This window comes from Luteibacter sp. P4_E6 (genome assembly GCF_056401535.1).
On record NZ_JBFUJE010000001.1, the window covers coordinates 1 to 57,671 of the forward strand.

A 57,671-nucleotide genomic window follows, 5' to 3' on the forward strand; every position below is an offset into this window, starting at 1 on the left:
GTCGGCATCAGCGCACGCACCGGATCAGTGTCAGAATTCGTCGTGATCCGCTGGCACGAGCGGCCCCTCCATGGGCGTGGGTTCGGTCGCAGTCTGGGATGGCCCGCCCGGCATGGCATCGACGGGATTATCGAACACCTCGTTGCACGCGAACGCGCGCGATCGTGTGGCCGGCAGCTCACCGGTGAGCAGGTAGCGTGACGCCGTTCGCTCGATGCATGGGGACGTCGTGAAGTTGAACACGCCGTGCAGGCTCGAGTTACGCACGAGTAGCATCCGGGCATTGGCGAAGGCGTGGAGCACGTGACTGGCGCCTGCCAGCGGCGTGGACGTGTCTTTCTCGGACTGGATCAGAAGGAATGGCGATGCGCTTCCCAGTACGGTGAGATTTGGCTGGCGAGCACCAGGGCCGCCCCAGCGCGAGCATGTGAGCTCCTCCATCGTGGCGTCACCCGTGAAGTTGAAATACCGCGCGGCATAACGCCGCGCGGATTCGCGTATCTCGGCTTCACTCCGCGGCCACGAAACGTCGTTGCAGCCCATGAGGATGCGCACGACGCCGCCGTCCGGTTCCGTGTCCGTCGAGGGATCCGTGGCAGACGCGGAATACAGCGTGCGAGCCAGCTGGCCGGCTTCCCAGCGCAGGCGTCTGTCCAGCGCCTGGTCGTTGCTGAAGATGGTGCGGCCAATGAAGCGCGTCATGGCCTCCAGGGTCGGCGGATCGCCGCTGGCCATCCACTCCACCAGCTTCAGGGCGGCAGCGAGGCGTACCGGCGTATCGAGGCGTCCCGCCCAGGCCTCACGGGCACGCGCTGGAAAGTCGTCGATGGCTGAGGCGACCGTGTCGCGGCTTGTGCCCAGTCCGAAACGGGTGGGGTCACGCAGCACCGGCGCGACGACGTCCTCGCTGAAGGCGCGCTGCTGCGCCGCCAGGGCCATAAGCGCCGCGGCGCGGTACCCGTGCATGAGATCCATGGTCGAATCCAGGAGCAAGCGGCCGGTGTGCGTCGGATACATGGATGCATACCAGGCACCCACCATGCCGCCGTAGGAAATGCCATAGAAATGGAGACGTTCGTCGCCAAGGACGCGGCGAACCATGTCCATGTCGTGCGCGTGCTGTTCGGTGTTGATGTGGCGGGCGCCCGCTGGTGTCGAGCACGCGTCCACCGTCGCCTGGGCGCTCTCGACCACGAGTCGCCAGTTGGCATCGCCCAGATGGGTCGGCAGGAACGCATACGCCGGCGGGGCCGGCGCGTCCACGGCGCAACGGAAGCTGCCACTTCCGACGAGGCCGCGCGGAATGACGGCGATGAGATCGTAGCGGTCCGCGAGCCGCCGCTTGTCGCCTTCGTCCGGGTCGTCGGTACGCATACTCGACCAGCCTTCGCCTATCGATCGGAGCAACTTCCCCGGATGAATGCCCGGACCACCCGGATTGAAGAAAATGGCGCCTTCTCGTCCTGCCGGATCGCCCGCGCGTACCCGGATGACACCGACATCGATCTGTCGTCCGTCGGGGGTGACATGGTCAAGTGGCGCCTTCAGGTTGCCGCACTGCAGACGCGTGCCAAGTACGACGGATGTCCTGCCCACCCAGCTGTCCGGGCAAGCGCCCCACGCTATGTGCGGGGTCGGGATCGAGGTGGCGCCGCAAACGGCGGGCAGGCTGGCTAGCACGACCGCCGCGACAACGGGACGATGAGGAGAATGCATGCTTGGTGGTTCTCTCGTATCGAGGGGACCACGAAGCTACGCGCGGGGGAGCGCTGCCCGTATCGGTCATCGGCGCGGTGATTTGCACCATTCGCCGAGGCGCACGTAGGGTTGTCCCGGCTCGCTGGCCGCGACCGATCGTTACTGGATGTGCCAGCCGTGCGTCACGACAAGCGACTGGCCTGTGAGCGCATTCGATTCGAAGCCCGCGAGGAAAAGTGCGGTGTCGGCGATGTCCGTGAGCGTGGTGAACTCGCCGTCCACCGTGTCACGCAGCATGACGTTACGCACGACGTCGTCTTCGCTGATGCCAAGCTCGCGCGCCTGCTCGGGAATCTGCTTCTCGACCAACGGCGTGCGCACGAAACCCGGGCAGATCACGTTGGAGCGGATGTTGTCCTTTGCGCCTTCCTTTGCGATCACCCGCGCAAGACCCAGCAGTCCATGTTTCGCCGCCACGTAAGGCGCCTTGAACTTCGACGCCACATGCGAATGCGCCGAGCCCATCAGGATGATCGAGCCACCGCGCCCGGACGCGATCATCTGACGCATGGCGGCGCGGGACGTGAGGAAGGCGCCATCCATGTGGATGGCGAGCATGCGCTTCCAGTCCGCGAACGGAAAATCCACCAGCGGCGAGATGATCTGCACACCGGCGTTGCTGACCAGAATGTCGACGGGGCCCAGTTCGCGCCCGATGCGCGCGAAGCCTTCGTCCACCTGCGTCTCGTCCGTCACATCCATGGCAAGTGTGACGGCACCGTGCCCCATCGCCGCGGCGGCTTCGCTCGCCCTGTCGACCGCGATATCGGCGACGACCACCCGCGCGCCGGCGCGCGCATAGGCTTCGGCAATCGCGCGGCCAATGCCGCTCGCCGCGCCGGTGACGAGAGCGACTTTGCCCGTCAGGTCGTGCATGTTTCAGGGCCTCCCAAGGACGAAGGTCGCTGCGTCACCCTGCGCGGACGATCCGGCGATCCACACCTGGAAGTCGCCCGGTTCGGCTTCGAACGTCTTGCCGTCACGGTGCGTGAATGCGAGATCCTCGCGGGTCAGTTCGAACGACACTTCCTCGGAAGTGCCCGGTGCGAGGAGGATCTTGCGAAACGCCTTCAGTTCGCGAACCGGCCGCACACGACTTGCGACGCGGTCGTGAATGTACAACTGCACGACTTCCTCGCCCGTGATGTCCCCGGTGTTGGTTACCGTCGCGCTTACCACGATGGCGTCGTTCCAGCCGACCTGTGCCTTCACTTCGGGCGCCGTGTAGGCGAACGTGGTGTAGCTGAGGCCATGGCCAAAGGGATACAACGCGTCGAAGGGTATCTCGCGATAGCGCGATTTGAACGCGGGCGGCTGCTCGGCGAGTTCCGGGCGGCCGGTGCGCAGATGGTTGTAGTAATAGGGCTGCTGGCCAGCGTCCTGCGGGAAACTGACCGGCAAGCGTCCGGCCGGGTTGTAGTCGCCGAAGACGACGTCGGCAATGGCGGGGCCGGTCTGGCTGCCGAGGAACCAGGTGACGAGGATGGCGTTGGCGTCGCGCACCGCCCCGGTGAGAGCGAGCGCACGTCCGTTCTTCAAGAGCACCACGACCGGCGTACCTGTGGCGGCGACCGCTTCGGCCAGGGCCTGCTGGGCTGGCGGTACGATGATCTGCGTGCGCGACTGGGCCTCTCCGGAATAAACCTGGGGCTCACCGATGGCGAGCAGCACGACGTCGGCTCGCTGGGCAGCCGCCACGGCGGCCTCGATACCACCCGCGATCGCGTCCTCGATGCCGCTGCCGGCGATGACCTCGAGCTCGGTGTTCATGTCCAGCGCATCGCGCAGACCAGCCTCGATGTTCACGTGACGCGTCTTGTCGCCGAAAAGGGTCCAGCAACCTTCGAGATTGTCGACGTCCGCGCCAAACGGCCCGATCAAGGCAATCTTCTGGCCGCGCTTGCGCAGCGGCAGGACGCCGTCGTTCTTCAGCATGACGATGGAACGCCGCGAGCCGTCGCGTGCCAGCGCCGCGTGCTCTGCATTCTTCGAGGTGTCGGCTTCCACGGCGGGGTCGAGGGAGCGGTAGGGATTGTCCAGCAGGCCAATCGCGTTCTTTACGCGGAGGACGCGGCGCACGCCTTCGTCCAGCACGTCCATGGGTACGTCGCCCTTCGCGACGAGGTCGGGCAGGTGAGCGGCGTAGAAACCGCTCTGCATACTCATGTCCACGCCGGCGAGGAAGGCAAGGCGCGAGGCATCTCGTTCGTCTTCCGCGAAGCCGTGGGCGATGAGTTCCATGTCGGCGGTGTAATCAGAGACGACGAAACCCTCGAAGCCCCATTCGCCGCGCAGGATATCGGTCATCAGTTCGCGATTGGCGGAGGCTGGCACGCCGTTGATATCGTTGAACGCGCTCATGAACGTCAGCGCGCCAGCTTCGAGAGCCGCCTTGAAGGGTGGGAGGTGAACGTCACGCAGCGTCTGCGGCGCGATCTCCACCGAGTTGTATTCCATGCCGCCGGCCACGGCGCCATAGGCGGCGAAGTGCTTCGGGGTGGCGAGCAGCGAGTCGTCGGCCGTGAGGTCGGTGCCCTGGAAGCCGCGCACGCGCGCCGCGGCGAACGCCGAACCCAACACTACGTCTTCACCGGCGCCCTCGGCCACGCGCCCCCAACGCTGGTCGCGCGCGATGTCGACTGCCGGCGCGTAGGTCCAGTGAATGCCTGCGGCGGTGGCTTCGACCGCTGTCGCGCGTGCGGTGCGCTCGGCGAGGTCCGGCTCGAAAGTGGACGCTTCGCCCAGCGGGATAGGGAAAACGGTGCGCATGCCGTGGATCACGTCGGCGCCGAGCAACAAGGGAATGCCCAGCCGGCTCTCTTCCACGGCTACTCGCTGCGCTTCGCGACCCTCCGTCGCGCCGACGCCGTTGAACAACGCGCCCACGCGCCCGGCGCGCACCTGCTCGAGTACCTCGGCGGCACCACGGGCGTTGGCCTCGGGATTGATATCGGGTGCGAACGGGCGCACGGCATCGGCAAACACGCCCAACTGGCCGACCTTCTCTTCGACGGTCATGCGGGCGATCAGGTCTTCGATGCGGGGGTCACGGATCATGGTGGTCTTGCCCTGGGAACGGTCGGCGCGCGTTCCGGCGCCGTAAGCGGGCAAGGATACCGGCATCGGCACCCCGAGTGGGCACGTAAATAGCGTTACATGTAAACGATTACATCGTTGGGGCACAAAGCATTCGTCGTGGCCGAATTGACCGTCTTCGGCCGCCTCGCGTTTCGGCGAATCCCTTGGGTCGCCTCACGGCAGCGGCTGCCCGGCAGACCGGCATCGTCTAGTTAACGTAAGTCGTCGTAGATGCGGAAAACGATTGAGTGGAAAGCGCTGATCACAAAGCATTTCCGGCAAAAGATAACGACGCGATCCACGAACGCTTTATTGGCGGGTCACAATCGATCGACGGGGGTCAATGGGGCGAGGTGGCTACGGTGCAATCGGCTCGCGCTCCCGCGGTGATCGAGATGCGAGGCATCGGCAAGGTCTTCGACATCGGCGCGATGGAAGTCCACGTCCTCAGCGACATCCATCTCGATATTCGTCGGGGAGAGTTCGTCTCGATCGCGGGGCCTTCCGGTTGCGGGAAAACCACGCTGCTATCCCTGATGGGTGTCCTCGACATACCCACCTACGGGACATTTCGCTTTCTGGGACAGTCGATGTCCGGTCTGGGCAGGCGTGCCCGGGCGCGCCTGCGGAACCAGCACATCGGCTTCGTTTTTCAGGCTTTCAACCTGATCGGCGACATGACGGTCGCCGAGAACGTCGAATTGCCGCTGTCGTTTCGCGATGGCATGAGTCGCCGCGAGCGCGCGGATCGCGCAGCCAGCGCGTTGGCCGATGTCGGCATGGCGCACCGCATGCGCCACTATCCCGACCAGCTTTCCGGGGGACAGCAGCAGCGCGTGGCCGTGGCCCGGGCGCTCGCTGGCGAGCCGTCCATCCTCCTTGCCGACGAGCCAACGGGCAATCTCGACCTGCGCAATGGTGAGACTGTGATGGCACTTCTCAGCCGTCTGCACGCGTCGGGTCGGACCATCTGCATGGTCACGCACGACGAGCGGTTCAGAGGGGTGGCGGACCGCACGATACGGTTGCTGGACGGCTGTGTCATCGATGAGACGACGTTTCGTCAGCGACAGCGTGAGGCCGAAGCGGGTCTGGACGAGCGCCGCAGCACGGAGTCGTTTCCATGAACGTGCCACTGAATGCCCTGGATCGCACCTGGCGGGCACTCTGGCGCCCGCGCGGGTTCCTGCCGCTAGCGGCGTTGACCCTGGGGATCGGCCTGGCTGCCTTCACCAGTGCCCTGACCATGGTCGAATCTCTTCTGACCTCGCCGCCATTCCCCTACCACGACCGCGTCGTCATCTACGGCGAGGCAGGACGCGACCCCGTTGGCCTTGCGGCTTCGCCGAAGGCATACGACGTCATTGGCCGGCCCCCGGGCGTACTTTCGACCGGCGCCGCACATATGGCTGAATCGGTGAATGTTCGTGTGGGTATCCGGCAGGCTCTTGCGCGTGCTCAGCGCGTCGATGCCGGATTCCTACCCACCCTGGGTGTCAGGTCGGTACTGCCGGATGATTCGTCGATCACCGCCGAAAGCGGCGTCATGCTTTCGCACGCGTTCTGGTTGAGCTGGCTCGCCGGCGATACGGATGTGGTGGGGCGCGGCATCGCGGTAAACGGAGCGGTAATGACGGTTCGCGGTGTACTTCCGCCGGAGTACCGCCTGTTCGCCGACATGGACCTGCTCCTTCCGCTTCCGTCGATGCACCTGTCCGGCGACCGTGCGGCGAACCTCGTCGCCATCGCACGGCTTGCTCCCGGCGTAACCGGCGACAGCGTTGCACGATGGCTGCAGGCGCAGACACCGACCCTCCCGTATGGAACGATGCCGCTCGATACCGTCCTGACCAGCAAGGCCAGGCCGGCTGTGCTCACCTTCTTCATGTGTTCATTGTTGGTCCTTGCCATTGCCGGGGTGAATCTTTCCAACCTCCTCTTGTCGCGCGCACTGCGGCGTACGCATGAGACCTGCCTTGCGATAGCCTTCGGTGGACTGGGGTGGCGGCCCAGGCTTCCACTGATCGCGGATGTCGCCGCCATCAGTGTGGGTGGACTGGTCGTGGGACTGCCGCTCGCACATGCCATCGTGACGGCGGTGCGTTCTTTTGTTCCTCCGTCCTGGCTCCTCTCGTCGCTGCCGATCGATCTGGACTTGCCGGTTTGCCTTGCGACGGTAGTCGCGGCTATCTCCTCGACGATCGCCGCAGCGATACCCGCCGCCATGCACGCCAGTCCGGAACGGGTCTTGCGTGCGCAGTTCACCCTGGGAGGGACATCGCCGGGTCCGGCCCGGCGTGCCCGGCACCTGATCGTGCTGATCCAGACGGCACTCGCGACGATGCTGCTGGTCCTGGGCGTGGCGACCGTGACCCGGATGTGGCGCGTGATACAGATACCCCTCGGCTTTCAGGCGGAAGGGGCGAGCTTCGTCGAAATCAGCCCGGACAGCCTGCAGTTCCCTACGCTTGCCAGCGTGGTCCGTGCCAGCGAAGCGCTGCGAATCGGCGCCCTGCGACTGCCAGGCGTCGACGCGGTGGGGTTGACCACCCTGCTTCCGGTGGGCACCGGATTTTTCAGACCGTTTCGGTCGCCGGATGGAGAAATCTCTTACCTTCGGTACGTCATGGTTTCCCCCGGCGCGATGGACTCGATGGGAATCGACCGGACAGCAGGCCGGGACATCGACGCGGACGACCGGGCCACAGCCCCGCCCGTGGCCATGGTCAACCAGGCGTATATCGACCAGATCGATCGACGCGGCATTGGCGCCTCGGTGATGCCCGCTTCGCAACTCGTTACAAACCGGGCACTTCGCATCGTGGGAGTCGTGGCGGATACGCGAGCTGCCGGCGCGGAGCGATCAACGGAGCCCACGGTCTACGTGCCGTTTGCCCAGGTCGACCCGGGTACCTATGCCTTCATCAGACGCTTCGTATCGACATTCGTCGTCGTTCGCGGTCCGGGTAGCAAGCCCGTGGACGCTCAGGTCTTGCAGACGATGGTCGAACGAGCCGCACCGGGTCTGGTAGCGGGGCCGCTGCAACCCCTTCAACGACTCGTTCGCGACGCGACCGCGGAGACGCGACGTAACGCCGCCCTGGCTGCAGCCTTCTCTGGCATGGCGCTGTCCCTCGCCTGCATCGGTCTCTATGCGGTGCAAACGCTGGACGTGATCAGCCGCCGACGTGACATCGCCCTTCGCGACGCACTGGGGGCGACGCCTCTGGACCTGTTTGGCCATGCCGTTTCACGCGGCATGGCCATGGCCATGCCCGGTGTCGCGCTAGGTTTGGTCGCTTCCGTCGTCATGGGGCAGGCGTTTCGGCATTCGGCGCTCGAGACCGGCGGGATCGACGCCAGCGTGGCTGCCGCCGTCGCCCTGATGATGATTTTCGCGGCGCTTTGCGCCGTGGCTTTGCCGTCGCTACGCGCCTGCACCGTTCGATCCGTCACCATACTTCGCGGCGAGCTGACGATATCGCCTCGGGGGTCCCGCCGAGACAGGAGCTTCCGGTCATGACCATGCTCTGCGCGCCCCCACTCCCCGTGCTTATCGTCGACGACCAGGCCGACGTACTGGTTTCACTAAGCCTGCTTTTCCGCTCCGCGGACATTCCGTCTGTGGAAGTCAATTCACCTGCGGCGGCCCTTGACGCGGTATCGCGCGTCGAATTCTCCTGTGCCGTCCTGGACCTCAACTACGCCGCCGACACAACGTCCGGTCGGGAAGGCATGGAACTGATCGCCCGCCTCCGCGAAGAAGTACCCGATCTCCCGCTCGTGGCGATGACCGCCTGGGGCAGCGTCGATCTTGCCGTCCATGCCATGCGGCTTGGCGCCGCAGACTTCATCGAGAAGCCCTGGATCAACGAACGAGTCGTCCATACCGTGCGCAGCCAGATCGCGTTGCGCACGATTCGCGAGGAGAACCGACGCCTTCGTGCCGAGAACGCGCTGGGCAGGGAGATGACCGACGTGTGGCGGGCATGGGAATCGACGGCGATGCGCGAGGTGATGAAGCTGGCATCCCGTGTCGCTCCGGGCGACTCGAATGTCCTTGTCCTCGGCGAGAACGGGACGGGGAAATCCCTATTGGCCCGCGAGATTCACACCATGTCGTCGCGCGCGGAAGGACCCGTGATCCGCGTCGATATGGGTAGCCTCCCCGAATCCCGCTTCGTCGACGAAATGTTCGGCGACGATGATCCGAGGCCGCGGCCCGGGCGCTTCGAGTTGGCCTGTGGGGGCAGCCTGATCATGGAGGAGATCGGCAATATACCGATGAGCCAGCAGGTGAAGCTGCTGCGGGTGCTCGAAGAAGGTGAACTGGAGCATTCCGGGTCGGCTCGCACGCACCGGGTGAATGTGCGGGTGATCTCTGTCACCAACGCCGACCTGGGCGAGGCGGTTCGTGCCGATCGATTCCGACGCGATCTCCTCTATCGTCTCAACGCGATGCAGATACGTCTGCCTCCCTTGCGCGAACGATTTGAGGACATTGTTCCGTTGGCCCGACACTTCCTCCTGCGCGAATGTCGCCGTCGCCAGCGGGACTGCATGTTCATGGCGCCGTCGGCTGAACGTCTCTTGCGCACCTACGACTGGCCGGGAAATGTCCGCGAGTTGGAGCATGCCGTGGAACGGGCAGTCTTACTGGCCGATCGCGATGAGATCGATGTGGAGGGATTGAATCTGAGTAAGCAGACGGGATCGCCCCTGTTGCTGGACCGACTCACGCTTCCCGAAGCCGAAGATGCGCTCATACGGCAGGCTATGGATCGCAACGATCACAACCTTCAGCGTGCCGCCGATGCGCTGGGCATTTCACGACAGTCGTTGTATCGCCGCCTCGACAAGCGCCGTCTCCGAAGCAGCTTCGAACCTGTGGACTGAGAGGCCGACAGACATGGCCCCGGCTCGTCTCCCGCGCCCTGCCAAGGCGGTGCGCGATCGCTCCACGGTACTGCGCATCGAAGCAGCACTCTGGGTCGGGGTCCTCCTGACGCCGCTTATCGTGAGTGGCGCGCTGCTTGCCACCCTCGATGGACTCTCCGGGCCCTTGCGGGCCGTTCTGTTTGGCACCGGACTTCTGCTGAGTGTCCTCGTCGGCTGGATACGTGGCAATCGCCTGGTTGCCACGTTGGGGACGGTCTTCGACCTGCTGCTCGCCGTACGTGAAGGCGACTACAGCATGCGCGGAAGGGTTCGTCCCGGCCGCGATCCCCTGCAAGGCATGATTGCGGACGTGAACGTGCTGACCGACGACCTGCGCGCGGGGAGGCGCAAGCGTACTGAGGCTTCCCGGTTCCTGGGTAAGACCCTGGTTGCACTGCATAGCGCGGTTTTCGTCGTCGACGACAAGAGTCGCGTGACGTTTATCAACCCGGCCGCCAGGCGGCTGATTGGTGGTGAGCGCGCGTCTATCGTTGGACATGACACGGACTCACTCGGCTTGTCCGTCCCGCTTGGGGCTGCTGACGGAGCCATTCTCACCCACCGGTTTCCTGCGGCCAACGGTCGTTGGGCGGTGCGCCGGGCGGTCTGGTACAGCGAGGGAACGGAGCACACGATGGTGATGCTTCACGACTTGAGTGCCGCATTGAGTGAGGAGGAGCGACGCGCGTGGCAGCGACTGATTCGCGTGCTCAGTCACGAGCTGAACAACTCACTCGCCCCGATCGGCTCACTGGCGGGCAGTCTCTCAACCCTGCTCGACGCGGGCGATCGCGCAACAACCGTTGACGAGCTCCGCCTCGGTCTCGAAGTGATCGGCCGGCGTGCCCACTCCCTGACACGCTTCCTCGCCGGCTATGGCCGCCTGGCGCGTCTGCCTCCCCTGCAACGTCGCCCCTTCCGCCTCGACGTCGCGTTGCTGCGCTTCGCACGGCTCGAACAGCGGAAGATCATCGACGTCCATGGCGCTTCGGCGGTGACCATCGACGGTGACGAAGACCAGCTGGGCCAGGCTTTCATCAACCTCATGCGAAACGCGGTCGAGGCCACGCTGGCGACGGGCGGCGGCGTTCGCGTCGACTGGCGCATCGAAGAGGACTACGCGCGTGTGACGGTCGAGGATGAGGGCAGCGGGCTGCCCGCCAGCGACGGTCTCTTCGTGCCTTTCTTCACCACGAAGCCCGAGGGGTCGGGCATCGGCCTCACGCTGACGCGCCTGATCGTCGAAGCGCACGGTGGAACAGTCGACCTCGCCGCGCGCAGCGATGCGAGGGGCGTCGTGGCCACCGTGCGGCTGCCGTTGTGTCCGGCTGCGGACCGCGCTGTCCGGTTCCGGACAGCGAAGGCACTCAAAAGCGGTCACGCCCGATAGAAATCCATCGAATGCGCAGGTTCATCCCCTGAACGATCGCCCCGGACACTGGCCGGGGTCCTGGGCGCGTCATAGATTCGGCTCGGACTCATCGCGGAACGAAAGGAATAGTCATGCCACACGTACTCGATCTGCAGAACCTCGCAACCCATCCTGATTGGGATCACAACGAGGGTGGCGAGGGTGTGACGTCGTGCAGCAACACTCATTGCTCCATCTACCAAATGGACGGCTTCGCGGAGTAACACGGGCAAGCGAAGGCACGCGGGACGGCGTCCGGGCCGCCCCGCGTGCCGGGTTGCATCCGAACAGGGAGGATTGGCTCGCTATGGAACGACGCGCCCAGCTGTTGCAGTACACCGCGGTCGACCGCGAGTTCTTCGAGCCTTATGCGCGTCGCGCCGTGCAGGAGGACGACTTCATCTCCCCGGCCAGGCGTGTGCTTCCCGCGCACTGGTCGATCCAGCGATCGGGTATATGGGTGCACTGTCGGCCCGCGAACGCCGTGCTGCCGACACAAGGTTGGAAGATCCACATCTCCTCGATCGCTTCTACCGCCCACATCGTGCYGTCCATCGCCGCGGTGGTTCTCGCCGAGTCCGGAACCGCATTCAAGTTCGCCGCGGATCAGGGCATGCTCGCCGCTATCAACGGCAAACGCTGGCCGCGAAGTGGATCGGGCAAGTTCATTACGGTGTACCCGCGCAATGTGGACGACTTCCGTCAGGTCATGGCCAATCTTCATGCGGCGTTGTCGGGGTATATCGGGCCGTACGTCCTTACCGATCGCCGTTACGACGACTCGCGCGTGCTCCACTACCGCTATGGCGGCATCGTCTCGGATTTTCGTGTCTCGCCGGGTGGGCGCCACGAATGGTTGCTGCGGCGACCCGACGCCGCCGTGGAACCCGATGATCGCCTGCCGCGGTTTCGACTTTCCGACTGGCTACGCGACCCCTTTGGCACCGCCGCTCCCACCGAGCCGGCGCCATCTGTCCTCCTGGGAGGTGGCCGCTACCGGGTGCACGAGGCCCTGGCATTTTCCTCCGCGGGTGGGGTTTACCTCGCCGACGATTTGCACGAAGGGCGTCGCGTCGTCATCAAGGAGGCCCGCCCGTATGTCGGCTATGGCGAAACAGCCAAGGACAACCTACGCAAGGAGTTCCGCCTGCTTCGACGCCTGGCGTCCCTCGGCATCGCGCCGCAGCCGATCGCATGCTTCGAGGAAGGCGAACATGGTTTCCTGGTCGAGGAGTACCTGCGAGGGCCTACGCTTCGATCCTGGCTGGGCAAGCGCTACCCCTGGCTGAAAACACGGGCTACGAGGGACGACGTGGCCGGCTTTCTCGCCGATGTCGTCGCGGTACTCAGTCGCCTCGCCGACGTCATCCAGCGGGTCCACGCGGTCGGCGTGTCACTGGGGGACCTCTCATTCCATAACATCATCGTGGATGCCACGGGCGAGGTACGGCTGATCGATCTGGAGGCGGCCGTTGAGCACGGACTCGACGCGCCCATGCCTTTTCGCACACCGGGGTTCGCCTCGGGCGATCCGCTACCCAAGGATCACGAGGCGGCGGTGAGCGAAGATCGCTATGCCTTCGGCGCGAACCTGTTGGCAGCCATGATTCCCGTGAACGCGATGCTGCCCCTGGACCGGAGCGTCGCCCTGCRCTTTTCCCGCCGGCTGAGCGCAGACATGGGATACCCCGACGCAGTGGCTGAAGCGATTGGCCAGTTACTGGATACGAGACCAACGGCACGGCCGTCACCGACGACAGTGATGACCGCCTTACGGGCCAGCCTTGCATGCGTGGAGGCGGGGACCGCACCGGTGCCCCATCGCAACCGGCGTACTCCGCCCTTGGCGGCGCATGCAGATAAGCTGTTCGGCTACGTCACGGCGCAGGCGGCGCACGCAAGACCGGATCGGTTCGTGCCCGCTGCTCCCGATGTCTTCGAGACTCACCCCTGGGGTGTCGCCCATGGTGCTGCCGGCATCCTGCACGCCTATCTACGCGGTGCGCGTGTGCCGCCGGACGGGCTGCGCGACTATCTGCTTTCCGGCGTCGATGAGCCCCGGCAGCGTGGCGTGAGCCTGATGTCTGGGGACGCCGGTATCGCATGGGTCCTCTTCGAGGCCGGTGACGCCGAACGCGCGGTGGCGCTGCTGCGCCCGGACTCGCTCGAGGGCGGTATCCGGGAATGCCCCGGGCTGTACGAGGGCATCGCCGGTTGGGGGTTTGCCCGTATCAAGGCATGGCACGAAACAGCGGATGGCGGCTTTCTCACAGCAGCCTCGCGAGCAGGTGACGAACTTTTGTCCGCCGCGATCACCGAGGACGACGAAACGCTGCGCTGGCCCGATGGCGATCAGCAACCGATCGGCCTCGCGCATGGTGCGGCGGGAATTGCTTTGTTCCTTCTCCACCTGCACGTAGCCACCGGTGAACCACGTTTCCTCCGGGGCGCAACGGCCGGCCTCGCCTACGACCTCGCGCAGCGGCGCAGCAATGCGGATGGTGCCTGGACATGGCCGATGTCCCGGGGGCCCTTCCCTTCGGTTCCGTACCTGAGGAGGGGTACGGCGGGAGTCACTGCCGTGGTTGCCCGTTTTCTCGCGTTCACAGGTGAGGCGCACTACCGGGATGTATTGCTCGCCAGCGAGGAAGACTTGCTACGCAGCCACGCGATCAGCCCGGGTCTTTTTGAGGGGCTCGCTGGTATCGGCGAGACGCTTCTGGACCTTGCGCACTTCATGCCCGAACGCGCTTCGATCTATCGCGAAGGCGCCCTTCGCGTGGCGCACGGCATCGAGCCCTTCCTCATCCAGCGCGAGGAGGGGCTCGCCGTGCCTGGTACCGAATTGCTGCGGATCAGTTGCGACCTGGCCACGGGCGGCGTGGGCGTCGGTTCGTTCTTCGATCGATTGCGGCGCGATGCATCGGCGGCCTTCATGCTCGACGAACACCTGCCGACACCGATACGTCAGAGCCGGAACTTGGCCTCCACCAGGTAGCTCCGCGACGGGTACGGGTAATACACGTAATAGCGGCGGTTGGTGAGGTTGTCGACGCCCACGCCGAGTTCCACGTGGTCACTGACTTTCCACGTCAGCTTGGCATCGAATGTAAGGAAGGCGCTGGCACCGCCGAAGGTGTCCGGATTGATGTCGCTGTGATCGAGGGTGTTGTACTGGCGCCCGGAATAGCGCCCGGCGAGAGTCATGGCGACATGCTCGCTGGCGTGATACGTGCCGATCACGTTCGCCCGCCAGCGCGGAATGCGATAGAACTGCTTGCCTTCGGACGCGGGATTACGAGCATTGGTCACCGTCGTCGCCTGCGTATATGCCGCGTTGGCACTGAGGTCGAACATCGGCCACCAGACGCCGGTGCCGTCGTAGCTTGCCTCGGCGCCGCGTGTGCGTACGAGGCCGACGTTCTGCACGCTGGTGACATTCGGGAATACCGTGGTGTCGGTCTGGCTGAACAGAGTATTGCGCGTATCGCTGCGGTAAATCGTGAAGCGCGCCACGCCGTTGGGCTGGTACCACTCCGTGGAAAATTCACGCGAGAGGTCGTTCTCGGGCTTCAGGTTGGGATCGTTGTTGATCAGCGCGATGCCGTTGAACGTGCCCTGGAACAACTCGTTCACCGTGGGGAAGCGATAGGCACGTGCGCCGGACAGGCGAAGGGTTACCGTGTCACTGGCGTCGTACGCCAGCGAGGCCTTGGGCGAGGTATGTGATTCCTTTCGCTCTGGGTAGCCGACCGTGGCCGTCGACGTCGAGCGCGATCCGTCGAACGCACGCCACTGTTCGTAGCGCGCGCCCACGGTAAGCCGCCAGCGGTCGATCAGCTGCCACGCGTCTTGCAGATAGACCGCCTGCGTTTGCGTGCTGCCGCCGTTAGCGCTCGTCAGGGCACCCGCGTCACCGTTGCGCCAACTGGCAAGGTTGTACGTGGCGTTGTCGAGCGCATAGCCATCAAAGTGGTAGCCGAAGCTCACCGAATGCGTGTTGGCCTCGAGGCTGTCGGGCGTATGACTGGCGCGCAGGTCGAGCGTGCGCCAGCGGCTGCCGTCGCCAGCGGTGAGCAGCCCCGCGCCATTGTCGGTCACCGCATTGGCGACGCGGTCGCGGTTCCGGTCCATGTCGAAGTAAGACGCGTCGCCTTCGACGTTCCATCCGCTGTCACGATGGGTTCCCAGTGACACGCCGTACAGATAATTCCGGCTCTGCCGTGTGCTCGGGGCAAAGAAGTTGGCGGGCACGGTGTACTGCTGCCCGCCTATCGTCACCGGTCCGGACAACACGGGCTGGCCGTTCGTATCGCGCAGGAAGGACGCCGTGCGGTGCGACAGGTCCTGCTTCCAATAGCCCGCGGTGACCGCCGCGGTGAGTTCGGGCGTGATGTCATAGGTCAGGCGCGCGTGCGCTTCGTCCTGGCTACTAGCTTCCTGACCCTCGCTATTGATCCCGAGTACCTCTCGCGGCAGGCCGTTGGCGCCCGTGTCGCCGATGGCCCCGGTGACCGGATTGCGCGTGCCCGGCACGGTAGATTGATTCTGCGTGGCGTAGACCAGTGGCTGGCCGTTGGCCTGAAGATGCGATACCCCGATCAGGAAGGCGAAGCGACCATCGCGGTCGCCGAGGGTCGCCGTCTGCTGGCTGCCGCCGTAGTCGCGATCGACACCGTACGTGTGTACGTGCTGGGTGAATGCCTGCACATCCCCCGTGACCTCGAGCTTCTCCGGCATGCGCGTGGTCATCAGCACGGTCGCGCCGATGGCGTTCCCCGGGTAAAGCGCGGAGTAAGCGCCGTAGATCACATCGACGCGCGAAAGGTTCTCGGGGAAGGCCATCGACCATCGCGGCGGATTCGCCCAGTTGTTGCCTAGCAGGTTGGAAAGCAGCAGGCCATCGAGGTAGACCAGCCCGCGCGCACTCTGCTGGTTGCTGGTGCCGCGCACGGAGAAGGTGGCATTTTCGTCGCCGGTGAAGCGCTTGCGGATGCCGAAGGAAGGCAGGTACTTCAGCGCATCCTCGGCGTTGATCACGTTGAGATGGTCCAGCTGTTCGGCGGTGATCGTCTCGACGGCGGCGGGTAGGTCGGGATCCACCGGCGCGCCATGGCTGGCGGCTGAGACACGCACTTCACGCAGGGTGGTCGCGTGTTGCGGGTCATCGGGGCCGTCGGCGGCGTGGACAGGCAGGCAGGCCGCGCCAAGGGCGCAGGCGACGGCACGCGCAAGGGCGCGTCCATCCGTGGGGAACAGGGTCATGGCGATAAGTCCGTGGGTCGGTGGCGTACGGCGGGATCGGGTGCGATCAGGCGTGCGCGGCGACCGGCGGACCTCGTGGCGGTGCGTGCAGGATGGCCACCGGCACGTGCGCGCGCGTGGCCGGAAGGGCGGCGGCAACGTAGCCGGGCGAAGGGAGGACATGGCCGATGTGGAAAGCGGTACCCAGCGCGGGCATCTGTGCGAACAGCGTGCAGTAACCGCACGCCGCGCCGTCGCCGGGAGCATCCGTGTCATGGCCGGTCGTGGCGCCATGGTGGTCGGACGGCGAGGTTTCACACCACGCCCCGAGGTCCGGGAACACGAAGGCCGCCGATACGGTCCGCGAGACCGACGGCGCCAGCACGGTGAGCCAGACGGCGACCAGCGCCATCCATCCCAACCAGCGGTTTCGTGCCAGACCACGACGCACGTCGGCGTCCCCTATATTTCAACCCTGGACGTGGGTCCAGGGATGATGTCACGAAGTGGAGTGAACGGGATGCGACACGGTGTCACGTTCTTCAGGGGGTAGCGGCGGCACAGCGGCGGGAGTGACCAGGACGGGGGGCTCGCGCAGGCACATCACCAGTACGACGGCCAGCGTGCCGACCACGGCGGCGAGAAGAAATCCATCGAGTATCGACAAGGTGTAAGCCTGACCACGGACGGCACCGAGCAGGAGGCCCGCGCCGCGGGCTTCAGGTGCGCCGGTACCCTGGGTCGATGAACCAAAAATCTGCGTGTAAGCAAGGAGACGTTCGTTCGTCATCGGCTCGCCGGCGACGACGTGCTGGCCGATGAGGTTGGAGTGCAACTGTTCGGCCTTCCGCGTGAAGGTCACCAGCACGGAGGTTCCCAGTTGTCCGCCGAACAGGCGGGCCGTCTGGATGATCGCCCCGAAGGTGATGCCATCCGCCGGCCCGACATGGTGGCCGAAGAAGTAGATGACCGCCGTCAGTTCCAGCGTCTCCCCGATCGCTTGCAGCAGGAGGGCAAGACTGAAGTTCGATTCTGTCCATTCGGAGGTAATGCCCGTGGCCAGAAGAAAACCCGTGGCGGCGATGGCGAAACCCGTGCCGATCGCAAAGCGTGCATCCACGCGGTTGAGCAGCCACGCGACGGTCGGCGCGATGATCAACTGAGGCAGCGCCACCCATAAGGCCGCATTCCCCACTTCTTCCGGACGCAGGCCGCGCACCTGGATCAGGTAATTCGCGACCAGCGTGTTGCTGGCGGTGACCATGAAGCGTGTTGCCAGGACCAGCACGATCAGCAGGAACACATTGCGCCGCATGAGCAACCGGAAGTCCACGCTGGGTGTATCGAGTGTCGATTCATGGAGAAGAAACAGACCCATGCATATGACGCCCAGCGCGAGCAGGGTGACGATCAGCGTGGAGGAGAACCAGTCGAGGCGATCGCCCTGGTCGAGCGCAACGAAGATAAACGTGAACCCTGCCGCACCCGTGAGCATGCCGCGAAAGTCGCCGTTTCGCAGGTAGTCGCGATCGATGGGCAGTCGTCGTAACCCGAACCAATAGAGTAGGAAAAGAGGCACGGCCACGACGGTGTTCTGCCAGAAAATCCAATCCCAGGTCACGTGTTCCACGTACCAGCCTTCGAGCGTCGAGGCCAGGTTGAGGCCGAGCACGATGTTCATCGCGTACGCAGCCAGGCCCCATGGCCAGAGTCTCTTCGGTAGCGCGGTGAGGATGAAAGCGGCGGTCAGCGGAATGAACGTGCCGGACCCGAGCCCCGCCAGGCACTGGAGCACGAGCAGCGCGCGCAGATCCGGTGCGAACGGAACGAGGAACAACGCCACACCGTAGACGACGCAGCCGACCAGGAGCACGCGGCGCGGCGTGAATGCGCGGCCGAGGAAGATCGACAGCGGTCCGATCATCATCTGCGAGGCGGTGAACGCGGTGGGAATCCATGCCCCTTCGTCGAAGCCGGCACTGACGGCGCCGCGCACGTCGGCGAGACCGATCGACGTGAGTCGCGACGTCAGCGTGGTTGCCAGCGCACCGACCAGCACGGCGACGATACCCAGCCAGGGAAGGTTGGCGGGCGGCGCGGGCGCCGTTGTGGCTACGGGAGTGACCGTGTTCATGGCAACGTCGGCGTCGTGCTGCCGGGTTGTCTTGGCACCGTGTCGCCCTCTTTCCAACCACCGCCGAGGGCTTTGATCAGCGAGACCGCGACAAGCAGCCGTTGCTGGTCGTTCTCGATGACGGCGCGCTGGCTGCCCAGAGCCTGGCGCTCGGAATCGACCACTTCGAAGTAGCCGGCGAGGCCGCGGTCATAGCGCGAGCGCGAGAGTTTTGCCGCCGCTGTCGACGCGTCGACTGTCGCATCCAATGCGCTGCCACGCTCGCGTAGCCATGTGGTGTCTGCAAGGGCGTCCTGCACTTCCCGGAAAGCCGTGATGCCGGTCTGGCGCCATTTTGCTTCCGCGCCGCGATACGCCGCTTCAGCCGCTTCCAGGCGCGAGCGATTGCGCCCCCCCTCGAAGATCGGCAGATGCACCGACGGGCCGATCGACCAGATCTGGCTTTCGTTATCGGTGAGGTCGCCCAGGCGAGGACTGGCAAACCCGCCCGACGCGGTGAGGCTCACGGTAGGAAAGAACGCGGCCCTGGCCACGCCGATGCGCGCGCTGGCCGCTGCCAGGGCGCGCTCGTCGCTGGCGACATCGGGGCGGCGCTCGAGCAGCGTCGAGGGAAGACCGGCGGGCACATCGGGTACGTGGGGCGTCCACGGCGCAGGGGCCACGCTGAAGTCCGCGGCGTTACGCGCTTCGAGAACTGCCAGGGCGTGTTCGAGATTGTCACGGCGACGGCGAGCATCGGACAGGTCGGCGCGTGTCTGGCTGAGTTCGGCACGCGCACGCAACACGTCCAGGTCGCTGACCACGCCCGCCCGGGCGCGTCGGTCGGCAAGGCTGAGCTCGTCCTCGCGCAGGCCGACGGTGCGCGAAAGCACGTCGATCTCCCGATCGCTGCTACGCAGGGAAAGATAGGTCGACACGGTAGACGCCGCGAGGCTCAGGCGAACCTGCGCGATCGCGTCGGCACTCCCTTGTAGGTCAGCCCCGGCAGCCTCCACGCTCCGCCGCACCCGTCCCCACAGATCCACTTCGTAAGCGACATCGACCGGCGCCTCCCACACTGTGGTCTCGAGAACGGGAAACCGGTTGGTGATCGTTCCGGAGGTCCGGGCGCGCGAGTAGGCAGGATCGAAGCTCACATCGGGAAATTCATCTGCGCGGGCGACACCGAGCAGGGCGCGGCTCTGGTCGAAGCGTGCCAGGGCGCCGGCCAGATCCTGGTTGGCGGCAAGCGTCGCCGCCACATGCCGATTCAGTTCGTCGTCGCCGAAGAGGTTCCACCAGGCATCCGGCAGCGGCGCACTCACGGGGGGCGCCTGCTTCCAGGCAGCCGGCACCGGGGTATCCGGACGCTGGTAGTCGGGGCCCACGACGCACCCGCCAAGGCCGGCGACACACAGCGCCAGCACAAGTGCCCGGGAGATCATAGGCCGGTTCCGCCTTCCGGCACGCGGATCTTTACGATGGTCGACAAACCCGGTGCCAGCCGCTCGCGATAGCGCCGCAGGTCGTCGTCGGAGAACAGGATCTTCACCGGCACACGCTGGACCACCTTGGTGAAGTTGCCCGTGGCGTTATCTGGCGGCAGGAGCGCGAACTGCGAGCCCGACGCTGGCGAGAGGCTGTCCACGTGACCGATGAACGTCAGGTCGGGAAGGGCGTCGATGGTCATCCTGGCCTCGGTGCCCCGTTTCATGCCGTGAAGCTGGGTCTCCTTGAAGTTGGCCACCACCCAGACCTGATCGGAGACAATCGACAGCAGGGTCTGCCCGGCATTGACCCGCGCGCCCACCTCGACCGAGCGCCGGCCCACGTAGCCGCTGACCGGGGCGAGCACCTTGGTGTAGCCGTAGGCCAGGTTGGCGTCGTGTAGCGAGGCCTCCGCGGTGGCGACCTGTGCCCGCGCCGATTCACTTGCCGCCGTTGCGGCGACCTTGCGCGCCTCCGCGCTCGCCTTGTTTGCCCGCGCGGAGTCGGACGCCGCTTTGGCCGCGTCGTATTCCTGCCGGGATACGCCCCGGGGCGTTTCGTTGACCAGTTCGCTGGCACGCTTCAGGTCGAGGACGGYCTTCTCCACGCTGGCCTGGGCGGCCACGATCGAGGCGTTGGCCTCGACGATCTGAGCGTCGGCGCTCGCCACCTGGCCCTTGGCCCGGTCGATCTCGGCACGCGCCTGTTCCACCCGGACGTCGAAGTCGCGGGTGTCCAGTTCCAGCAGCACCTCGCCGGCCTTCACGTGCTGGTTGTCGTCCACATGCAGGCTCACGACGGTCCCGGTGACCCGCGGCGCAATGGGGTGGAGACGCCCGGTGACATAGGCATCCGTCGTGGTTTCGGTCCGGTCGAGCCAGAAGAAAATGACGATGACGAGCGTGCCGACCACCAGCAGGCCCCCGATGATYCGTAACGCGTGTTTCATTCCCGCCTGTCCTCCGTGGGCACGGCGCCACGCTGCCACCGCCCCGGTCAACTTGCTTGGCGAATCCTGCGGGTGCGGACACGACCCGTGTGAGTCCTCACGTTTTCCTTTCGCCCCGATGGCCATGCTACGGGGCCGCTTCCGAGGTCGCCGCCATGCCTGATGCCCGATACGATGCCGCCTCGCCGGTGCGCGAAGGTTCCCCCTTTCCGCGTGGCGCCACCTGGGACGGCAAGGGCACGAACTTCTCGCTGTTCACCGCTCATGGCACCCGTGTGGAAGTGTGCTTCTACGACGAGGGCGGCAACGAGACCGGGCGGATCGATCTGCCTGAATACACCGACGAGGTCTGGCACGGCTACGTCCCGGGCGTCGGGCCAGGCCAGCTGTATGGCTACCGTGTCCACGGTCCTTACGAGCCGGAAAACGGCCACCGCTTCAACCCCAACAAGCTCCTGCTCGATCCCTACGCTAAGCAGATCGTCGGCGACCTGACCTGGGCCGACGAACTCTACGGTTACACGGTCGGCCACGCCGACGGCGACCTGAGTTTCGATGAGCGCGACAGCGCGCCGTTCATGCCCAAGGCGATGGTGATCGACCCGTCGTACAAGTGGGTGGAGCACGGCAAGCCGTCGGTGCCGTGGACCCGCACGGCCATCTACGAAGCGCACGTGCGTGGATTCACCATGCGCCACCCCGATGTCCCCGAGCACCTGCGCGGTACCTTCGCCGGCATGGCCACGCCGGAGGTCATCGACTACATCCGCGGCTTGGGCGTGACCTCCGTCGAGCTGCTCCCCGTTCATGCCTATCTTGACGACCACTACCTGCAGGAAAAGAACCTGCGCAACTATTGGGGCTACAACAGCATCGGCTTCTTCGCGCTGAAGACGCGCTATATGTCCGGTGGCGATCCCCGCGAATTCAAGGACATGGTCGCCGCGTTCCATCGCGCCGGCCTCGAAGTGATCCTCGACGTGGTTTACAACCACACGGCCGAAGGCAACGAGATGGGTCCGACGCTGTCCTTCAAGGGCATCGACAACGCCAGCTATTACCGGCTGGCGGAAGACAAGCGGTACTACGTCAACGACACAGGCACCGGTAACACGGTGAACCTCAGCAACGCGCGCGTCCTGCAGCTGGTGAACGACTCGCTGCGCTACTGGGCCACCGAAATGAATGTCGACGGCTTTCGTTTCGATCTGGCCACGATCCTCGGCCGCGAACCCTACGGTTTCGACGAGAACGGTGGCTTCCTCGACTCCTGCACGCAGGATCCCGTGCTCAACCAGGTAAAGCTGATTGCCGAGCCGTGGGATTGCGGTCCCGGGGGCTATCAGGTTGGCGAGTTCCCGCCGGGCTGGGTGGAGTGGAACGACAAGTTTCGTGACACCGTGCGCGCTTTCTGGAAGGGTGAGGGCGGCAAGCTGGCAGAGTTCGCACGTCGCTTCACGGGCTCGGCGGACCTCTTCGACAAGCGTGGCCGCCGCCCGTACGCGTCGCTCAACTTCATCACCGCGCACGATGGCTTCACCCTGCGCGACCTGGTCAGCTACAACGAGAAGCACAACGAGGCGAACGGCGAAAACAACCAGGACGGCTCCAGCAACAATCATTCGTTCAACCACGGTGCCGAAGGCAACACGAAGGACGCCGGCATCCGCGCCATGCGCCAGCGGCAATCGCGCAACCTCCTGGCCACGTTGTTCCTCGCCCAGGGCACGCCGATGCTGCTGGCTGGCGATGAGCGCGGCAACACGCAACAGGGCAACAACAACGCCTACTGCCAGGACAACGAGATCAGCTGGATCGACTGGAGCGATGACCCGACCCAGGGTGGGCTCGCCACGGCGGTGCGCGAGCTGGTCGCCCTGCGCGACCGCTTCCCGATCCTGCGTCGGGGACGCTTCCTCGACGGTCGCTATGACGACGTGGCCGAGGTGCGCGATATCGTCTGGCTGAACCCCGGTGGTGGCGAGATGCAGCCGGCGCATTGGGATGATCCGCGTGCGCGCTCCATCGGCATCCTGCTCGACGGCCGCAGCCAGGCGTCAGGCGTCAGGGAGCGCGGCAACGACCAGACCGTGCTGATCCTGATCAACGCATTCGACGGCGGCGTGGAGTTCACCCTGCCCGAGGGCGCCTGGACGGTGGCCTTTTCCACCGATCTCGATCTGGCGACGGACACACAGGCGGAGGATGGCAAGCTGATCGCGCCACCGCGCAGCTTCGTGGTGCTTGCTGCGGGATAGCACCGCACGGGTCGCCGTTGACCCTGCGCGGCGTGCGTCCCTATATTGCGGAACCCGCCGCCAAGGACCGACCCCCATGCGCCTTCGTCCGCTCGTTGCGCTTATTTTCCTGGTCGGTTCCGGCAGCGCCGCGGCGGCCGACCTCGTCGTCTCCGCCGCCTCCAGCCTGACCGACGCCTTCCAGGTCGTCGGCAAGGCGTATGAGGCGAAACATCCGGGGACCCACGTCGTGCTCAATTTCGCGGCCTCCGATGTCCTGCTTCGCCAGATCGCCAGCGGCGCGCCGGCCGATGTCTTTGCCTCCGCGGACGAGACCGCCATGGACAAGGCCGTGGCCGCCAAGGCGGTCGACCCGGCCAGCCGCCAGGATTTCGCCAGCAATCGCCTGGTCCTGATCGTGCCGAAGGGAGGCAAGCTGAGGGTGACCTCGCCGGTCGACCTCAAGGCGGACACCGTGAAGCGCGTGGCCTATGGGGATCCCGCCTCGGTACCCRTGGGCCGCTACACCAAGGCGGCGCTCGAGCAGCAGGGCCTGTGGGATGTCATCTCGGCCAAGGGTGTGCTGGCGCAGAACGTTCGCCAGAGCCTCGACTATGTCGCCCGCGGTGAGGTCGATGCCGGATTCGTGTTCGCCACCGACGCGACCATCATGAAGGACAAGGTCGAGGTCGCCGCCACGGTGCCGACACCCAAGCCGATCACCTACCCGATCGCCGTGGTCGCCGACTCCAAGCAGGCGAAGGAAGCCGCTTCGTTCGAAGCCTTCGTCCAGTCGCCCGAAGGGCGCGGCATTCTCGCCGGGTTCGGCTTCCAGGCGCCCTGACGCCTCGTGGGCGCGATCTGGGTACCGCTCGCGCTCTCGCTCAAGGTCGCGCTGTGGGCGACCGCCATCAACCTCGTGCTCGGCGTCGCGGTGGCCTTCGGGCTGTCGCGGTGGCGATCGCGTGCGCGCGAGGTCGTCGATTCGATCCTGACCCTGCCTCTTGTCCTGCCGCCGACGGTGCTCGGCTATTACCTGCTTGTGCTATTGGGCCGGCGCGGCGTCTTCGGCGCCTGGCTGGACCGGCTCGGCATCGAACTGGTGTTTACCTGGCAAGGTGCGGTGATCGCCTCGACCCTGGTCGCCTTTCCGCTGGTGCAGAAGGCGGCTCGTGCGGCGTTCGAGGCCGTCGACCCGCAACTGGAGAGCGCCGCGCGCGTACTCGGGCTGCGCGAGGCCGCCGTGTTCTTCCGCGTCTCGTTGCCCCTCGCGGCCCGGGGCATCACGGCGGGCGCCTTGCTGGCGTTCGCCCGGGCACTCGGTGAATTCGGTGCCACGCTGATGATCGCCGGCAACCTGCCGGGCCGTACCCAGACCCTGTCGGTGGCGATCTACGCCGCGGTGCAGTCAGGCGACGACACCACGGCGGGCCTGATGGTCGCCGTGACCTCGGCGACCTGTGTTATCGCCTTGCTGCTAGCCGGCTGGCTGGCGCCAGATCACCTGCGGCGGTCGCGACCGTGAGCGTCGATATCGCGGTATGCAAGACGCTGCGCTCGGACGATCGTCACTTCGAGCTCGACGTGACGATCGTCTCGCAACACCGACGCGTCGTCCTGTTCGGTCCGTCGGGTTCCGGCAAGAGCCTGACCCTTCGCGCCGTGGCCGGCCTGCTCACGCCGGATTCGGGCCATGTACGCATCGACGGCCGCGTTCTCTACGACTCGGTTGCCCGGGTCGACCTGCCCACCCGGATGCGCGGCGTGGCCTACGTGTACCAGGACTACGCCCTTTTCCCACACCTCACGGTGGCCCAGAACATCGGGTTCGGACTGGACCGCGGTTGGCTGAACCCGCGACGCCGCCGGCGCGACGAGCGTGTTCATCACTGGATCGACAGCTTCGAACTCGGCAATGTCGCCGACAGCTACCCATCGCGTATCTCGGGTGGACAGCGGCAGCGTGTCGCCCTGGCGCGAGCTCTTGCAACCGAGCCAGGCATCGTCGTGCTCGACGAGCCGTTCGCGGCGCTCGATCCCGCGTTACGTGGCCGCATGCGCGCCGAACTGCTGGCCCTGCAGGCACGCCTCGATCTCCAGCTGATGGTGATTACCCATGACCCCGCCGATGTCGACGCCCTCGACGGTCACACGTTCGAAATCCGCGACGGCCGGGTGGTGCACGTGGGATGATGCCCGCCTTTCGTAAGTGACTACCCGGCGAGACAGGCGACCGCAGTGACGGCAGGGCATGACAAACAGGGCGGCAGGGTCTTCGCGACCCGCGCCATCAAGTACCTGCTCACCGCCGCCATCGTTGCTGGCGCGATCTTCCTGCTGCATCGCTATATCGCGCGGATGGCCTGGAACGACGTGCTTGCCGCCATCGAACGTATCCCACGTTGGCACGTCGGTGGCTCGATCCTGGCGACCCTGGTCAGCTGGGCCTGCCTGACAGCCTATGACGTGTTTGCCGTCGAGACCGTGGTTCCCGGCAAGGTGTCGATGCGGATGAAGATCTTCTCCGGCGTGACCACACATGCCGTCTGCAATGCGCTCGGCTTTCATGCGATCACCGGCACCGCCTTGCGCTATCGCATGCTTTCCACCCAGGGTGTCGGTGCACCCGATGTCGCACGTGTGGTCGGCCTGGTCGGCTTTGCGGTGGGTTTGGGATTCGCTGCCGTCACCGCCATCGCCATGATGCTGGAGCCGGCCATCGCCCATGGCTGGGGTCGGTGGCTCGGGCTGGCGTTGATCATCCTCTTTGTTCTCCTGCTTCGCTGGCTGGCCGGCAAGCACGACGAACTGAAGATCTGGAAATTCACCACGCCCGTGCCCTCGGTCCGTTCGGCCGGCGCGCAGATCGTCATCGGCGTAGTCGAAATGGTTGCCGCGATCACCGCGATGTACCTGTTGCTGCCGACCGACATCGCGGGAAACTTCCTCGACTTCGCGCCGATCTACGTCGGCGCCATCCTGGCCGGCATCGTCAGCAACACGCCCGGCGGTATTGGCGCCTTCGAGGCGATCACGCTTGCCGCCTTTCCGCAGGAGCAACGCGCGCAGGTGCTCGCCGCGTTGCTGGCCTACCGCGCGATCTATGGCCTGGGGCCCTTCGTGCTGGCGTCGCTCGCGCTTGGCGCCTATGAAGTGCGCCGGCGCACCAGGAAGGCCGCATGAAGTGCGTGCGTTGGGTCAGCCTCGCCGCTGCGGCCCTGCTGGCCGCGTGCGCCACGCCACACGCCCGTCGTACCGACGTGCTGTTCTGGAATCAACCGCAGCGTGAAGCGGCCTTCCGCGCGATGGAGACGCACTACGCCAGCAACGTCGTACGTCATGGCATCGCACACCCACTCCCTGCGGGCCTACCCATCCAGCCCCACTTCGTCGACGGCGATACGCTCGACACTTACATGGCGGCACATCACGTCGCCGGCATCATGGTCCTGCAGGACGGCCGCGTGCGCCTGGAACGCTACGGCCTCGGCGCCACACCGGAAACCCGCTGGACCTCATTCTCCGTGGCCAAGTCGTTCACCTCGACCCTGGTGGGCGCGGCGTTACGCGATGGCTCCCTTCACAGCCTCGACGACAAGGTCACCCGCTACATCCCCGAACTTGCCGCCGGCGCGTACCGCGACGTAACCGTGCGGCAGTTGCTGACGATGACGTCGGGGGTTCGCTGGAACGAGGATTACGTCGATCCCAGATCCGATGTCGCCATGATGTACGAAGGCGCGCGCCAACCCGGCGTGCCACTGCTCGTGTCCTACATGGCTGGGCTCCCGCGYGAGTTCGCACCGGGTGAGCGCTGGGTCTACAAGACCGGTGAGACCGACCTGATCGGCATCCTCGTCACCCGCGCCACCGGCAAGACACTGGCCGCGTATCTCTCCGAGAAAATCTGGAAGCCCTACGGCATGGCCTCGGATGCGCTCTGGCTGAAGGACGAGGTCGACGGTACCGAAGCGGGTGGCTCGGGCGTATCGGCAACGCTGGCGGACTACGCCCGCCTGGGGCAGTTCCTGCTCGACGGAGGGATCGCCGCCGGAAAGCCCGTGGTGGCGGAAGGCTGGATAGCCGACGCGACCCACAAGCACGCCGATTTCGGCGTGCCCGGCCGCGGCTACGGCTATCAGTGGTGGACGTACGATAACGGCGCCTTCGCGGGTATCGGTATCTTCGGGCAGCTGCTCTATGTCGATCCCGCCCGCCATCTGGTGATCGCGCAGTTGGCCGCATGGCCGGTGGCCACGAACGATGAACAGGCCAGGGCGCGCACCGCCTTCGTCGACGCCGTCATCGCCGGTCTCTACCGCTGAAAGTACGCCTCCGGGGGAATGGGCTTAAAATCCCTGGACCCTCCCCCGATACGTACGAAGGCCAGCCCCATGGCGCTTACCTGGAACGACCTCATCTGCACGCCGGACAAGGAAGCGATCGACGCGCTCGCCGACTCCTGGAACTGGCTCATCGGTGACGCCTTCACTCCGCTGCTTTTCACGGCACTCGGCGACATGTTTTTCGAAGCCGACGCCGGCGGCATATTCTGGCTGAACACAGGCACCGCTGAAGTCGAGCGCGTGGCGGACAACGTGCCCGAGTTCAACAACCTGCTTCGCGAAGAAGCTGCGGACGACTGGCTCCTTCCGGGACTCATCGAAGCCCTGCTCGAAGCAGGTAAGACCCGCGCGGAAGGCGAGTGCTACAGCTATGTCACGCTGCCGATCTTCGTGGAAGGCGAGTACACGGTCGAGAACCTGAATCCGGTCCCGGCGAAAGAACACTTCGAGCTCACCGGTTCCATCCTGCAACAGCTTGATGACCTGCCCGACGGCGCCAATGTCGATATCGAGGTCAAGCACTGAGACTCGTCAGTAGAGGAAATCATCCTCACGCTGGTGACGAAGCGCGACGATGGTGACCCGGTTGCCGGTGATGTCGAAGAGTGCGACGTAACCCGTCGCACCGAACGATACGACGAGTTCACGCAGAAAGGGGTTGTCGGGCGAGGCCTTGCGACACGTGAAAGGAAATGATTCGAGCAACGCAGAGGCGCGGACAATCGCATCGAGCGCTCGGTCGGCCAACGTCGCGTCGAGCTCGTCGATGAAGTCCATGAGCCGACGAAGGTCCGTTAGCGCGGCATCGGTGTAACGGACCTCGTAGCTCATTATTTGCCTTTCGCTTTTCGGGACCGGGCCAATCGTTCGGCGATCTCCTTATGTACATCGGCGGCGGCGTGATAGACGCCGGTGCGTGCCGCTTCGTCTCGTGAGGCAATGCCGCGAGCGATGAATTCGCTCTGCATCCTGCGGCGATCGATGGCTTCGGACATGGCAGTTTCAACAAACGACGAAAGGGTTTCGTCATTGCGAAGCACGCTCTCGGCCTGTTCGCGGAATGCCGGCTCTACGCGGATGGATGGGATGGTGGCGGACTTCATGACGCCTCTCCTGCATTGCATTTGCGATGCAGCATAGCGTCTGCCGGCGGGCACTGCCAGCCCGGCCAGCTTCGGGCGTTCAGGTGCCGCTACATCCCACTTATTCGACGCATGCAGCCGCGCGCGCTTCCAGCAAAGTGCGCTCACGGTCGTTACGCGTCATGGCGGCGGCACGCAGGAATGCCTCGCGTGCCGCTGCGTAGCGACCGAGTCGAAACAGCAGGTCGCCCTGAACGCTGGGCAGGAGGTGGTAGTCCTTCATCGAAGGTTCGTCCACCAGTGTTTCGACGATATCCAGCGCGACCTCGGGTCCTTCGGCCATCGATACCGCCACSGCCCGGTTGAGTTCGACGAYCGGCGAGGGCACGACCTCGACGAGTGCCGCGTAGAGCGCCGCAATGCGCGCCCAGTCGGTGTCCTCAGCGCGTGCCGCACGCGCGTGACAGGCGGTGATAGCGGCCTGAAGGGCGTAGGGCCCCTTCGCACCGTCCAGGCGCTCCGCCCGTTCAAGCGCCTTCAGTCCGAGGCCGATCAGCAAGCGATCCCAGCGACCGCGGTCCTGTTCCAGCAAGAGGATCGGTTCGCCGTCGGGACGCGTCCGTGCGCCGGCACGCGACGCGTGGATTTCCATCAGGGCGACCAGTCCGTGTACTTCGGCTTCGGCCGGCATCAGGCCGGCAAGGACGCGGCCCAGTCGCTGTGCCTCGGCGCACAGCGCCGGACGCATCCAGTCGCCGCCCGTCGTCGCCGCATAGCCTTCGTTGAATACGAGATAGACCACGCGAAGCACCGAGGCGAGGCGCTCCTTCAGCTCGTCCCCTCGGGGAACTTCGTAAGTCACCGATGCGTCGGCAAGGCTGCGCTTCGCGCGAACGATGCGCTGCGCGACGGTCGCTTCGGGAACCAGGAAGGCGCGTGCGATCTCGTCCGTGGTCAGGCCACCGAGCAGGCGCAGGGTGAGAGCGACCTGGGCCTCGATGGAGAGCACGGGATGGCAGGCCGTGAAGATCAGCCGCAGCATGTCATCGCCGATATCGTCGTCCAGGGCGTCGATCAGCGCGTCATCGGCCGATTCGAGCATGCCTTCCATGTCCTTGCCCAGGGCTTCCAGCTTGCGTCCGGCCATGCGTTCACGGCGAATGCGATCGATCGCGCGATGCTTTGCCGTCTGGGTCAGCCACGCACCCGGATTGTCGGGTACGCCGGCGGTGGGCCACTGCTCGAGGGCCACGACCAGGGCATCCTGGGCCAGTTCCTCGGCCAGCCCGACATCGCGAACCATCCGTGCGATGGTCGCGATCAATCGTGGCGATTCGATCTTCCAGATCGCGTCGATCGCGCGGTGAGCATCGCGGAGGGTCATGACGACGGATCAAACCACCCGTCGTCATGACGGGGCAAGCTGCGACGCCGCATCAGCTCAACGTGGCGAGCAGCTCCCGCATGGCATACAGCGGTCGGATTTCCAGGCGGGCGTCGTCGCCGTCGGGGAACGGATAGGTCTGCGTCCAGGCAATGACCTCGTCGAGTGAGGCCACGCGCAGTACCCAGAATCCTGCAACCATTTCCTTGATTTCGGCGAACGGCCCGTCCATCACGGTGGCATGTCCCTTGCTGAAACGAACCCGCTTCGCATGCCGGCTGGATGACAGGCCGAAGCCGGCGATGAGAAAACCAGCCTCGTGGCCGGCCTTGTTTGCTTCCATCATCTTACCGAGGACGTCCGGGCCCGGATCGAAGTCCGTTTCGCTACGCTCGTTGGCCTTGAGCATGACCATGTAGCGCGGCAGCTCCGAGTCGCCCTCGGCCGGGTCGCCGAAGCCGGACAGGCCGCCCGGGCAACCGAGGGGGCGTACTTCAACCTCGGCTGCGCCATGGGCGTCCTCGGCAGGCCACGCCGATACCCAGGCCACGGCCTGCTCCATCGAGTCGGCTTCGATGATGCTGAAACCAGCGACCAGCTCCTTCGTTTCGGCGAAGGGGCCGTCGACCATCACGGGTTTGCGGCCATCCGCGAAATGGATGCGCACCCCGTCGCGGCTGGGCTTGAGACCCTCTCCCGCGAGGAAGCGGCCATCCGCTGCAAGCGTGTCGAGATGCTCGGCCATGGCGTCGACCAGATCGCGGCTGGGTGACGCCCCGGCTTCGCTGTCGGTGTCGGCCTTACGTACGATCAGAAAGCGCATGGGCTGCTCCGCTCAAGGATTCGGATGTTTCTCGGCACCGTTGATCATCCAGCTGGTGCCGAACTTGTCGGTGAACATGCCGAAACGCTCGGCCCAGAACGTCTCGGCGATCGGCATATGAACGTTTCCGCCGGCGGACAAGGCGGCGAACACGCGGTCCGCGTCGGACGCCTGATCGAAGCCCAGGGCGATCGAGACACCATGCATCCCTGGGAACGGCATATGGGGCGGACAGTCCGAGGCCATCAACCACTGGTCACCGATCTGTAACCGGGCATGCATGACTTTCTCTTCGAAGTCTTTGGGCAAGGCGGGCTGCCCGGGCTGCGGCGGCATATCCTTGTATCGGCCCATCATGATGATCTTCGCGCCGAGCACCTTCGCATAAAACTCGAAGGCTTCCTCGCAGTTGCCGTTGAAACTGAGGTAGGGGGTAACGGTCATGGTGGTGTTCCTTCAGGAGGAGGGATCAGGACTTCGAGGCGACTTCCGCGTGCATGCGTTCCACCGTGGCGCGGGCTTCGGGTGTCAACGACTCTTCGCCGAAATCATCCATCTCGAACATGCGACGAATCTCAATCTCCGACTCGTCTCCTTCCATCGGGTTGGGGGCCCGTTTCATCCATTCGATGGCCTCGTCGAGTGAACGCGTCTGGATCAGCCAGTAACCGGCGACCAGTTCACGGGTCTCGGCAAAGGGGCCATCGGTGACATCCCGCCGGTCGCCGGCGAAGCGGATACGGGCGCCGTCGCTGCTCGGGCGCAGCCCATCGGCGGCGAGGAGCACGCCCGCCTTAACCAGTTCCTCGTTGAATTTGATCATCGCCGTCATCAATGCCTCGCTGGGCATCTCGCCGGCTTCCGACGCCTTCGTCGCCTTGAGGATCACCATGAAACGCATGTGCCTTCTCCGTTGCCATGGCCGGGTCGCTCCCGGCCTTCATGACTACGTCGATTGTGCCCTCAGGGAATCGACACGGGCGTACGATTATTTTCAGCGGCGTGTCGCCAGGACCGCGCCGGCGCCTCGAAACAGCAACGGACACCGTCCTCCTCGAAGGCGACCGTCGCTTCCCCGCCCGCCTGGCAGGCCAGTACCCGCTCGATAAAGCGAATCCCGAAGCCCCGGTGGGCAGGGATGACCACGGGCGGGCCACCGCTCTCCTTCCAGGTCATACGCAGGCGTTCGGATGCGGCGTCGAATTGCCAGCCCAGGTCCACCCGACCGGATGCGGTCGTCAGCGCCCCATATTTGGCCGCGTTGGTCAGCAACTCGTGTACGGCCATGGCAACGGCCACGGCGGTGGCCGAGGCGAGCATGAGGGGAGGGCCACCGATGGCGATGCGTGCGTTGCCCGGGTCGTGGGGAGCGATGGTGGCTTCCACGACACCGCGTAGCGCCACCTCCTCCCAGGCGTGGGTGACCAGCAGGTCGTGCGCCCCCGCCAGGGCCCGCAGCCGGCTCTCGAACGCAGCAAGGCATTCGGCCATCGGCCGGCCGCCGGTGAAGGTCTGCGTGGCCATGGCCTGGACCACGGCGAGCGTGTTCTTCACCCGGTGGCTCAGCTCGTTGACGAGGATCCGCTGCGCGCGTGCGGCATCGCGATGAGCCGTCACATCGATGCAGCTTCCCCAGTACCCGGCAAAGCGATCGTCCCGATAGAAGGGTTTGCCAGTGTCGAGGAGCCAGCGGTACTCGCCGTCGTATCGGCGAAGCCGGTATTCCATCGAGAACGGCTCACGTGCCTGGAAGGCGCCTCCATAGATGGACAGGCAACGTTGCAGGTCTTCAGGATGTACGCCTCCGGCCCATCCATCGCCCACTTCGTCGATCATCGGGCGGCCGGTGTACGTCAGCCAGGGCGTATTGAACCAGTCGCAGAGCTGGTCCGTACCCGCACGCCAGATCATGACGGGTGCAAAATCGGCGAGCTCGCGAAACTCGCCGTCGCTCGCGCTGAGGGCCCTCTCATAAGGACTCTTGGCCTCGTCGTACATCCCTTTTCCCCTTCGCTCGTCCCCGTGCAGGTCAACCATATCGCAAGTCGCAGGCGCGATGAATGTCTTTGGACCGAACGCGTGAGATCGATCACGGCGCGGCAAATTCGGGGGAATTTTCCGATTTCTTCTATTGCGCATAGGCTCATACGTATCGGACCCGGGCGTCCGTCTAAGTAGTCCTACTTAGTAACGCCCGCAAAACTCCCGAAGTCTGGCGCCGCCATGTCAGAATCCGGACGTCGCCGCGACAGGGGTCGCGCGCAACATCTCCTTGGGGACCAACGTCACACTGCCGGAACACCGCCTCGGGCGCGTGGCCGGCGTTGATGTATCCGCGGGCACGGCTTCGCGCCGTCACACGAATCAAAGGATCGGAAGGGAACATGGATCTGCTTCGTTTCATCGCGTCGTTACCCGTGCGCCTGCTGCGCGGCCTGCTCTGGCTGCTCGCGGGCGTCCTCCGGCCCATCTTCGGCAACATGTCCTGGTCCGCGCCCTCCTGGGTACCCGCGACCGGGCGAGCCGCTCGCCAGCATCCCCTGAAGTTCACGGGAACGATCGCCGGCGTGCTCATCGTCGCCGCAGCCGGGTGGTTCGGCTGGCACTGGTGGGAGAACCGACCCAAACCGGTCGAGCCGAACCGGATCACTTTCGAGGCGCCGGCGCCGGACATCAGCGACTACGACCGTGCCCCCGTGAGCGTTCATCCCCTCACGGTGACGTTCTCCGCCTCGGCGGCAAAGCTCGAGTCGCTGGGCAAGCCCGTCACCGACGGCATCGCCATGGACCCGAAGCTTGCCGGTCAGTGGAGCTGGGAAAGCGACCGTGTGCTGAAGTTCGTCCCGGCCGCCGACTGGCCCGTGGGACGGAAGATCGAGGTCCGTTTCGACAAAGCCAAGGTGTTCGCGCCACACGTGCTGCTGGCGGACGATCACTTCGACGTTGCCACGGCACCCTTCACGGCGCGCGTGGTCAACGGCGAGTTCTACCAGGATCCACAGGATCCGACCAAGAAGAAGACCATCGTCCAGTTGGGCTTCAACTACCCGGTGGACCCGGCGCAACTGGAGAAGCGCCTGGCGCTCGATCTGCGCAATCGTGACGAGAAGCGCGGCGCGGAACTCAAGTTCAGCGTCACCTACGACGAGCATCACCTCAACGCTTTCGTTCACTCGCAGCCCCTGCAGCTCCCACGCGACGATGGCTCGGTGGGTCTCAAGATGGACGATGGCGTGCGCAGCAGCCGTGGGGGCGATGGCACCGAAAAGGCTCTCGAGACCGCGGTACGCGTGCCCGGCCTGTACAGCCTTACGCTCGATGAGGTCTCAGCCACGCTGGTCGACAACGCACGCTTCGAGCCGGAACAGGTCGTGGTGATGAACTTCGGCGGTCCGGTCAGCGATGCCGAGCTGACCAAGCATCTCCGCGCCTGGGTCGTTCCGCAGGACAACAAGCGCAGCTGGTCGACAAGCACCATCAGCGACAGCGATCTTCGTTCCTTTACCCAGCTCAAGCCGGAAGTCGTACCTACCGAGAACGACTGGTCGGCCGCGCAGAGCTTCCGCTATCACGCGCAGCCGGGCCAGCGCATCTACGTGCGGGTCGAGAAGGGCATGACCTCGTTCGGCGGCTATGTCATGGCCAAGCCGCGGGTGGACATCCTCAGCGTGCCCGACTATCCGCGCCTGCTTCGCTTCATGGCGGACGGCTCCCTGCTTTCGCTGAGCGGTGACAAGCGCATCTCCGTCGTCTCCCGGAACATGCCGGGCATGCGCGTCGAGGTCGGCCGGGTTCTTCCCGATCAGCTGCAACACCTGGTGTCGCTCAATTCGGGCAGCTACACCAAGCCCGAGATGTATGGGTTCACGTCTGACCATATCGTCGATCGTTTCGTGAAGAAGGTTTCCTTTCCAGACGAAGGCGCGGGCAAGGCCCACTACGAAGGCTTCGACCTCGGCCAGTACCTTGCTGCCGGCAAGCGCGGTGTGTTCCTGCTCAAGCTGTCCGGTTACGACGAAAAGGCCGATCGGGAAGCACGCGATCGCCGGGTCAAGGCGGCACGCGAAGCGGCTGCCCGTGACGCGGGTGCCGATGCCGACGCCGCAGCGGCTGATGCAGCGAAAGACGATGACGATACCGACCGCGTGCCATACGACTGGCCGAAGGACGAACGCCTCGTCGTGATCACCGATCTTGGCGTGATTGCCAAGAAGTCGATGGACGGTAGCCAGGACATCTTCGTGCAGTCCATTCGCACGGGCTCACCGGTGTCGGGTGCATCCGTTGCGGTGATCGCGAAGAACGGCAGCACACTGTTCACCCAGAACACCGGGGCGGACGGCAAGGCGCACTTCGCTAACCTCAAGGGCTTCACCCAGGAGAAGGCCCCGGCCATGTATGTCGTACGCCAGGGGGAGGATCTCTCCTTCCTGCCCGTGACCTCGTACGACCGCACGCTCGATTTCTCCCGTTTCGACATCGGCGGCGAACCCAACGCGCACAGCCAGGGTCAGCTGTCCGGCTACCTGTTCTCCGATCGTGGCATCTATCGGCCGGGCGACCTTTTCCACATTGGCATGATCGTGCGCGCGAACAGCTGGACGCGCAGCGTCGCCGGCATGCCCCTGATCGCCGAGGTGGTCGATCCCCGCGGCACGACGGTACGCCAGCAGACCATCTCGATGGACGCCGCAGGTTTCGCCGAGCTCGACCACACCACGGCCGAGACCTCGCCGACCGGCAACTGGACCGTGAACCTATACATCGCCAAGGACGGCAAGCCGTACTCGCAGATCGGTAGTACCACGGTCCAGGTCAAGGAATTCCAGCCCGACCGCATGAAGGTGTCGGCGAAGCTCTCCACCGCGGTGACTGAGGGTTGGGTGAAGCCCGCGCAGCTGAAGGCGCTGGTCGACGTCCGGAATCTGTTCGGGACGCCCGCCGCGGACCGGCGCGTCGAGGGTTCGCTCACCTTGCGCCCGGCGTTCCCCTCTTTCCCCAGCTACAAGGACTATCACTTCTACGACGTGCGTCGTGCGAAGGAAGGCTTCGAGGAGAAGCTCGCCGACGCGAAGACCGACGACAAGGGGCACGCGGAGTTTGCACTGGACCTGTCCAAGTATGCCGACGCTACGTACCAGCTCTACTTCCTGGCCAAGGCCTATGAAGCCGAAGGCGGACGCAGCGTGGCCGCGGCCACGCAGGGCATGGTGTCGTCAAACGACTGGCTCGTCGGCTACAAGGCGGTCGACAACCTCGACTATGTGAGCCGAGACGCGAAACGCATCGTCAACCTGGTCGCTATCGACCCCACCGCGAAACGCATCGACTTAAAGGGCCTCAAGCAGGCGATCGTCGAAACGCGCTTCGTCTCCGTGCTGACCAAGCAGGACTCCGGGGTCTTCAAGTACGAGTCCAAAGCCCGTGAGACCACGGTATCGGAGACGCCACTGACCCTCCCGGCCGCGGGCCTCGACGTAACACTTCCAACGGACAAGCCGGGCAACTTCGCGCTGGTACTGAAGAACGCCGAAGGCAAGGAAATCAATCGTGTCGCCTGGTCGGTGGCTGGCGAAGGCAACGTGTCGCGTTCGCTTGAACGCAATGCCGAGCTCCAGCTGACGCTGTCGAAGAAGGACTACGCACCGGGCGAGGCGGTGGATATCGCCATCCGCGCGCCGTATGCCGGTAGCGGCCTGATCACCATCGAGCGCGACAAGGTCTACGCTCACGCCTGGTTCCATGCCGATTCGACCAGCACCGTCCAGCACATCACGGTGCCGGCGGACTTCGAAGGCAACGGATACATCACCGTGCAGTACGTGCGCGACCCCTCCTCGGACGAGATTTTCATGAGCCCGCTGTCGTTCGGCGTGGTCCCGTTCTCGGTGAACATGGATGCCAGGCGCAACGTGCTGGCCGTCGAGTCGCCGCAGCTGGTCAAGCCTGGCGATACCATCACCTTCCACGTGACCTCCACGACACCGACGCGCGCGGTTGTATTCGCCGTCGACGAGGGCATCCTGCAGGTGGCGCATTACAAGCTGGGCGATCCGCTGCAGTACTTCTTCCGCAAGCGCATGCTGGAAGTGTCCACGTCGCAGATCCTCGACCTGATCATCCCGGACTTCCAGAAGTTGATGACGATGGCCGCCCCCGGAGGCGATGCGGACGGTGCCATTGGGCGCCAACTCAATCCGTTCCGGCGAAAGCGGGACAAGCCGGTGGCGTACTGGTCCGGTATCGTCGACATCGACGGTTCGCGTGACCTCACGTACAAGGTTCCCGACTACTTCAATGGGAAGCTGCGTGTCATGGCGGTCAGCGYCTCGCCGGAGAAAATCGGTACCTTCGAGGGAGCGACCACGGTGCGTGGTGACTTCGTGCTCTCGCCCAATGTGCCGACGACGCTCGCGCCGGGTGACGAGGCAGAGATCAGTGTGGGTGTGGCCAACAACCTCACTGGCCTCGGTGGCAAGGAGGTGCCGGTCGCAGTGACCCTGAAGCTCGGCCCGCCCTTGCAGATCGTCGGCGATGCGACGAAGACACTGAGCCTCGGCGAGATGCGCGAAGGCGTGGCGATCTTCCGCGTGAGGGCCACCGACAAGCTGGGTTCGGGCAACATGACGTTCACTGCCGGTTTCAACGGTAAGTCCGCGAAGCAGAGTGTGGACCTGTCCGTACGCCCCGCGTCGCCCCTGCGGACGGACCTCGCCTTCGGTCGGGTCGACGCGCACGGACGCGCCGACGTGACATCGCTACGCGACATGCACGATGAATACGCCAAGCGTGACGCTTCGTTCTCGACCGTACCTGTGGTGCTGGCGCGCGGCCTCGCCACGTATCTCGTCGACTTCCCGCATTACTGCACCGAGCAGGTGATCAGTGCCGCGATGCCGGCCCTGATCCTCGGCAAGCGAACGGAGTTCGGCGACGTCAAGCCGGCGCGCATGTCGGGTGACGAGACCGCACCAGCGGATCCGGTCGCTGCCCTGTTCGACGTGCTTCGTGCCCGTCAGAACGGCCAGGGTGGCTTCGGACTGTGGACGGCGACGCCGGACACGCATGTGTTCGCGACGGACTACGCGGTTCATTACCTCATCGAAGCAGGCGACCACGGCGTGGCCGTGCCGGCGGATCTGCTGGCATCGGCGGACAACGCCCTCCGCCAGATCGCCGCCGATGACAGTGGCGACACGCTGGTGGAAATGCGCCAGCGCGCTTACGCGATCTACCTGCTGACACGCCAGGGCAATGTCACCACGAACGACCTCGCCTCGGTGCAGCGTCGCCTGGAAGAGGTCTACCCGAAGCAGTGGCACGACGATCTCGCCGCCGCGTGGCTGGCCGCGTCCTACCAGATGCTTCATCAGGACAAGCTGGCCAACGACCTGATGTCGCGCCCGCGCAAGCTGCTCTCGCGCAAGCCGGCGGATGAGACTTACGACTACAGCGATTACTACGACACACCCATCCGTGACGCGTCGGTCCTTTACCTGCTTGCCAAGCACTTCCCGGAGCAGGCGAAGACCCTGCCGCCGGAGACGATCGAGAACCTCGTACGCCCGCTGGCCAAGGGCCACTACAACACGCTTTCCTCCGGCATGATCATCATGGCGCTGGATGCGTGGGCCTCGCAGGCAGGCGGCGACGTGAGCAAGCTCTCGATCGGTTCGGTGGCGGCCAACGGCACGGTGACACCGATCGGCGTCGTGAAGGGGTCTTTGGTGGACGGCCACTGGTCGACCGGGGCGCAGCGCCTGCGTCTGGTCAATGACGCCGACGCGACGGCCTGGTATGGCGTCGCGCAGACAGGATTCGATCGCAAGCCGTCCACGGATACGCGCAAGGATGGCCTGGAGATTACCCGCACGTATACGGACACCAATGGCAAATCCGTTGACACGGTCAATACAGGCGACGAGATCGACGTGCACGTGAGGGTGCGCTCCACGACCGATCACGATGTGTTCGACGTCGCGATCGTCGACCTGCTGCCCGGTGGCTTCGAACCGGTGCTGGACACCGCGCCACCTGCCGATGCTGCGGAGGCGGCACCGTCTTCGGACGAGGCAACGTCGGACGCATCGGGCAACGGCGATGCCGATAGCGATGCCGAAGGCAATGGTGGCACGGCCGATGGCGCCGACGACAACACACCTGCCTGGCATTCACCTATCGGCAACCCCGAGTCCACCTGGAAGCCCGAGTACGCGGATGTCCGCGAGGATCGCGTGGTGGTCTACGGCTCGGCCAGTACCGACGTGCAGGAGTTCATCTACCGCATCAAGGCGACCAACGCCGGTAAGTTCGTGATTCCGCCTGCACTGATCGAATCGCTCTACGACCGCGGCGTCCAGGCACGCGCCCCGGGCGGCGGCGCGATAACCGTCCAACGTAAACCGTAACGGGCCGACACGAAACCAAAGGCGTTTCCGTCGCACCGATGAACAGTCTTCACCGCTTCCGTCGCATCAAATGGCACAACGCCCTTGTGGCGTTGCTGCTGTTTGCCGCTTTACCCGTGGTGCTCAGATGCTGGCCACACGAACCGTTGCGCGCCTGGTTTCCCTCGTCCACGGCGGTCTACGACGCAGACGGCCGGCTACTTCGTCTTACCCTCGCCAGCGACGATCGTTACCGACTCTGGGTCCCGCTCGAAGACATGTCACCCGCCTTCGTCGATGGCGTGCTGCTGCATGAGGATCGTTGRTTCCGTTGGCATCCTGGCGTGAGTGCGTGGGGTCTCGTGCGCGGTGCCTGGGTGACGTATGCCAGGCATGGCAGTCGGCAGGGGGGCTCCACGATCACCATGCAGCTTGCCCGGCTGATCTGGCATCTCGACACGCGGAGTCCTCGAGGCAAACTGGTGCAGGCGATGCGCGCCGTCCAGCTGGAGRCCCGCTATTCCAAACACGATATCCTCGAGGCCTACCTCAACGCCGCCCCCTATGGACGCAACGTGGAAGGCGTGGGCGCGGCCAGCCTTGCGTACTTCGGCAAGGCTCCGGCAAGACTAAGCCTGCCGGAAGCGTTGACGCTGGCGGTGATTCCGCAGGATCCGTCCCGGGGACTTCCGGGTGATGTCAACGGCAGCGCCGTCATCGGGATTGCGCTGAAGGCATCGCGCGATCGTCTCTTTAGCCGCTGGATCACGAAGCACCCAGCCGATGCCAACGCCGCACCTCTGTTCGACCTGCCGTTACGGCTACGCCCGCTATCGCGCCTGCCTTTCGAGGCACCGCACTTCGTCGAGCAGGTACTCGCCGAGCGCCGTCTCGATGGCGACGACGACATGCGGATCACGACCACGCTCGATCTCGGGCTGCAACACAGTCTGGAGCGACAGGTTCGCCAGTACGTGCAGCGCAGTGGCGACCGCGGCATCCGCAATGCCGCGGCGATCCTGATCGACACGCGCGACATGGGCGTCAAGGCGATGGTCGGTTCGGCCGACTACTTCGACTCGTCCATATTCGGGCAGGTGAACGGCACGCAGGCGAAGCGTTCGCCGGGGTCGACATTGAAGCCCTTCATCTACGCCCTTGGCTTCGACCAGGGCCTTCTTCATCCCGAAACCGTTCTTCGCGACGTGCCATCGGCGTTCGGTCCGTACACGCCGGAGAATTTCGACGGTCACTTCCTCGGCCCTGTGACGGCGACGCAGGCCCTGGTCCGTAGTCGCAACATTCCCGCGGTGCAGATCGCTGCCAGGCTCGCTAACCCGAATCTGTACCAGTTCCTGCACGACGCCGGCGTCTCACGCATGGCCAGCGAGAAACATTACGGACTGGCCCTCGTCCTCGGCGGTGGGGAAGTCACCATGCAGGAGCTCGGTGGCCTGTACGCCATGCTTGCCGACCGCGGCGAACTGCGCCCGCTGCGTACGCTTGCAGCCCAGCCGCGCACGAAGGGCACGAGGATGCTCAGCGAAGAAGCGAGTTTCATGGTCATGGACATGTTGCGCCAGAATCCGCGGCCGGATGACGCGGTGGCGGCCCAGCCTTCCCGGTTGCCGCTTTACTGGAAGACCGGCACGTCGTGGAGTTTCCGGGATGCATGGACAGCCGGTAGCTTCGGTCCTTACGTCCTGGTGGTCTGGATAGGCAATTTCGACGGCAGCGGCAACCCGGCTTTCGTCGGCGTGGATGCCGCCGCGCCGCTGTTCTTCCGTATCGCGGATGCCCTGCGTGCCGAACGGCCGGGGCTGGCGGAACCGATCCGACGGAATCCGCCCAACCTCCGCCGCGTGCCGATTTGCCTGGCTAGCGGCGAACTTCCGAATGCATGGTGCCCCCAGGTGGGCAGTACCTGGTTCATTCCAGGCAAGTCGCCGATCCGCGTGAGCAACATCCATCGTCCCGTGGTGGTGGACAAGGACAGCGGGAAACCGGCCTGTCCACCCTACGATCCCGAACGTACGCGGACGGAGGTGTACGAGTACTGGCCGTCCGACCTGGCGCGCGTCTTCGCGCAGGCGGGCATGGCACGCCGCACGCCGCCACCGTTGCCGGATTGCCAGGGCGGTGGTCAGCTGGCCGGCGATCCGCCGAAGATCACGTCCCCGCTGAAGGGCAGTACCTATCAGATTCGCGTTTCCCGCCTGGGCAGCGAACGCATTACTTTCGCTGCGACGACGGATGCCAGCTCCCGGGCGCTCTACTGGTTTGCCGACGACGCTTACCTGGGGAGCGTGGCGAGCGGTCAGCCGCTTATGTGGGCGCCCGAACGCACAGGACGTTTCCTCATTCGCGTCGTTGACGACCACGGGCGCACGGATTCACGTGATCTGACGATCGGCGCCGTCGAATAAACCAGATTCGTCAAAACCGCGATTTGTAGGAGCCGATTTATCGGCGATAACCAGCAATCCGTACGCGAAATCGGCATCTCACTTACAGCTCTTCCCCGCAGGTGTCGATAACAATGATCGAACACCGTCATCGGGCAGGCAACGATCATGCGCATCGACATCGTCACGCGTCTTCGCACGCTCTTCGGACATTCGCGAACCGATATGCGCGGAAAGATCGCTGCGATCGATCGCACCCAGGCCGTGATTGAGTTCGCGCTCGACGGCACCATCCTCGATGCGAACGCCAACTTCCTGGCAGCCCTCGGCTATGCGCGCGAGGACATCATCGGCAGGCATCACCGCATGTTCGTCGATCCATCGGAAGCAGGGAGCGCGGCCTACGCCGATTTCTGGGCCCGCCTCGGCAAGGGGGAGCCCGACGTCGGTCTCTATCGGCGGTTCGGGGCGAACGGGCGCGAGGTCTGGATTCAGGCGAGCTATAACCCGGTGCTCGATGGTCGCGGACGTCCGGTCAAGGTCGTGAAGTTCGCCACCGACGTGACCGAGCAGCGGCTGCGTGCCGCCGACATGGAAGGACGCCTCGCTGCCATCGACAAAGCCCAGGCCGTTATCAGTTTCAGTCTCGACGGCATCATCCTCGACGCCAACGACAACTTCCTTGCCACCATGGGCTACACGCGTGACGAAGTGATCGGCCAGCACCACCGGATGTTCGTCGATCGCGTGGACCGCGAAGGCGCCGAGTACCGGGCGTTCTGGGAGAAGCTCGGACGCGGCGAATACGATTCGTCGCTGTATCGCCGCGTCGATAGGCAAGGCCGCGAAGTGTGGATCCAGGGTAGCTACAACCCGATCCTCGACATGGCCGGGCGGCCGTTCAAGGTGGTGAAGTACGCCACCGACGTGTCGGCGCAGACGCGCGCCACGCGCGCACTTCATGCCTCTCTCACGGAGTTGGCCGACACCGTGCCAGCCATCGCCGAGCAAGCACGCGTGACGAATGCGCTGGCCAACGACGCAAGTCGTTCTGCCGCCGATGGCGGCGCCATGGTCGAAGCGGTCATCGCTACCATGGCGGCCATACAGGGCGGTGCACAGGACATCGCGGAGATCGTCAGCCTGATCGATTCGATCGCGTTCCAGACGAATATCCTGGCCCTGAACGCCGCCATCGAGGCGGCGCGCTCCGGAACCCATGGGAAGGGTTTCGCCGTCGTGGCCCAGGAGGTGCGCATGCTCTCGCAACGCAGTGCTGCGTCCGCTCGGGAGATCCGCAGCCTGATCGAGAGCACGCTCGACCGCGTCCGCGAAGGCAGTGAGCGAAGCGGGGAGGCCGGGGCGGCCATGGGTGACATCCTGACTGCGGTCAGCGCGTTGCTCGACCGCGTGTCGGACGTGGCGCGGGCAACGAACACGCAGGCCCACGGTATCGACTCGGTTCGGCGCGCCGTGGCCGAACTGGCGTAACGTAGGGGCTCCCCGACGAGGAGCTCACGCCATGAACAGCACGATCGTTCCCTGCCTGCGATACCGGGACGCCCTGGAGGCTATCGATTTCCTCTGCTCCGCGTTCGGTTTCGAAAAACATGCCGTGTACGTCAACGCGGAGCATCAGCACATCGTCGATCATGCTCAGCTGACCTTCGGCGGCGGCATGATCATGCTCGGCTCGGCCCGCGACGACACGCCTTTCAGCCAGCACATGGTTCAGCCCGATGAAGTCGGCGGCCGCGAAACGCAGTGTCCCTGCGTCTTCGTGAGCGACGTGCGGGCGCACTATGAGACCGCCAGGTCCCGCGGTGCGCGTATCGTCGACGACTACGAAGAGAAGGAATACGGCGGCGCCGGTTACTCCGCCCGCGATCCCGAGGGTCACCTGTGGTACTTCGGCAGCTACGACCCGTGGGCTCCGCTGCCTGGTTAACCCCAGCGGCGGCCGTGTTCCACCATGTACAGGCGGATTTCATCTTCGGCGATATCCGCCAACGCGCGCAGGCCTTCTTTCTGCGAGGCGTCGAGCCGTCGCGGCATGCGGTCGACAACGCACAGGGTCCCCAGGGCATGGCCGTCCGGACCCCGCAGGGGGCAACCCGCGTAGAAGCGGATGTGCGGCTCACCGGCAAGCAGCGGGCTCGCGTTGAAGCGCGCGTCCTGCCGCGTATCTTCGACGGTGACCATGTCCTCGCCGAGAATGGCGTGGCTGCAGAACGCCAGGGCGCGAGGTGTTTCCCGCAGTTTCGTTCCCTGCGTCGACTTGAACCACTGACGCTTCGCGGTGAGCAGCGAAATAAACGAGACCGGGGTGCCTGCGATCAATAAGGCCAGCCGCGTGATGCGATCGAATGCCGGATCGGCGGGCGTGTCCAGCAAGCCCGTACGGCCGACCATACGTAGTCGTGCGGCTTCGTCGTGCGGTACCGGATAGTTCGGAGAGCGCTCGGCTCGTAACTCCTGCGGCATGCATTGGAGGGAGTCCGCGGACATTGCCGTGCGTTCCTCGAGCAGCGCGATGACCGCGCTCTGGCGCATACGGCGATGGCCGCCGGGCGTCTTCCAGGATTCGAGCGCGCCGCTTTCGATCCACTTCTGTGCGGTGCTTACGGAGATGCCAAGCAGGCGCGCGGCGTCGCGCGTGGTGAGGGTGGGATCGTCAATCGGGGAGCGGGAGGAAGACATGAGCAAGGCGGTTATATGCGTAAGGATTAACAGATCGACGCTAACACAGGCCAATGCTTGTCACGCTTGGCAACGCTCGCGTGTTTCGGTGGTCAACGTCGGAAAATACACGCGGCGACGCGGCAATGACGCATGGTGAACAGGCCAGCGCGATGAGGTTGCATCCATCATGAAGGCAGTCGCCGATCGCGATAGCCACTCTCAACGACTTTGCCGTTTTCGCGCATTTTCTTGCGGACTCACCCCGTGCCGACACATCGCATACGGGTCGGATACATGTCGAGGCATCCAATGCCTGGCATCTGCCTTTTCGTATAAGGAACCGATCCCATGGATGCCACCGTAAAACAGGAAGCGAAGGCCGCCCACCCGAAGGCGGCCATAGTCACCACGTGTATCCTCGCCGCCCTCGCCGGGCTGATGTTCGGCCTTGATATCGGTGTGATCTCGGGCGCGACCCAGTTCATCCAGTCCGACTTCAAGGTGTCGGACAGCATGGTGGAGTGGATCGTCAGTTCGATGATGTTGGGCGCGTGCGTCGGCGCGCTGGCCGCGGGTTGGATGTCCGCCACACTGGGCCGTAAGCGCTCACTGATGTTCGCTGGCGTGGTGTTCATCGGTGGCTCGCTGTTCTGTGCGGTCGCCGGGTCGCCAACGATTCTCATCGTGGCGCGCTGCGTACTGGGCGTGGCTATCGGCGTGGCGACGTTTACCGCGCCGTTGTACCTTGCCGAAGTGGCTCCGGAGAAAATTCGCGGTGCCATGATCTCCACCTATCAGCTGATGATCACCACGGGCATCCTTCTCGCCTTTCTCTCGGACACGGCCTTCAGCTCGACCGGTAACTGGCGCTGGATGCTCGGCATCATCGCCGCTCCGGGCGTACTTTTCCTGATCGGTCTGTTCTTCCTTCCCGATAGTCCGCGCTGGTTGCTCATGCGTGGCCGTCGCGAGGAAGCCCAGGTGGTGCTTGCGAAGCTGCGCGGCGACGAGGCGGTGGTAAAGCAGGAAATCGCCGCCATCGACGAACAGCTGAAGACCAAGCAGCACGGCTGGAGCATGTTCCGGGACAACGGCAACTTCCGTCGCTCGGTGGGCCTCGGCGTGCTGCTGCAGGCCATGCAGCAATTTACCGGCATGAACGTCGTGATGTACTACGCGCCGCGCATCTTCAAGGACATGGGTTACGACACCCACGCCCAGATGTGGTTCACCGCGGCGGTCGGCCTGACGAACGTGCTGGCAACCCTGATCGCCTTCGGTCTCGTCGATCGCCTGGGCCGCAAGCCAATCCTGTACGCCGGGTTCACCATCATGGCGATCGGCCTCGGTGTCGTCGGCACGATGATGGGACTCGGTATCCACTCGCGCGGCGAGCAGTTCTTTACGGTCGGCATGCTGCTGCTCTTCATCGTCGGCTTCGCGATGTCGGCCGGTCCGTTGATCTGGACACTGTGTTCGGAGGTTCAGCCACTTAAGGGGCGCGATTTCGGTATCGCTGCCTCCACGTTTACGAACTGGGCTACCAACTGGGTGGTGGGCGTGACCTTCCTCAGTCTGCTCAGCGGCATCGGCAATGCGCAGACCTTCTGGCTCTATGGCGGACTCAACGCGCTGTTCATCGTTTTCACTTTCTTGCTGGTGCCGGAGACGAAGGGCGTGACGCTGGAGCAGATCGAGAGCAACCTGATGAGCGGCAAACCGCTGCGCAGGATCGGTCGGTAAACCTGGGGCCTATCTCGGGATGCCGAGCCGGGCTGCGGATCGTCGCAGGTTGGCACGGTCCATCCCGAGCTCTCGCGCCGTGGCGGCCCAGTTATTGTCGTTCCGACGGAGACTGYGTTCGATGACCGAGCGCTCGTAGCGATCGAGATCGGCGCGGAGTGACAGGCCGGTGATCTGATCGGTGCTCTCGGGTACCGCGACYGGCACAGTCTTCGCTACGGGCAAGTCGAGGTCGGACGCCGACAACGTCAGCGCACGTGCCTTGCTCCCTTGCCGCGACAGCGCCTTCAGTGCGCTACGGCCGATGGTGTGTTCGAGCTCACGCACGTTTCCCGGCCACGTCCAGGCGAGCAGGGCGGCTTGCGCGTCACTGGCCAGCCGGAGGCCTGCCAGACCGAGTCGGCCTCGATTCTCTTCGAGAAACGTACCGGCCAGAAGCAACACGTCGTTACCACGCTCCCGCAACGCTGGCACACGTAGTGGATAGACGCTGATGCGGTGGTAGAAATCCGCACGGCAGCGGCCGGCCCGCACTTCATCGGCAAGATCGCGGTTGCTTGCGGCAATGATTCGTACGTTTACCCGGTGCTCGCGATCGGACCCGACCCGCTGCAGCTGGCCGCTCTGCATCACGCGAAGCAGCGTGGCCTGCGCCGCGAGGGAGAGGTCGGCGACTTCGTCGAGAAACAACGTGCCGTGGTCGGCGAGCTCGAACTTGCCGCGGCGGTCGGTCGTTGCGCCGGAGAAGGCACCGCGCACGTGCCCGAACAACTCGCTCTCCACCAGATGCTCGGGAAGCGCAGCGCAGTTGACCGCTATCAGCGGCCGGTCGGCGCGCGGCGAGGCCGCATGGATGGCCTGGGCCACCAGTTCCTTGCCGACGCCCGTCTCGCCGCGGATCAGTACGGTGAGGTCGCTGCCGGCGACGGTGGCGATGTCGTCGACCAGCCGCCGAAAGGCGGGGCTGCGGCCAGCAAGCGCGCGGCCGGGCACTTGCCCGGCCGCCAGGCGGAAACCTTCGGCGCGGGCACGCTCGTGCTCGGCGGAGCGCTGCAGGCCGCGCATCCGCTCGGCCACCGAAACCGTGGCAGCGGCAAGGCTGGCAAAGGCGCGCACGGTAGTGAGGTCGGACGGTCCGAAGCGACCTGCCTCCAGCGCATCGAGGGTCACCAGACCCCAGGGCTTGCCGTCGATCACCAGGGGGCAGCCCATGCAGTCATGCACGTCGAGCGGCAGATGAGCCTCCACCAGGCCGTCGTAAGGATCGGGCAGGGCGCTATCGGGCGGGAACAGGGTCGGCCCTTCCTGCGCGAGCAAGGCGGCGAACCGGGGATGGTCCGCCACGACGAAGCGACGGCCGAGCGTGTCCTCGGTGAGTCCGTCGACCGCCAGGGGTACGAGCTCGCGACCCTCGAGACGGAGCAGGGCGCTGGCGTCGCAAGGCACGAGTAAGCGCAAGGTATCGAGAAGTCGCCGGTAGCGCTCGGCCTCGGGAATCTCCCTGGAGAGATCGTCGACCAGCGGCAGCAGGGCATCGAGTTCAGGACGTGCTGCAGTCATATCGACCTCGTAAGGGTCGAAGTGACCCGGTCTCGGAGCGGGTCACTTCGACCCTTCGCTATTCTAACTCTATGAACTTTAAACAATGTCAGAACTGGCATGGGATGTGAATAAAGAGGACATACCCAAAACCAGAGGCAGTCCCATGATTTCCGCCGAACACCGCGCCATCGTCCGCTCCACCGTGCCCCTGCTCGAGCAGGGTGGTGAGGCGCTCACGACGCACTTCTATCGCATCCTCCTCGACGAGCATCCGGAGGTGCGTCCCTTCTTCAACCAGGCCAACCAGGCCACAGGCGAGCAGCCGCGCGCGCTGGCCAACGGCGTGCTGATGTACGCACGGCACATCGACAAGCTCGAAGCCCTCGGCGACCTCGTCGGCGCGATCATCAGCAAGCACGTATCGCTGAGGATTCGCCGCGAGCACTATCCGGTCGTCGGTGCTTCCTTGCTGCGTGCCATCCGCGAGGTATTGGGTGCCGACATCGCCACGGACGCGGTGCTCGAGGCCTGGGGCGTCGCCTACCAGCAGCTGGCCGATATCCTCGGCGATGCCGAAGAAGTCATCTATGACCGCGTGGCGTCGACCCCGGGTGGCTGGCGCGACGGGCGGACCTTCGTCGTCGCGCACAAGGTGCAGGAGAGCGACGAAATCACCTCGTTCCACTTCGTTCCGGAAGACGGCGGCGCTGTCATCGCTCATGCGCCGGGCCAGTACATCGGCCTGCGCGTCCTCGTGGGCAACCAGGATGCGCGCCGTAACTACTCGTTGTCGGCCGCGTCGAATGAAAAGGGCTACCGGATAAGCGTCAAGCGGGTAACCGGCGGCCTGGTGTCCAACCACCTGCATGACCACATCCAGGTAGGCGACACGGTTGAACTCTTTCCGCCCTCGGGCCACTTCGTGCTCGAGCATAACGACCGCGCACTCGTGCTCATCAGCGGTGGTGTCGGCATCACGCCGACGTTGGCCATGCTGCAGGCCGCGCTGGCGACGGAACGCCCGATTCACTTCATCCATTCGGCGCGTCATGGCGGCGTGCATGCCTTTCGAGATGTCATCGACAACCTCGCGGCGGAGCATCCCAAGCTTCGCCGGTACTACTGCTACGAGGCGCCGCGCAAGGGTGACGCCGAACCCGACGCGACCGGTTTCCTCGACAAGGACCTTCTCGCTGCGTGGCTGCCGGCCATCGACACGATGGACGCCTACTACCTGGGGCCGAAGCCTTTCATGAAGGCCGTGCGGCGGGCACTGCGCGACCTGGGCGTGCCTGATGCCCGGGCGAAGTACGAGTTCTTCGGGCCGGCCTCATCGCTCGACTGACGCTTACCACGTGAGTGCCGCCACGTCTTGAGAACGATCCCCAAACGGACGCGGTGGCGCCCTCACTCAACGTAAGAAAACCTTACTTTTGAGTAATCTTCCATATGGATCGAAGGGTAACTCCTACAAACTTCTACTGGCGCTCGCGTTGGTCGAGCTCGGCTGCGTGATGCGCGGGGATGACCCCGTGTCTCCCTGACGCCGGCGGCCGCTTCGGCCGTCGATCAACACAAAAAACAGTAAAAGGTTAATTGGATGAACCTCAAGGCAACACTTTCCGCCCTGCTCTTCGCGGGTCTGGCCGCACCGTCGGCCTTCGCCGCTTCGGACGGTACGATCACCTTCGACGGTGAGATCACCAACGTCTCCTGCAGTGTCAGTGGTGAGGGCGGCGTCGGTCCGGACTTCACCGTCTCCCTGGCCGGCGTAGACGGTTCGAAGTTCACGGGCATCGGCACGCGTGTCGGCGAGACCGGTTTCCGTATCTATGTCGGCAAGACCGGTGAAACAACCTGCACCGATACCACCAAGGTGTGGGCCTCGTTCGATCCGGACAGCACGCTGACCGACATCAACACGGGCATGGTGAAAGTCACCAGTGGTACGGCGACGGGCGTGCAGTTCCGCCTCCTTAACGAAAACCTGGCACCCATCGACATCTGGGGCGACCAGCAGGTCGTGAAGAAGGTCGTCGACAACAATCAGGCGATTCTCGCCCACGTCGTGGCCTTCGAGCAGATCGCCGCATCGGTCGGCCCGGGTAAGGCGGGTGGTTCGGTGAAGTACACGATCCGCTTCGAACCGTAAGCAAGACGTCGGTCGCCGTGCTCGATTGGCGACCGACCTGCCCAGAGAACGTCATGAAAAAACACTTCCATCACCGCTCGCGGTGGCTTTGCCTTGCCCTGGTGTTACTCGGTGTCGCCGTGAACAGCGCGCCGGCCGTGGCCAGCGTGGTCATGAGTGGCACCCGTTTCGTTTCAATTTTCAGCTCACCGTGAAAGAGTGCAAGGAGCCCGCCGGACAGATCGCGCAGTTCATCTTCGGTACGCCAGCGGACGCCGACACCAACGCGCCGCAGCTCTTCCGGATGCTCGGCAGCGCACCGGCGCACGTCGGCCTGGAAATCGCCGACGAAACAAAGCGCACGATCGAGCCCGGGAAGCCCTACCAGGCGAACGCGCTGGCCACTGGCGAGGATTTCGACTTCTACGTGCGCCTGCGTGAGTCGCGCTACAGCGTGGGCGGTGGCGCGTTCACTCGCCCGGTCACGATTCGCGTCGACTTCCTGTGAGGTCAGTAGTCGACGACGAGCGTATGGAATGGCTTTCCCAGCTGGACGCCATCGGCGTCGTAACCCGATACGGTTTTCCCGTCCACAGTGACCTTCCGCGGCTTCATCCGATCTGGCCAGAACACGCGTACGGGCGTCCCCGGTCGGATGCCGTTATCGAGGGTGATGGTCAGTCGTTCGCCGTCGCGTCTCGCCGTCATGCTCAACGACCCATAAGCCACCGGCAGCTTTGTCACCGACAATCCCTTCCCGGCAACCCACGAAGGCGGTACCCCCGGCAACAGGTAAAGCCCATCATCCGCCTCCCGCATCAACATCCCGAAGATCGTTCGCGCATACTCCGAGCCGATCCAGGTATGCGGCATGTCTCCGAGGTACCCTGGGTGCCGCGGCCGTGAATGAACCACCTCCGCCCACATGTTCCACTCTGGCGGGCGGCGGTCGCGGACGATGTCAGCAAGTAGCTCGGCGGCGTCCTTCGGGCGATCGAGGTAAACATAGGTGAGCACGTTACGCAGCTCATACGGCGTATAGGCGAACAATTCCCCTGGCGCCTCACGCTTGCGCACATCGGCAAGATAGCGATCGAAGGTGCGACGTAGCGCCTCAGCCGGCAGTACGTCCATCTGTCCCGCCGGATCGAGCGCAATGGACACGCCCGTCGGATCGCCGTCGCCCAGGTCCGCCGCTGCGGGAATTGTATCGATGCCCTTCCACGCCATCGTCGCAACGATCGACTTGCGCAAGGATTCGCGCAGTGCGGCGTACTGGGCATGTGCGTAAGCGGCGAGCTCCTTGTCGCCCCACTGCTCGGCAAGCCATGCACCATCGTGCCAGCCCTTCAGTGCCCAGTAGTCATCCCAGTAGCTATGCGTGGGACTCGAATAACCTTCATGACTGATCGACGGTGCGATGATGCCGTGGAATCGCTCGGGTGCCGGAAGATCGCCGAGATAGCCGGGAGCCATGGTCCGTTCGCGTAACTCCTGCATGAAATGCATTGCCGCACGTACCTTCGGTTCGTACGCCTTCACGCTGGCAGGACCACCACCGAAACGCGCCACGTCTGCCACCAGGTTGATGAATTCGCCCTGGCTGTCGTACTCGATGTCGGAGCCGAAGCCGCGATTGACGCTGCCGTCGGCATTGAGGATGGGCGAGACCAGGCCGTTCTCGTGCACCGCGTGGGTGGCGTACCAGTCGAGGTAGTCGCGTGCGGTCTTCGTCTCACCCATGCGCAGCAGGATCGATGCCGTCGCCGCACCGTCCCGAATGAAGGAGCGGTTGTAGTTGCGAGGGCCCGCCTGCATCGCGTGACCGGTCTGGTTGACAAGCATATAGGCGGCTTGCGAGCGGAGAAGGTTCACGAGCGATTCGTCGGGCAAGGAAATGCCGACGCCGCCGAGGCGCTTTTGCCATTCGTCCGAGACGCGGTCGGACAGCGTGTCGAATGTCTCGGCTTGCAGCGCATCCCGATTGATCGCGGGCGGTTCGGGGAGATGGCCGTTCGCATCCGCCGCGGCATCACCCAGAGGAAACGCCAGCACGATGTCGCGCGTCTCGCCAGGCGCCAAATGCACACGGTAGTCGAGCGCCGCTGCGGCGAGCCCATCATCGTCGTGCGCTTCACGCGCGGGCGGAACCTTGCCCGCGGCAACCGTGCCTGTGATCTCGGTTTCGCCGTGTGCACCGAACGCTGCGGCCCCTGAGGCATCTACCGGTGTGAGCGAGGCCAGCAAGGTGCGCCCTTCGACGCGCACGCTCGTGTGGGATGCATCGCCAACCAGAGCGATGTCATGAATCGGCGAGGCACCACCGTTCTGCCAGGGCGGGTTGACCTGAATCGGCCTTACGACGAGCGACAACGTTCCGTCCACCGTCGTGTTGCCCGTATTTGTCAATCGATGACGAAGCATCACGACGGACTGCGAACCCTCCTGCTTGGCAAAGGCTTCGCTGCTGACAGCAAGGCCGGGCTGCGCCACCCAGCCTACCGACGGCATCGGCTTCCACCCATCGCGAAGTGCATGCGTCCGTTCCGAACCATCCGAGACGCTGGTGTGCCCGGAAACATCGCGCCAGATGGCCTGCACCAGAGGGCCGCCCTTGTACGGCTCGATATTTCCATACTCGTCGAAGATGGATTTCTGCAAGCCCGCCGGGACGCCGACCGCCGTCCAGTACACCTGCTGCATATGTAGCGAAGAGGGAAACAGGGCCGCATTCGTCCGGGAGGCGATCACCTGGTAGCGCTTCATGGGCGTCATCACGCGCAGCGGGCCGAGGAGTCGCAGGCGCTTCACTGAAGGCGCTACGCCTTCCTTCAATCCGACGACCAGACGCAGCGCCTCGATATCGGTTGGCTCGCGCGCGGCGAGATACGAGCTGTCCCCCGCACTGCCGGGGTCACTGTCGATCGTGGCCCATCGGCCCTTTGTGTCTCGTCCCTCCAGCGAGGCACCGTTGCGCGGTCCTGCCCACTCGATCTCGAGCCCAGTGATGTTCGCCGGCCGCGGCAGGGCGATATCCAGCTGCCGCGTGCCCTTGGGTCCCTTCCCGACGATGGTCCGGGTGGTTCCGTCAGCCCAGAGCGAGGCGCCATCGTCCTTGCCGTCGAGGCCGCGAATGCGCGCCACGTCGCTTGCCGCGAAGGGCTCGAACTCGAACACCGAGACACCCCAGTCGGCCGTCCGCTCCGGCGCGGCCAGCCTAACGTAGCGCGCCTCAGCCGCCGGAAAGACGAGGTATTCCGTGCCGCCCGGCGAATCGGTCACGGCGTACACGGTTCGGAACGTGGTGCCATCGGTCGAAACCTGGATCGAGTACGAAGCCGCAAAGCCACTGTCCCAATGGATGCGAACGCCGCCGATGCTCGCGATCCTGCCCAGGTCCACCTGGAACCATTGCCCCGGGCTGAAGCTGCCGCCCCAGCGCGTGGTCTCGTCGGTGTCAATGGCATGGGCGGGCGCCAGCGCCGGCACCTGCTGCGATGAGCTTGTGGCCTTCCATTCGCTTCGGGGCGGCACCCCATCGGCAGCGAACGTCGGGGTGGCCAGCAACCCGAGCAGGGCGAGCGTCAGGCGCGTGGCGCGCCGGGTGTGGCGATCGGACATGGGTGCGTACCTCCGGGGAGGTCACCAAGCCTAGGCACGTAACGCCATGTAACCAAGCCTTCGGCGCTAGAATCGGTGGTCTCGCGACCTTACGAATGCCCCGATATGCGTAATCCACTGCAGGAACAGTTGCTCAAGGCCGGTCTGGTCAAGAAGGACAAGATCGCCAAGGTCGTGCGCGAGCAGGCCAAGCAGCGCCAGGGCAAAGCGCCCGTCGTTGCCGACGAAGCCCAGGTCGACGCACGCAAGCTCCAGGCCGAGCGCGCCGAACGCGATCGCGCCATTGCTGCCGAGCGCAACGCCGAGGCGCGGAAGAAGGAAATTCGCGCCCAGGTACGCCAGATCGTCGAAACCACCCGGGTGAAGCGCGACGGCGAGATTGCGTATCGCTTCACCGATGGCGAAAAGATCACCAGCCTGCTGGTGAGCGAGCCGCTTCGCGCCCAGCTGGCTGGCGGCGTGCTGGCGATTGCAAAACTCGATGACCGCTACGAGCTGATCCCGCGCGCGGCGGCGGACAAGATCCACATGCGTGTCTCGGACGTGGTCGTCTCCGACCATGGCCGTACGGACAGCGCGCCGCTCCCCGCCGACGACGATGACGACTATTACAAGCAGTTCGTCGTCCCGGATGACCTGATCTGGTAAGGAGCGGTTGCCGATGAGCGTTCTGGTCACCGGCAGCGCCGGACACCTGGGTGAGGCGATCGTCCGCCGGCTTCGCGCCGAGGGCCGCGAGGTCCGCGGCATCGACATCAAGGCGTCGCCGTTCACCGACCACGTGGGCTCGATCGCGGATGAGGCTTTTGTCCGCGACGCCATGTCCGGCGCCACGGCCGTGATCCACAGCGCCACCCTGCACAAGCCGCACATCGCCACGCATTCCAGGCGCGAGTTCGTCGATACCAACGTGGCGGGCACCGTGGCGCTGCTCGAGTCCGCCGTGGCGCACGGCGTGAAGGCTTTCGTTTTTACCAGCACAACGAGTGCCTTCGGCGCGGCGCTCTCGCCGCGACCGGGCGAACCGGCGACCTGGATCGACGAGGACGTGGTTCCCATCCCGAAGAACATCTACGGGGCAACCAAGATCGCCGCCGAGGGCATGTGCGAACTGGTGGCGCGCAACGACGGCCTCGCTGTCATCGTGCTGCGAACGTCGCGCTTCTTCCCCGAAGATGACGACAATGCAGGCGTACGTGCCGAGTACGGCACACTGAACATGCAGGCTAACGAGCTTCTCTATCGCAGGGCTGATATCGAAGACATCGTCGAGGCGCATCTGCGGGCGGTCGCCCGCGCACCGGACATCGGTTTCGGGCGATACATCGTCTCAGCCCCGCCCCCGTTCACCCGAAACGACGCTGCGGCCTTGCGCGCGGATGCGGCCGCCGTTGTGCGTAAGCTGTTTCCCGACGTGGATGCGCTTTACGCCGCGCGTGGCTGGAGGCTGCTGCCGAGCCTGGATCGTGTCTACGACAGCGGTCTGGCGTCACGGGAGCTGGGCTGGAAGCCCCGGCGGGACTTCGCCTTTGCGCTCGAGTGCTTACGTCGCGGGGAGGACTTCCGCAGCGACATGGCCCGGGCAATCGGGGTGAAGGGGTATCACGACGTCGCGTTTGATGAAGGCCCGTATCCGGTTATCGGTTGAGGGCCGCCATCGCCGCTGAAGCGGCTCCCACCAGGCAAGGCACGCCCCGCTCGGCAGGAGCCGATGCATCGGCGACGCTCTCGACCCGTCAGACGACCGGCTTGGACCGATCCGTCTCCAGCGCCTTATTGATCCGCAGCGCCAGCAGCGTGCAGGCCGCGCCCGAAAGCAGATAAACGCTCACTGCGCCCAGGCCGAAGCGGGTCGAAAGCCCCAGGGCCACCAGCGGGGCGAAGGCCGCGCCGAACAGCCAGGCGAAGTCGGAGGTCAGGGCGGCGCCGGTGTAACGGTAACGCTTGGCGAAATTCGCCGTGACCGTGCCGGCGGCCTGACCATAAGACAGGCCCAGCAAGGCGAAGCCGATCAGCAGGAAGGCATCCTGCGCGACCTTGCCGCCGCCGAGCAGCCAGGGCGACGCAATGGCGAACAGGGCGATCAGCACGGCCATGCTGCCCAGGGTGTTGCGGCGACCGAACTTGTCGGCGATGACGCCCGAGGCCATGGTGCCCAGGATCGCCAGAAACGCCCCGATCAGCTGCACCACGAGGACGTCGTTGATGTCCTGCGAGCGGTTCAGTGCGATCCAGGAAAGCGGGAAGATGGTGACCAGGTGGAACAGGGCGTAGCTGGCCAGGGCCGCGAAAGCGCCGATAAACAGGTTGTAACCCTGGGCCGTCACCATCTCGATGATGCCGATGGGCTCGAGCTCGCGCTCTTCCAGCAACTGGGTGTATTCCTCGGTCACGACCAGGCGCAGCCGGGCGAACAGGGCCACCACGTTGATCGCGAAGGCGACGAAGAAGGGGTAGCGCCAGCCCCAGCTGAGGAAGTCTTCGGGGGAGAGCTGGGTGTGTAGGAACAGGAACAGCGACGCCGCGATCAGGAAGCCTACCGGCGCGCCGAGCTGGCCGAGCATGGAATACCAGCCACGACGGCCCTTGGGCGCATTGAGCGAGAGCAGGGAGGGCAGGCCATCCCAGGAGCCGCCGAGCGCAATGCCCTGCAAGAAGCGCAGCACCGAGAGAATCACAATGACGGCGTACCCGTGCGACGTGTTCGCCGGCAGGAAGGCAATGCACACCGTTGACGTGCCCAGCAGGAACAATGCCGCCGTGAGCTTGGTGCTCCGGCTCCAGTTGCGCTGGATGGCCATGAACAACGTGGTGCCGAGCGGCCGGGCGATGAACGCGAGCGAGAAGATGGCGAAAGCGGCAAGGATGCCGTCCAGCTGGCTCAGGAACGGAAAGAACACCGACGGAAAGACGAGGACGGACGCGATGCCGTACGTAAAGAAGTCGAAGTATTCGGAGGCACGGCCGATGACGACGCCGACCGCGATTTCGCCTGGGGCGACGGCGGCGTGGCTGGTCTCGTGCTGGCGGCGGACATCCTGTTCGGCGCCTTCCGCGGCATTGTGATGGGCGTGTGAAATGCTCGACATCGTATTCGGCCCGGTCTTGGGAATTGAGTGCAGGATAGCGAAGGATCGCACCACTCGGCTTGTAGGGCCATGGGACAAAGTGTCCTATGGCCTTGAAAGGCGGTTAGGCGTATTTTTTCGTGTCCCCACGGTTGCCTCCATCATGCGAATGTCCATGAAGATGATGCGCGGATTGCTGATCCCCGCTTTGGTCCTGCTCTTGTCGGGCTGCGACGCCGTGCTGTTTTCGCCCTCCGGCGACATCGCTCGGCAGCAGCGCGATCTCATCATTATTTCCGTGGTGCTGATGTTGATCATCATCATCCCGGTGATCGCGATGACGTTCATGTTCGCCTGGAAGTATCGGGAATCGAACAAGAACCACGACGACTATGCCCCGGACTGGAACCATTCCACGGTCCTGGAACTGCTGATCTGGTCGGCTCCGCTGCTGATCATCATCGCGCTGGGCGCCATCACCTGGACCAGCACGCACAAGCTGGACCCCTACCGCCCGCTGGATAAGATCGACGCCTCCCGCCCGGTCGCCGAAGGCACCAAGCCGCTCGTGGTCGAAGTCGTCGCGCTGGACTGGAAGTGGCTGTTCCTCTACCCGGAGCAGGGCATTGCCACGGTGAACGAGATGGCGGCCCCGGTCGATCGCCCGATCGAGTTCCATATCACCGCCTCGAACGTCATGAACGCGTTCTTCGTCCCTTCGATGGCAGGCATGATCTATGCCATGCCGGGCATGGAGACCAAGCTCCACGCGGTGATGAACAAAACGGGCGACTTCGAAGGACTTTCGGCCAACTACAGCGGCGCCGGCTTCTCCGACATGCGCTTCCGCTTTCATAGCCTGTCCGACGGCGACTTCAACGCCTGGGTGGCCAAGGCCCGCGCCGATGGCAATACCCTGAGCCGCGAGGACTACCTCAAGCTCGAGCAACCCAGCGAGCGCGAACCGGTGCACTACTACAAAACCGTCGCGCCTGGCTTGTACAGCGCGATCCTCAACCGTTGTGTCGAATCGAACCGCATGTGCATGAGCGACATGATGGCGATCGACCAGCAGGGCGGACAGGGCGTGGTGGGCGCGTACAACGTCACCTCGCTCGACGCTGGTACCCGCTCGCGCCTGGGTGTCGCCGACGATGGCAAGCGCTACGTGGGTGCCCTGTGCACCGCCCGCGGCGCTACCGGTGCGCCGGTGACACCTGCCGGACGTCCGCTCTGAGCGG

Annotated in this window: 42 protein-coding genes and 2 pseudogenes; 25 read left to right on the forward strand and 19 right to left on the reverse strand. The window is 64.8% G+C overall.

All coding sequences use genetic code 11. The features are described 5' to 3' along the window. Nucleotides 1-30: 30 nt before the first annotated feature. The 3 genes from AC1DT2_RS00005 to AC1DT2_RS00015 all read right to left on the reverse strand — a co-directional run bounded on the left by AC1DT2_RS00005 (nt 31) and on the right by AC1DT2_RS00015 (nt 4,812). Nucleotides 31-1,716, reverse strand: coding sequence for an alpha/beta fold hydrolase (locus tag AC1DT2_RS00005; RefSeq protein WP_477293246.1), 1,686 nt, complete (start codon nt 1,714-1,716; stop codon nt 31-33). Between the two features lie 141 nt (nt 1,717-1,857). Further along, entirely contained in the window at nt 1,858-2,634 is a 777-nt protein-coding gene (locus AC1DT2_RS00010; protein WP_213948999.1) for a 3-hydroxybutyrate dehydrogenase, read from the reverse strand. A gap of 3 nt (nt 2,635-2,637) precedes the next feature. Further along, nucleotides 2,638-4,812, reverse strand: coding sequence for a glycoside hydrolase family 3 N-terminal domain-containing protein (locus AC1DT2_RS00015; protein WP_477293308.1), 2,175 nt, complete (start codon nt 4,810-4,812; stop codon nt 2,638-2,640). Between the two features lie 419 nt (nt 4,813-5,231). Between AC1DT2_RS00015 and AC1DT2_RS00020 the strand changes: the two genes are divergently transcribed. The 5 genes from AC1DT2_RS00020 (at nt 5,232) to lanKC (ending at nt 14,183) form a co-directional block, all read left to right on the forward strand. Continuing rightward, on the forward strand, nt 5,232-5,963 hold the full coding sequence (locus tag AC1DT2_RS00020; protein ID WP_063570653.1) for an ABC transporter ATP-binding protein: 732 nt from the start codon (nt 5,232-5,234) through the stop codon (nt 5,961-5,963). After that, nucleotides 5,960-8,359 carry an FtsX-like permease family protein gene (locus AC1DT2_RS00025; protein WP_477293249.1) on the forward strand — a complete coding sequence of 800 codons (2,400 nt, stop codon included), beginning with the start codon at nt 5,960-5,962 and terminating at the stop codon, nt 8,357-8,359. Before AC1DT2_RS00020 ends, AC1DT2_RS00025 begins: the two co-directional genes overlap by 4 nt. Beyond that, nucleotides 8,356-9,732 (forward strand): sigma-54-dependent transcriptional regulator, encoded by a 1,377-nt coding sequence (locus AC1DT2_RS00030; protein WP_477293251.1) that lies wholly within the window; start codon nt 8,356-8,358, stop codon nt 9,730-9,732. Before AC1DT2_RS00025 ends, AC1DT2_RS00030 begins: the two co-directional genes overlap by 4 nt. A 13-nt stretch (nt 9,733-9,745) precedes the next feature. Beyond that, complete coding sequence (locus AC1DT2_RS00035; protein ID WP_477293253.1) at nt 9,746-11,164, forward strand: sensor histidine kinase; 1,419 nt, start codon at nt 9,746-9,748, stop codon at nt 11,162-11,164. A gap of 328 nt (nt 11,165-11,492) precedes the next feature. Then, nucleotides 11,493-14,183 (forward strand): class III lanthionine synthetase LanKC, encoded by a 2,691-nt coding sequence (gene lanKC / locus AC1DT2_RS00040; RefSeq protein ID WP_477293255.1) that lies wholly within the window; start codon nt 11,493-11,495, stop codon nt 14,181-14,183. On the opposite strand, the gene AC1DT2_RS00045 is transcribed toward lanKC, so the two are convergent. The 5 genes from AC1DT2_RS00045 to AC1DT2_RS00065 are packed head-to-tail and all read right to left on the reverse strand — an operon-like array spanning nt 14,153 to nt 20,943. Continuing rightward, nucleotides 14,153-16,450 (reverse strand): TonB-dependent receptor, encoded by a 2,298-nt coding sequence (locus tag AC1DT2_RS00045; protein WP_477293257.1) that lies wholly within the window; start codon nt 16,448-16,450, stop codon nt 14,153-14,155. The genes lanKC and AC1DT2_RS00045 overlap by 31 nt on opposite strands. A 46-nt stretch (nt 16,451-16,496) precedes the next feature. Further along, nucleotides 16,497-16,880 carry a DUF2946 domain-containing protein gene (locus AC1DT2_RS00050; protein ID WP_197478497.1) on the reverse strand — a complete coding sequence of 128 codons (384 nt, stop codon included), beginning with the start codon at nt 16,878-16,880 and terminating at the stop codon, nt 16,497-16,499. 48 nt (nt 16,881-16,928) lie between these two features. After that, entirely contained in the window at nt 16,929-18,563 is a 1,635-nt protein-coding gene (locus tag AC1DT2_RS00055; RefSeq protein ID WP_213948993.1) for an MFS transporter, read from the reverse strand. Continuing rightward, a complete protein-coding gene (locus tag AC1DT2_RS00060) occupies nt 18,560-19,987 on the reverse strand; it encodes an efflux transporter outer membrane subunit (protein WP_477293260.1) in 1,428 nt (475 codons plus the stop codon). Before AC1DT2_RS00060 ends, AC1DT2_RS00055 begins: the two co-directional genes overlap by 4 nt. Next, the gene (locus tag AC1DT2_RS00065) at nt 19,984-20,943 is read right to left on the reverse strand and encodes an HlyD family secretion protein (RefSeq protein WP_477293262.1); all 960 of its coding nucleotides are present in this window, start codon (nt 20,941-20,943) and stop codon (nt 19,984-19,986) included. The genes AC1DT2_RS00060 and AC1DT2_RS00065 overlap by 4 nt, the downstream gene beginning before the upstream one ends. Nucleotides 20,944-21,134: 191 nt before the next feature. Between AC1DT2_RS00065 and glgX the strand changes: the two genes are divergently transcribed. From glgX to AC1DT2_RS00100, 7 genes are all read left to right on the forward strand, one after another. Then, nucleotides 21,135-23,237 (forward strand): glycogen debranching protein GlgX, encoded by a 2,103-nt coding sequence (gene glgX / locus AC1DT2_RS00070; RefSeq protein WP_477293264.1) that lies wholly within the window; start codon nt 21,135-21,137, stop codon nt 23,235-23,237. A gap of 76 nt (nt 23,238-23,313) precedes the next feature. Next, a complete protein-coding gene (gene modA, locus AC1DT2_RS00075; RefSeq protein ID WP_477293266.1) occupies nt 23,314-24,060 on the forward strand; it encodes a molybdate ABC transporter substrate-binding protein in 747 nt (248 codons plus the stop codon). 6 nt (nt 24,061-24,066) lie between these two features. Further along, nucleotides 24,067-24,741, forward strand: a complete 675-nt coding sequence (modB, locus tag AC1DT2_RS00080) for a molybdate ABC transporter permease subunit (protein ID WP_213948988.1) — start codon at nt 24,067-24,069, stop codon at nt 24,739-24,741. Beyond that, nucleotides 24,738-25,409, forward strand: coding sequence for an ABC transporter ATP-binding protein (locus AC1DT2_RS00085; RefSeq protein ID WP_477293268.1), 672 nt, complete (start codon nt 24,738-24,740; stop codon nt 25,407-25,409). Before modB ends, AC1DT2_RS00085 begins: the two co-directional genes overlap by 4 nt. A 45-nt stretch (nt 25,410-25,454) precedes the next feature. Beyond that, the gene (locus tag AC1DT2_RS00090; RefSeq protein WP_477293270.1) at nt 25,455-26,399 is read left to right on the forward strand and encodes a lysylphosphatidylglycerol synthase transmembrane domain-containing protein; all 945 of its coding nucleotides are present in this window, start codon (nt 25,455-25,457) and stop codon (nt 26,397-26,399) included. Then, nucleotides 26,396-27,541 (forward strand): serine hydrolase domain-containing protein, encoded by a 1,146-nt coding sequence (locus AC1DT2_RS00095; protein WP_477293272.1) that lies wholly within the window; start codon nt 26,396-26,398, stop codon nt 27,539-27,541. Before AC1DT2_RS00090 ends, AC1DT2_RS00095 begins: the two co-directional genes overlap by 4 nt. 69 nt (nt 27,542-27,610) lie before the next feature. After that, a complete protein-coding gene (locus AC1DT2_RS00100) occupies nt 27,611-28,087 on the forward strand; it encodes a T6SS immunity protein Tdi1 domain-containing protein (protein ID WP_063573661.1) in 477 nt (158 codons plus the stop codon). Nucleotides 28,088-28,093: 6 nt separating this feature from the next. Here AC1DT2_RS00100 and AC1DT2_RS00105 read toward each other — a convergent pair whose 3' ends face one another. The 7 genes from AC1DT2_RS00105 to AC1DT2_RS00135 all read right to left on the reverse strand — a co-directional run bounded on the left by AC1DT2_RS00105 (nt 28,094) and on the right by AC1DT2_RS00135 (nt 32,849). Then, the gene (locus tag AC1DT2_RS00105) at nt 28,094-28,393 is read right to left on the reverse strand and encodes a type II toxin-antitoxin system RelE/ParE family toxin (protein ID WP_213948985.1); all 300 of its coding nucleotides are present in this window, start codon (nt 28,391-28,393) and stop codon (nt 28,094-28,096) included. Beyond that, nucleotides 28,393-28,665 carry a YlcI/YnfO family protein gene (locus AC1DT2_RS00110; protein ID WP_213948984.1) on the reverse strand — a complete coding sequence of 91 codons (273 nt, stop codon included), beginning with the start codon at nt 28,663-28,665 and terminating at the stop codon, nt 28,393-28,395. The genes AC1DT2_RS00105 and AC1DT2_RS00110 overlap by 1 nt, the downstream gene beginning before the upstream one ends. A gap of 100 nt (nt 28,666-28,765) precedes the next feature. Continuing rightward, the gene (locus AC1DT2_RS00115; protein ID WP_477293276.1) at nt 28,766-30,028 is read right to left on the reverse strand and encodes an RNA polymerase sigma factor; all 1,263 of its coding nucleotides are present in this window, start codon (nt 30,026-30,028) and stop codon (nt 28,766-28,768) included. 52 nt (nt 30,029-30,080) lie between these two features. After that, nucleotides 30,081-30,851 (reverse strand): YciI family protein, encoded by a 771-nt coding sequence (locus AC1DT2_RS00120; RefSeq protein WP_477293278.1) that lies wholly within the window; start codon nt 30,849-30,851, stop codon nt 30,081-30,083. Nucleotides 30,852-30,863: 12 nt separating this feature from the next. Next, nucleotides 30,864-31,295, reverse strand: coding sequence for a VOC family protein (locus AC1DT2_RS00125; protein ID WP_063572269.1), 432 nt, complete (start codon nt 31,293-31,295; stop codon nt 30,864-30,866). Between the two features lie 25 nt (nt 31,296-31,320). Continuing rightward, on the reverse strand, nt 31,321-31,752 hold the full coding sequence (locus AC1DT2_RS00130; RefSeq protein ID WP_213948981.1) for a YciI family protein: 432 nt from the start codon (nt 31,750-31,752) through the stop codon (nt 31,321-31,323). A 62-nt stretch (nt 31,753-31,814) separates the two neighbouring features. Next, on the reverse strand, nt 31,815-32,849 hold the full coding sequence (locus AC1DT2_RS00135; RefSeq protein WP_477293281.1) for an HWE histidine kinase domain-containing protein: 1,035 nt from the start codon (nt 32,847-32,849) through the stop codon (nt 31,815-31,817). Between the two features lie 386 nt (nt 32,850-33,235). Between AC1DT2_RS00135 and AC1DT2_RS00140 the strand changes: the two genes are divergently transcribed. The 5 genes and pseudogenes from AC1DT2_RS00140 (at nt 33,236) to AC1DT2_RS00160 (ending at nt 43,591) form a co-directional block, all read left to right on the forward strand. Then, nucleotides 33,236-39,259, forward strand: a complete 6,024-nt coding sequence (locus tag AC1DT2_RS00140) for an alpha-2-macroglobulin (RefSeq protein ID WP_477293283.1) — start codon at nt 33,236-33,238, stop codon at nt 39,257-39,259. 38 nt (nt 39,260-39,297) lie between these two features. Continuing rightward, nucleotides 39,298-41,664 (forward strand): penicillin-binding protein 1C, encoded by a 2,367-nt coding sequence (pbpC, locus tag AC1DT2_RS00145; protein ID WP_477293285.1) that lies wholly within the window; start codon nt 39,298-39,300, stop codon nt 41,662-41,664. A 204-nt stretch (nt 41,665-41,868) separates the two neighbouring features. Further along, nucleotides 41,869-42,591 (forward strand): annotated as a pseudogene (locus AC1DT2_RS00150) (PAS domain-containing protein); the annotation flags it as partial. 93 nt (nt 42,592-42,684) lie between these two features. Then, a pseudogene (locus AC1DT2_RS00155) lies at nt 42,685-43,134 on the forward strand (methyl-accepting chemotaxis protein); the annotation flags it as partial. Between the two features lie 31 nt (nt 43,135-43,165). Beyond that, a complete protein-coding gene (locus tag AC1DT2_RS00160; protein WP_063570743.1) occupies nt 43,166-43,591 on the forward strand; it encodes a VOC family protein in 426 nt (141 codons plus the stop codon). Here AC1DT2_RS00160 and AC1DT2_RS00165 read toward each other — a convergent pair. Beyond that, nucleotides 43,588-44,343 carry a helix-turn-helix domain-containing protein gene (locus tag AC1DT2_RS00165; protein ID WP_477293286.1) on the reverse strand — a complete coding sequence of 252 codons (756 nt, stop codon included), beginning with the start codon at nt 44,341-44,343 and terminating at the stop codon, nt 43,588-43,590. The two genes, AC1DT2_RS00160 and AC1DT2_RS00165, sit on opposite strands and share 4 nt — an antisense overlap. A gap of 330 nt (nt 44,344-44,673) precedes the next feature. Here AC1DT2_RS00165 and AC1DT2_RS00170 point away from each other — a divergent pair, with 330 nt between their 5' ends. After that, nucleotides 44,674-46,068, forward strand: a complete 1,395-nt coding sequence (locus AC1DT2_RS00170) for a sugar porter family MFS transporter (RefSeq protein ID WP_082878892.1) — start codon at nt 44,674-44,676, stop codon at nt 46,066-46,068. A 9-nt stretch (nt 46,069-46,077) separates the two neighbouring features. Here AC1DT2_RS00170 and norR read toward each other — a convergent pair whose 3' ends face one another. Then, nucleotides 46,078-47,628, reverse strand: a complete 1,551-nt coding sequence (norR, locus tag AC1DT2_RS00175; RefSeq protein WP_477293288.1) for a nitric oxide reductase transcriptional regulator NorR — start codon at nt 47,626-47,628, stop codon at nt 46,078-46,080. 145 nt (nt 47,629-47,773) lie between these two features. Between norR and hmpA the strand changes: the two genes are divergently transcribed. The 4 genes from hmpA to AC1DT2_RS00195 all read left to right on the forward strand — a co-directional run bounded on the left by hmpA (nt 47,774) and on the right by AC1DT2_RS00195 (nt 50,249). Beyond that, nucleotides 47,774-48,955 carry an NO-inducible flavohemoprotein gene (gene hmpA, locus AC1DT2_RS00180; protein ID WP_477293290.1) on the forward strand — a complete coding sequence of 394 codons (1,182 nt, stop codon included), beginning with the start codon at nt 47,774-47,776 and terminating at the stop codon, nt 48,953-48,955. A gap of 255 nt (nt 48,956-49,210) precedes the next feature. Beyond that, the gene (locus AC1DT2_RS00185) at nt 49,211-49,762 is read left to right on the forward strand and encodes a fimbrial protein (protein ID WP_477293292.1); all 552 of its coding nucleotides are present in this window, start codon (nt 49,211-49,213) and stop codon (nt 49,760-49,762) included. Between the two features lie 53 nt (nt 49,763-49,815). Further along, nucleotides 49,816-49,956, forward strand: coding sequence for a hypothetical protein (locus AC1DT2_RS00190; RefSeq protein ID WP_477293295.1), 141 nt, complete (start codon nt 49,816-49,818; stop codon nt 49,954-49,956). Continuing rightward, nucleotides 49,953-50,249 carry a hypothetical protein gene (locus AC1DT2_RS00195; protein WP_477293297.1) on the forward strand — a complete coding sequence of 99 codons (297 nt, stop codon included), beginning with the start codon at nt 49,953-49,955 and terminating at the stop codon, nt 50,247-50,249. Before AC1DT2_RS00190 ends, AC1DT2_RS00195 begins: the two co-directional genes overlap by 4 nt. A gap of 2 nt (nt 50,250-50,251) precedes the next feature. On the opposite strand, the gene AC1DT2_RS00200 is transcribed toward AC1DT2_RS00195, so the two are convergent. Next, nucleotides 50,252-53,362 carry a discoidin domain-containing protein gene (locus tag AC1DT2_RS00200; RefSeq protein WP_477293299.1) on the reverse strand — a complete coding sequence of 1,037 codons (3,111 nt, stop codon included), beginning with the start codon at nt 53,360-53,362 and terminating at the stop codon, nt 50,252-50,254. A 105-nt stretch (nt 53,363-53,467) separates the two neighbouring features. Between AC1DT2_RS00200 and AC1DT2_RS00205 the strand changes: the two genes are divergently transcribed. Together AC1DT2_RS00205 and AC1DT2_RS00210 are read left to right on the forward strand one after the other, a co-directional pair. Then, nucleotides 53,468-54,010: a DUF2058 domain-containing protein gene (locus AC1DT2_RS00205; RefSeq protein WP_063573006.1), complete on the forward strand. Its 543-nt coding sequence runs from the start codon at nt 53,468-53,470 to the stop codon at nt 54,008-54,010. A gap of 13 nt (nt 54,011-54,023) precedes the next feature. After that, nucleotides 54,024-55,010 (forward strand): NAD-dependent epimerase/dehydratase family protein, encoded by a 987-nt coding sequence (locus tag AC1DT2_RS00210; RefSeq protein ID WP_477293302.1) that lies wholly within the window; start codon nt 54,024-54,026, stop codon nt 55,008-55,010. 88 nt (nt 55,011-55,098) lie between these two features. Here the strand turns inward: AC1DT2_RS00210 and AC1DT2_RS00215 are convergent, their stop codons facing one another. Next, nucleotides 55,099-56,451 (reverse strand): MFS transporter, encoded by a 1,353-nt coding sequence (locus tag AC1DT2_RS00215; RefSeq protein ID WP_477293304.1) that lies wholly within the window; start codon nt 56,449-56,451, stop codon nt 55,099-55,101. A 154-nt stretch (nt 56,452-56,605) separates the two neighbouring features. Between AC1DT2_RS00215 and cyoA the strand changes: the two genes are divergently transcribed. Continuing rightward, nucleotides 56,606-57,667 carry a ubiquinol oxidase subunit II gene (gene cyoA / locus AC1DT2_RS00220; protein WP_477293306.1) on the forward strand — a complete coding sequence of 354 codons (1,062 nt, stop codon included), beginning with the start codon at nt 56,606-56,608 and terminating at the stop codon, nt 57,665-57,667. The last annotated feature ends 4 nt before the right edge of the window (nt 57,668-57,671 follow it).

What these genes read in the sequence shown, in the direction of transcription:
- AC1DT2_RS00025 (WP_477293249.1), top strand. Translation starts at nt 5,960, where the DNA reads ATGAACGTGCCACTGAATGCCCTGGATCGCACCTGGCGGGCACTCTGG.
- AC1DT2_RS00035 (WP_477293253.1), top strand. Translation starts at nt 9,746, where the DNA reads ATGGCCCCGGCTCGTCTCCCGCGCCCTGCCAAGGCGGTGCGCGATCGC.
- AC1DT2_RS00200 (WP_477293299.1), bottom strand. Translation starts at nt 53,362, where the DNA reads ATGTCCGATCGCCACACCCGGCGCGCCACGCGCCTGACGCTCGCCCTG.
- AC1DT2_RS00120 (WP_477293278.1), bottom strand. Translation starts at nt 30,851, where the DNA reads ATGCGCTTTCTGATCGTACGTAAGGCCGACACCGACAGCGAAGCCGGG.
- AC1DT2_RS00205 (WP_063573006.1), top strand. Translation starts at nt 53,468, where the DNA reads ATGCGTAATCCACTGCAGGAACAGTTGCTCAAGGCCGGTCTGGTCAAG.
- AC1DT2_RS00045 (WP_477293257.1), bottom strand. Translation starts at nt 16,450, where the DNA reads ATGACCCTGTTCCCCACGGATGGACGCGCCCTTGCGCGTGCCGTCGCC.
- AC1DT2_RS00165 (WP_477293286.1), bottom strand. Translation starts at nt 44,343, where the DNA reads ATGTCTTCCTCCCGCTCCCCGATTGACGATCCCACCCTCACCACGCGC.
- AC1DT2_RS00100 (WP_063573661.1), top strand. Translation starts at nt 27,611, where the DNA reads ATGGCGCTTACCTGGAACGACCTCATCTGCACGCCGGACAAGGAAGCG.
- AC1DT2_RS00190 (WP_477293295.1), top strand. Translation starts at nt 49,816, where the DNA reads ATGAAAAAACACTTCCATCACCGCTCGCGGTGGCTTTGCCTTGCCCTG.
- AC1DT2_RS00130 (WP_213948981.1), bottom strand. Translation starts at nt 31,752, where the DNA reads ATGCGTTTCATGGTGATCCTCAAGGCGACGAAGGCGTCGGAAGCCGGC.
- hmpA (WP_477293290.1), top strand. Translation starts at nt 47,774, where the DNA reads ATGATTTCCGCCGAACACCGCGCCATCGTCCGCTCCACCGTGCCCCTG.
- AC1DT2_RS00060 (WP_477293260.1), bottom strand. Translation starts at nt 19,987, where the DNA reads ATGATCTCCCGGGCACTTGTGCTGGCGCTGTGTGTCGCCGGCCTTGGC.
- AC1DT2_RS00110 (WP_213948984.1), bottom strand. Translation starts at nt 28,665, where the DNA reads ATGAAGTCCGCCACCATCCCATCCATCCGCGTAGAGCCGGCATTCCGC.
- AC1DT2_RS00170 (WP_082878892.1), top strand. Translation starts at nt 44,674, where the DNA reads ATGGATGCCACCGTAAAACAGGAAGCGAAGGCCGCCCACCCGAAGGCG.
- AC1DT2_RS00005 (WP_477293246.1), bottom strand. Translation starts at nt 1,716, where the DNA reads ATGCATTCTCCTCATCGTCCCGTTGTCGCGGCGGTCGTGCTAGCCAGC.
- cyoA (WP_477293306.1), top strand. Translation starts at nt 56,606, where the DNA reads ATGAAGATGATGCGCGGATTGCTGATCCCCGCTTTGGTCCTGCTCTTG.
- AC1DT2_RS00010 (WP_213948999.1), bottom strand. Translation starts at nt 2,634, where the DNA reads ATGCACGACCTGACGGGCAAAGTCGCTCTCGTCACCGGCGCGGCGAGC.
- AC1DT2_RS00135 (WP_477293281.1), bottom strand. Translation starts at nt 32,849, where the DNA reads ATGTACGACGAGGCCAAGAGTCCTTATGAGAGGGCCCTCAGCGCGAGC.
- AC1DT2_RS00185 (WP_477293292.1), top strand. Translation starts at nt 49,211, where the DNA reads ATGAACCTCAAGGCAACACTTTCCGCCCTGCTCTTCGCGGGTCTGGCC.
- AC1DT2_RS00210 (WP_477293302.1), top strand. Translation starts at nt 54,024, where the DNA reads ATGAGCGTTCTGGTCACCGGCAGCGCCGGACACCTGGGTGAGGCGATC.
- AC1DT2_RS00160 (WP_063570743.1), top strand. Translation starts at nt 43,166, where the DNA reads ATGAACAGCACGATCGTTCCCTGCCTGCGATACCGGGACGCCCTGGAG.
- glgX (WP_477293264.1), top strand. Translation starts at nt 21,135, where the DNA reads ATGCCTGATGCCCGATACGATGCCGCCTCGCCGGTGCGCGAAGGTTCC.
- AC1DT2_RS00030 (WP_477293251.1), top strand. Translation starts at nt 8,356, where the DNA reads ATGACCATGCTCTGCGCGCCCCCACTCCCCGTGCTTATCGTCGACGAC.
- AC1DT2_RS00020 (WP_063570653.1), top strand. Translation starts at nt 5,232, where the DNA reads ATGCGAGGCATCGGCAAGGTCTTCGACATCGGCGCGATGGAAGTCCAC.
- AC1DT2_RS00105 (WP_213948985.1), bottom strand. Translation starts at nt 28,393, where the DNA reads ATGAGCTACGAGGTCCGTTACACCGATGCCGCGCTAACGGACCTTCGT.
- AC1DT2_RS00125 (WP_063572269.1), bottom strand. Translation starts at nt 31,295, where the DNA reads ATGACCGTTACCCCCTACCTCAGTTTCAACGGCAACTGCGAGGAAGCC.
- AC1DT2_RS00215 (WP_477293304.1), bottom strand. Translation starts at nt 56,451, where the DNA reads ATGTCGAGCATTTCACACGCCCATCACAATGCCGCGGAAGGCGCCGAA.
- AC1DT2_RS00055 (WP_213948993.1), bottom strand. Translation starts at nt 18,563, where the DNA reads ATGAACACGGTCACTCCCGTAGCCACAACGGCGCCCGCGCCGCCCGCC.